The sequence below is a fragment of the Algibacter sp. Ld11 genome (assembly GCF_045066735.1).
GTDB lineage: Bacteria > Bacteroidota > Bacteroidia > Flavobacteriales > Flavobacteriaceae > Algibacter.
In genome coordinates this window covers 634388-692058 of sequence record NZ_JBISHH010000026.1, presented here as the reverse complement: position 1 = coordinate 692058, position 57671 = coordinate 634388, and the positions used below count along the sequence as shown (strand labels likewise).

46 protein-coding genes (2 of these 46 running past the window's edge) are annotated in these 57671 nt (G+C 32.9%); 14 read left to right on the top strand and 32 right to left on the bottom strand.

Annotated elements, in window-relative coordinates:
* The 8 genes from ACJJV4_RS19380 to ACJJV4_RS19345 all read left to right on the top strand — a co-directional run.
* Positions 1-185, top strand: partial view of a sulfite exporter TauE/SafE family protein gene (locus ACJJV4_RS19380; protein ID WP_405297049.1) — the final stretch only. It extends 556 nt beyond the left edge of the window; 185 of the gene's 741 nt are visible here — the last part of the coding sequence; its start codon lies beyond the left edge, outside the window; it ends in the stop codon at positions 183-185.
* A gap of 2 nt (positions 186-187) precedes the next feature.
* The gene (locus ACJJV4_RS19375) at positions 188-766 is read left to right on the top strand and encodes a molybdenum cofactor guanylyltransferase (protein ID WP_405297048.1); all 579 of its coding nucleotides are present in this window, start codon (positions 188-190) and stop codon (positions 764-766) included.
* The gene (locus ACJJV4_RS19370) at positions 757-990 is read left to right on the top strand and encodes a MoaD/ThiS family protein (RefSeq protein WP_405297047.1); all 234 of its coding nucleotides are present in this window, start codon (positions 757-759) and stop codon (positions 988-990) included. The genes ACJJV4_RS19375 and ACJJV4_RS19370 overlap by 10 nt, the downstream gene beginning before the upstream one ends.
* 39 nt (positions 991-1029) lie before the next feature.
* Entirely contained in the window at positions 1030-2130 is a 1101-nt protein-coding gene (gene moeB / locus ACJJV4_RS19365; RefSeq protein ID WP_405297046.1) for a molybdopterin-synthase adenylyltransferase MoeB, read from the top strand.
* Complete coding sequence (locus tag ACJJV4_RS19360; RefSeq protein ID WP_405297045.1) at positions 2120-2563, top strand: molybdenum cofactor biosynthesis protein MoaE; 444 nt, start codon at positions 2120-2122, stop codon at positions 2561-2563. The genes moeB and ACJJV4_RS19360 overlap by 11 nt, the downstream gene beginning before the upstream one ends.
* Positions 2564-2639: 76 nt before the next feature.
* Positions 2640-3551, top strand: coding sequence for a bifunctional molybdenum cofactor biosynthesis protein MoaC/MoaB (gene moaCB, locus ACJJV4_RS19355; RefSeq protein ID WP_405297044.1), 912 nt, complete (start codon positions 2640-2642; stop codon positions 3549-3551).
* 32 nt (positions 3552-3583) lie between these two features.
* Positions 3584-4591: a GTP 3',8-cyclase MoaA gene (gene moaA, locus ACJJV4_RS19350; RefSeq protein ID WP_405297043.1), complete on the top strand. Its 1008-nt coding sequence runs from the start codon at positions 3584-3586 to the stop codon at positions 4589-4591.
* 145 nt (positions 4592-4736) lie between these two features.
* The gene (locus ACJJV4_RS19345; RefSeq protein ID WP_405297042.1) at positions 4737-5279 is read left to right on the top strand and encodes a hypothetical protein; all 543 of its coding nucleotides are present in this window, start codon (positions 4737-4739) and stop codon (positions 5277-5279) included.
* Between the two features lie 86 nt (positions 5280-5365).
* On the opposite strand, the gene ACJJV4_RS19340 is transcribed toward ACJJV4_RS19345, so the two are convergent.
* The 3 genes from ACJJV4_RS19340 to ACJJV4_RS19330 are packed head-to-tail and all read right to left on the bottom strand — an operon-like array spanning position 5366 to position 7389.
* Positions 5366-5785 (bottom strand): glycosyltransferase, encoded by a 420-nt coding sequence (locus ACJJV4_RS19340; RefSeq protein WP_405297041.1) that lies wholly within the window; start codon positions 5783-5785, stop codon positions 5366-5368.
* Between the two features lie 9 nt (positions 5786-5794).
* On the bottom strand, positions 5795-6979 hold the full coding sequence (locus tag ACJJV4_RS19335) for a response regulator (RefSeq protein ID WP_405297040.1): 1185 nt from the start codon (positions 6977-6979) through the stop codon (positions 5795-5797).
* A gap of 38 nt (positions 6980-7017) precedes the next feature.
* Positions 7018-7389, bottom strand: a complete 372-nt coding sequence (locus tag ACJJV4_RS19330; RefSeq protein ID WP_405297039.1) for a PleD family two-component system response regulator — start codon at positions 7387-7389, stop codon at positions 7018-7020.
* A gap of 182 nt (positions 7390-7571) precedes the next feature.
* Here ACJJV4_RS19330 and ACJJV4_RS19325 point away from each other — a divergent pair, with 182 nt between their 5' ends.
* Genes ACJJV4_RS19325 through ACJJV4_RS19315 form a run of 3 tightly spaced genes read left to right on the top strand, consistent with a single transcriptional unit; the run spans position 7572 to position 13389 of the window.
* Positions 7572-10661: a hypothetical protein gene (locus tag ACJJV4_RS19325; protein WP_405297038.1), complete on the top strand. Its 3090-nt coding sequence runs from the start codon at positions 7572-7574 to the stop codon at positions 10659-10661.
* On the top strand, positions 10661-11878 hold the full coding sequence (locus tag ACJJV4_RS19320; protein WP_405297037.1) for a hypothetical protein: 1218 nt from the start codon (positions 10661-10663) through the stop codon (positions 11876-11878). Before ACJJV4_RS19325 ends, ACJJV4_RS19320 begins: the two co-directional genes overlap by 1 nt.
* Positions 11872-13389: a cellulase family glycosylhydrolase gene (locus ACJJV4_RS19315; protein WP_405297036.1), complete on the top strand. Its 1518-nt coding sequence runs from the start codon at positions 11872-11874 to the stop codon at positions 13387-13389. The genes ACJJV4_RS19320 and ACJJV4_RS19315 overlap by 7 nt, the downstream gene beginning before the upstream one ends.
* 23 nt (positions 13390-13412) lie before the next feature.
* Here the strand turns inward: ACJJV4_RS19315 and ACJJV4_RS19310 are convergent, their stop codons facing one another.
* On the bottom strand, positions 13413-14594 hold the full coding sequence (locus ACJJV4_RS19310) for a glycosyltransferase (protein ID WP_405297035.1): 1182 nt from the start codon (positions 14592-14594) through the stop codon (positions 13413-13415).
* 115 nt (positions 14595-14709) lie between these two features.
* On the bottom strand, positions 14710-15969 hold the full coding sequence (locus ACJJV4_RS19305) for an oligosaccharide flippase family protein (protein WP_405297034.1): 1260 nt from the start codon (positions 15967-15969) through the stop codon (positions 14710-14712).
* A 169-nt stretch (positions 15970-16138) separates the two neighbouring features.
* Between ACJJV4_RS19305 and ACJJV4_RS19300 the strand changes: the two genes are divergently transcribed.
* The gene (locus tag ACJJV4_RS19300; RefSeq protein ID WP_405297033.1) at positions 16139-18199 is read left to right on the top strand and encodes a tetratricopeptide repeat protein; all 2061 of its coding nucleotides are present in this window, start codon (positions 16139-16141) and stop codon (positions 18197-18199) included.
* A gap of 882 nt (positions 18200-19081) precedes the next feature.
* On the opposite strand, the gene ACJJV4_RS19295 is transcribed toward ACJJV4_RS19300, so the two are convergent.
* The 27 genes from ACJJV4_RS19295 to pabB all read right to left on the bottom strand — a co-directional run bounded on the left by ACJJV4_RS19295 (position 19082) and on the right by pabB (position 55643).
* On the bottom strand, positions 19082-21697 hold the full coding sequence (locus ACJJV4_RS19295) for a DUF6923 family protein (protein ID WP_405297032.1): 2616 nt from the start codon (positions 21695-21697) through the stop codon (positions 19082-19084).
* A 123-nt stretch (positions 21698-21820) separates the two neighbouring features.
* Complete coding sequence (locus tag ACJJV4_RS19290) at positions 21821-22315, bottom strand: CAP domain-containing protein (protein ID WP_405297031.1); 495 nt, start codon at positions 22313-22315, stop codon at positions 21821-21823.
* Between the two features lie 430 nt (positions 22316-22745).
* A complete protein-coding gene (locus ACJJV4_RS19285) occupies positions 22746-23096 on the bottom strand; it encodes a hypothetical protein (protein WP_405297030.1) in 351 nt (116 codons plus the stop codon).
* A gap of 64 nt (positions 23097-23160) precedes the next feature.
* Positions 23161-23874: a LytR/AlgR family response regulator transcription factor gene (locus tag ACJJV4_RS19280; protein ID WP_405297029.1), complete on the bottom strand. Its 714-nt coding sequence runs from the start codon at positions 23872-23874 to the stop codon at positions 23161-23163.
* 9 nt (positions 23875-23883) lie between these two features.
* The gene (locus ACJJV4_RS19275; protein ID WP_405297028.1) at positions 23884-24201 is read right to left on the bottom strand and encodes an Hpt domain-containing protein; all 318 of its coding nucleotides are present in this window, start codon (positions 24199-24201) and stop codon (positions 23884-23886) included.
* The gene (locus tag ACJJV4_RS19270) at positions 24173-25252 is read right to left on the bottom strand and encodes an ATP-binding protein (protein WP_405297027.1); all 1080 of its coding nucleotides are present in this window, start codon (positions 25250-25252) and stop codon (positions 24173-24175) included. Before ACJJV4_RS19270 ends, ACJJV4_RS19275 begins: the two co-directional genes overlap by 29 nt.
* Positions 25253-25255: 3 nt before the next feature.
* Positions 25256-26389: an FIST signal transduction protein gene (locus tag ACJJV4_RS19265; protein ID WP_405297026.1), complete on the bottom strand. Its 1134-nt coding sequence runs from the start codon at positions 26387-26389 to the stop codon at positions 25256-25258.
* 2 nt (positions 26390-26391) lie between these two features.
* Positions 26392-28353 carry a PAS domain S-box protein gene (locus ACJJV4_RS19260; protein WP_405297025.1) on the bottom strand — a complete coding sequence of 654 codons (1962 nt, stop codon included), beginning with the start codon at positions 28351-28353 and terminating at the stop codon, positions 26392-26394.
* Positions 28353-28892, bottom strand: a complete 540-nt coding sequence (locus ACJJV4_RS19255) for a heme NO-binding domain-containing protein (protein ID WP_405297024.1) — start codon at positions 28890-28892, stop codon at positions 28353-28355. Before ACJJV4_RS19255 ends, ACJJV4_RS19260 begins: the two co-directional genes overlap by 1 nt.
* Complete coding sequence (locus tag ACJJV4_RS19250) at positions 28893-29303, bottom strand: response regulator (RefSeq protein ID WP_405297023.1); 411 nt, start codon at positions 29301-29303, stop codon at positions 28893-28895.
* A gap of 465 nt (positions 29304-29768) precedes the next feature.
* Entirely contained in the window at positions 29769-31193 is a 1425-nt protein-coding gene (locus tag ACJJV4_RS19245) for a rubredoxin (RefSeq protein WP_405297022.1), read from the bottom strand.
* A gap of 2 nt (positions 31194-31195) precedes the next feature.
* Complete coding sequence (locus ACJJV4_RS19240; RefSeq protein ID WP_405297021.1) at positions 31196-34717, bottom strand: molybdopterin-dependent oxidoreductase; 3522 nt, start codon at positions 34715-34717, stop codon at positions 31196-31198.
* A gap of 134 nt (positions 34718-34851) precedes the next feature.
* Positions 34852-36270, bottom strand: a complete 1419-nt coding sequence (locus tag ACJJV4_RS19235) for an MFS transporter (protein WP_405297020.1) — start codon at positions 36268-36270, stop codon at positions 34852-34854.
* Positions 36271-36592: 322 nt separating this feature from the next.
* Positions 36593-37258, bottom strand: coding sequence for a response regulator (locus ACJJV4_RS19230; RefSeq protein ID WP_405297019.1), 666 nt, complete (start codon positions 37256-37258; stop codon positions 36593-36595).
* A 204-nt stretch (positions 37259-37462) separates the two neighbouring features.
* Complete coding sequence (locus ACJJV4_RS19225) at positions 37463-39283, bottom strand: ATP-binding protein (protein ID WP_405297018.1); 1821 nt, start codon at positions 39281-39283, stop codon at positions 37463-37465.
* A 13-nt stretch (positions 39284-39296) separates the two neighbouring features.
* On the bottom strand, positions 39297-39881 hold the full coding sequence (locus tag ACJJV4_RS19220) for a DUF4202 domain-containing protein (protein WP_405297017.1): 585 nt from the start codon (positions 39879-39881) through the stop codon (positions 39297-39299).
* A gap of 11 nt (positions 39882-39892) precedes the next feature.
* Complete coding sequence (nirD, locus tag ACJJV4_RS19215; protein WP_405297016.1) at positions 39893-40270, bottom strand: nitrite reductase small subunit NirD; 378 nt, start codon at positions 40268-40270, stop codon at positions 39893-39895.
* A 35-nt stretch (positions 40271-40305) separates the two neighbouring features.
* Positions 40306-42822 carry a nitrite reductase large subunit NirB gene (nirB, locus tag ACJJV4_RS19210; RefSeq protein WP_405297015.1) on the bottom strand — a complete coding sequence of 839 codons (2517 nt, stop codon included), beginning with the start codon at positions 42820-42822 and terminating at the stop codon, positions 40306-40308.
* A gap of 159 nt (positions 42823-42981) precedes the next feature.
* A complete protein-coding gene (locus ACJJV4_RS19205) occupies positions 42982-45282 on the bottom strand; it encodes an FdhF/YdeP family oxidoreductase (protein WP_405297014.1) in 2301 nt (766 codons plus the stop codon).
* Between the two features lie 197 nt (positions 45283-45479).
* The gene (locus ACJJV4_RS19200) at positions 45480-46097 is read right to left on the bottom strand and encodes an NTP transferase domain-containing protein (RefSeq protein WP_405297013.1); all 618 of its coding nucleotides are present in this window, start codon (positions 46095-46097) and stop codon (positions 45480-45482) included.
* Between the two features lie 12 nt (positions 46098-46109).
* Positions 46110-47138 carry an XdhC family protein gene (locus tag ACJJV4_RS19195; protein WP_405297012.1) on the bottom strand — a complete coding sequence of 343 codons (1029 nt, stop codon included), beginning with the start codon at positions 47136-47138 and terminating at the stop codon, positions 46110-46112.
* A gap of 14 nt (positions 47139-47152) precedes the next feature.
* Complete coding sequence (locus ACJJV4_RS19190; RefSeq protein WP_405297011.1) at positions 47153-49372, bottom strand: molybdopterin cofactor-binding domain-containing protein; 2220 nt, start codon at positions 49370-49372, stop codon at positions 47153-47155.
* Positions 49373-49396: 24 nt separating this feature from the next.
* Complete coding sequence (locus tag ACJJV4_RS19185) at positions 49397-49852, bottom strand: (2Fe-2S)-binding protein (RefSeq protein ID WP_405297010.1); 456 nt, start codon at positions 49850-49852, stop codon at positions 49397-49399.
* A gap of 261 nt (positions 49853-50113) precedes the next feature.
* On the bottom strand, positions 50114-51073 hold the full coding sequence (locus tag ACJJV4_RS19180) for a YheT family hydrolase (protein WP_405297009.1): 960 nt from the start codon (positions 51071-51073) through the stop codon (positions 50114-50116).
* Positions 51074-51129: 56 nt separating this feature from the next.
* Positions 51130-52749, bottom strand: a complete 1620-nt coding sequence (gene ade / locus ACJJV4_RS19175; RefSeq protein WP_405297008.1) for an adenine deaminase — start codon at positions 52747-52749, stop codon at positions 51130-51132.
* Between the two features lie 63 nt (positions 52750-52812).
* Positions 52813-54123, bottom strand: coding sequence for a tRNA lysidine(34) synthetase TilS (gene tilS / locus ACJJV4_RS19170; protein WP_405297007.1), 1311 nt, complete (start codon positions 54121-54123; stop codon positions 52813-52815).
* 227 nt (positions 54124-54350) lie between these two features.
* Complete coding sequence (gene pabB, locus ACJJV4_RS19165; RefSeq protein WP_405297006.1) at positions 54351-55643, bottom strand: aminodeoxychorismate synthase component I; 1293 nt, start codon at positions 55641-55643, stop codon at positions 54351-54353.
* Between the two features lie 134 nt (positions 55644-55777).
* Here pabB and ACJJV4_RS19160 point away from each other — a divergent pair, with 134 nt between their 5' ends.
* Positions 55778-56665, top strand: a complete 888-nt coding sequence (locus tag ACJJV4_RS19160; protein ID WP_405297005.1) for an aldose 1-epimerase family protein — start codon at positions 55778-55780, stop codon at positions 56663-56665.
* Between the two features lie 102 nt (positions 56666-56767).
* On the top strand, positions 56768-57671 hold the 5' portion of the coding sequence (locus ACJJV4_RS19155; protein ID WP_405297004.1) for a DEAD/DEAH box helicase. The gene runs 449 nt beyond the window's last position; only the first 904 of its 1353 coding nucleotides appear in the window; its start codon is at positions 56768-56770; the stop codon falls past the right edge of the window.

Sequence of the window (57671 nt, the reverse complement as noted above, 5' to 3'; positions counted from 1 at the left end):
GCTTAATTGGCCAACTATATAGTGGCATAGCCCTTCAAAAAGAATCTTTTTTATTAGTTGCCATAGCTTTAATTGGTGGTGTTTTGGGAGGATATTTTGGAAGTAAAAAAATAAACAACATGCAACTACGATATATTTTAGCCTTTGTTTTAATAATTGCTTGTGGTAAATTATTTTTCACATAACTATGACGGATAAAAGAAACATAACAGGCATTATTCTAGCGGGTGGAAAAAGCTCTAGAATGGGCACAGATAAAGGGTTTTTAATGCTGAATGATAAATCTTTTATACAACACAGCATCGATGCTTTAAAACCATTAGTTTCAGAAATTATTATAGTCTCAAATAATCCAGATTATGATACTTTTGGTTTAAACCGCATTAATGATTCTATTGAAAACGCAGGCCCTTTAGCAGGAATTTATTCTGGTTTGGAGGAATCTAAAACAGATTATAATTTAGTGCTAAGTTGCGATATTCCGTTAATAAATTCAGACATTTTAAAACAATTAATTTTAGTTATTGATAATGTTTCCGAAGTTATTCAAATAGAAAGTAACAACCGCAAAATGCCGTTAATTGCCTTATATAAAAAATCGTGTATAACCACTTTTAAAAACCTGCTAAATCAAGGCAAACGCAAGTTACAATTTGCCGTAAACCAGTGTTGTGTTAAGAGCGTTTCTATTAATGAAAATGAAGATTTATTTACAACAAATGTTAACACTAAAGATGAATTAAAACAGTTAAAAGCATGCAATTAAACATAAAGTATTTCGGGCAAATTTCTGAAATTACAGAGATTAATGAAGAGTGTATCGATTTTTCGGGAGATAATGTTTCCGATCTTTTAGAGGTTCTTCATTCTAAATATAAAAATCTAGAAAATAAAGGTTTTAAGGTCGCTCAAAACCAAGAATTAGTTTCGGAAGCCACTAAAATATCGGGGCAAGACATTGCATTATTACCACCCTTTGCTGGTGGATAATTATTTTAGTTTTTATAAAGAACCTATTAAAACAAAAAAATGAGTAACAGATATAACCGACATATTATCCTTTCTGAAATTGGAAAGATTGGACAAAACAAATTAAACCAAGCCAAAGTTTTAGTTATTGGTGCAGGTGGTTTGGGTTGCCCAGTTTTGCAATACCTTGCAGCTGCAGGCATTGGTAATATTGGCATTATTGATTTCGACGTGGTTGATATTTCAAATTTACAACGTCAAATTCTTTATGGAACTTCAACGTTAGGTAAAAACAAAGCTGAAGCTGCCAAAGCACGTTTAGAAGATTTGAATAGCGATATTTCTATTGTAGCTTATCCGGAAAAACTAACACATAAAAATGCTCTAGATTTATTTAAATTATACGATATAATTGTAGATGGTTCCGATAATTTTGAAACTCGTTATTTAGTTAACGATGCCTGCATTATCGCAAACAAACCGCTAGTTTTTGGAGCTATTTATAAATTTGAAGGTCAGATTTCGGTGTTTAATTATAAAAATGGACCAAGTTATCGTTGTTTGTTTCCCGAAGCACCAACAAAAGGGAGTGCGCCAAATTGTTCAGAAATAGGCGTTTTGGGTATCCTTCCTGGAATTATCGGCACTATGCAGGCTAATGAAGTTTTAAAAATAATATTAGAACTTGGTAATAGCCTTTCTGGGAAACTTTTTTGTTACAATGCATTAACATTAGAAAACACGACGCTAACCATTAAAAGATCGGAAAATACGATTCAATCTGTTCTCAACGACAAAGAAAATTTTCATCTAAAAACAATCGATCTTAATTGTGAAATTGAAGTTATTCTCATATCAATGGAAAGCGTTATATCTGAAAATAATATTCAGCTTATTGATGTTAGAGAAGAGCACGAAGAGCCAAAAATTGATAATTTTCCTGTTACACACATCCCGTTAAGTAAGCTAGAAAGCCATCTAGACAAAATAGATCAGGCGAAAAAGAAAGCCCTTTTTTGTCAATCAGGCATGAGAAGTAAACGTGCTGTAGAATTATTACAAGAACATAATATATTGAACTGCTATAGTATCACTGAAGGCGCTTCAGACATAAAAAATATAATAATCGAACATTCTAAAATGTTACAAAATGAAAGATAAAAAACCAAAAAGCGTGTTTAAAGAAGGCGCAATAACATCTGATTTTATAGGAAATTCCATTTATAAACATCAAACAAAAACAAGCATTGGAGCTCACAACATTTTTTTAGGCCAAGTTCGTGCTGATCTTATCGGTGATAAAACTGTAGCAGCTATAGAATATACGGCTTACGAAGATATGGCGAATCAAAAATTTCATGATATTCGTGAAGCTGCTTTTGAAAAATTCGAACTTACCTGCATGCATATTTACCATAGCCTCGGTACAGTAAAAGCGGGAGAGATATGTCTTTTTGTGTTTGTATCCTCACCAAGACGCAAAGTGGTTTTTGAAGCTTTAGAATATATAGTTGAAGCCATAAAAGCAGATGTTCCTGTTTTTGGAAAAGAAATTTTTGAGGACGAAACGCACCAATGGAAAAAAAACACTTAATTGTTGATTTGTATAAGTGTATATAAAGAAAAACACAATAAAACAGTTAAATAAATCAACGATTAAACATTAGAAAATGGTCGACATAACACATAAAAGTACAACGCTAAGAACGGCAGTAGCACAAGCGGTTATTAAGGTGAGCAAACCAGAAACAATAGAAGCAATTATAAACGATACTGTACCTAAAGGACATGTTTTCGCCATGAGTAAAGCCGCTGGGCTTCTAGGTGTAAAACGTACTCCAGATATTTTACCCGATTGTCACCCATTACCTATTGAATTTACAGGTGTGGAATATGATATTAAAGGACTTGAAATTACAGTGCTTTTTACTGTAAAAACCATTTATAAAACGGGTGTTGAAGTTGAAGCTATGCACGGTGCAAGTGTAGTTGCTTTAAACATGTACGACATGCTAAAACCTATAGACAAAGGTATTGAAATTCATGCTATTAAGTTATTGGAGAAAAAAGGAGGAAAATCAGACTTTAAAGATCGTTTTAGAAAAGACTTAAAAGCTGCTGTTGTGGTATGTTCCGATACCATTTCTGCTGGACATAAAGAAGATAGAGCAGGAAAAGCTATTATTGAAAAGTTAGAATCTTGCGGTGTGAAAATTTCAGAATATGTTATTATTCCGGACGAAATTGAAGACATTCAAAACAAAGCCAAAAATTACGAGGCTAAAGGCATCGATATGGTTATTTATACAGGAGGCACTGGACTTTCTGGGCGCGATGTTACTCCTGAAGCACTAATTCCGTTGTTAGATAGGCGCATTCCAGGCATCGAAGAAGCCATCAGGAATTACGGACAAGACCGTACACCATTTTCAATGCTATCAAGAAGCGTTGCTGGTACTATTAAAGACACCTTAATTTTAGCATTACCTGGTTCTACCAATGGTGCCAAGGAATCCATGGACGCTATTTTTCCAGCGGTTTTGCATAGTTTCAGAATTTTAAAAGGTGCTAGACACGATTAGGAGATTTTTAGTTATTAGTTGAAAAAAAATAAATGATAGATAAAAATAAAATATTGCAGGATTTACACGGCAGAGATCATGCCTATTTACGGATTTCGTTAATAGAACGCTGTAATTTACGTTGCTCCTATTGCATGCCTGCAGAAGGTGTTCCGCTTTCTCCTAAAAGCCATTTAATGACTTATGAGGAAATTTACGATATAGCAAAAATATTCGTAAAACACGGCGTGAGCAAAATTAGACTTACCGGTGGCGAACCACTAATTAGAAAGGATATTCCTGTAATTTTAGAACAACTATCATCTCTTCCAGTAGAATTATCAATTACATCTAACGCTGTAATTATTGATAGATATATTGATATTCTTAAAAAAAATGGGGTTAACAATATTAATGTAAGTTTAGATTCTTTGGATGCCAAAAAGTTTAAACACATTACAAGGCGTGATGAATTCACAAAAGTTTACAACAACATTTTACTCTTAGTAAAAGAAGGTTTTAACGTAAAGCTTAACGCGGTATTGATGAAAGATTTTAATGAAGATGAAATTATCGATTTTATCCATTTCACTAAAGATTTGCCTATTGCGGTTCGGTTTATAGAATTTATGCCTTTTGATGGCAATAAATGGGATATGAGCAAAATGGTTTCATATGCAGAAGTTATGAAACTTGTGAATGCATCTTTTACTGAAACTGATATTAAGCGTTTAAAAGATGCACCAAATGATACCTCTAAAAACTACAAAATAAAAGGTTACAAAGGCAGTTTTGCTATTATTAGTTCGGTTACTAACCCCTTTTGTGATTCCTGTAATAGATTGCGTTTAACGGCCAACGGACAATTAAAAAACTGCTTGTTTTCTGCAGGAGAATCTGATTTGCTCACCAGTTTACGAGAAGGAAAAAGTATAGAACCCATTATCCAAAAAGCGGTTCGGGCCAAATTTAAAGTTCGCGGTGGTATGGATACTTTAAAGAAATTACAAGAGCCTAAATTACATAATAATAACAGAAGTATGATCACAATTGGTGGTTAACCGTAAACTCCCCATAAACGGTTAATAATTATAAAACCACACTTATCACGCTAAAACACATATGTAATAATTCATGATTTTAATTAAGACTACATGGCCTTAACTTTAATGTATAGCTATTAATCTTTAATTAAAATTCACATTTATGATTTACTCAAAACATTACCTCTCAATTATTACAATACTAGGCTTTATATTTATGAGCTGTAGCAGTGAAAGTAAAGATTCTGATGACAACTCTACAGGAAATGGCAACATAACATTATCTGGAGAAGAAACCTCTATATTTGGCAGTACACTGCAAGTTGCCAAAACTCAAGAAGGCGCCTACAATACTGGCACATCAAAATCTATAACCTTACTCCACAAAAGCATCGATATTGATGAAGATGGTGACATAACGCCCTCAACGGCTAGTTTTACTGAAAGTTTTATAATAGTAGTTGCACAATTTACAGATGAAGATTACGCTGCTGCGGAAAAAACAATTTCAATGATAATAATAAAAAACGGTAAAGAGTACAGATACACCTGCACATCTAAATTTGGTGGTGGTTCGGACGATTTTGACTGTGGTGAAAACTTTGATGTTAACCAAACAGAGAACGAAGTGATTTTTAAAAACACAACCGTTATTAATGCAGATACAAATAAAACATTAACGCTTAACGGCACTGTTAGCTATTAAGTATTGAAATAAAAAAACGCTAAAATCTAGGGCAGATTTTAGCGTTTCACTGTAAAACAACATAAGTAGGAACAGTTTACTTTAAACTAAATTTTGAAAAACACAGGTTTCATCCTATTAGTATTTTCAACCTTTTCTCCTTTAAAATTTATCATTGTTTTTACAAAATTTTCTATCTCATTCATTAAATAAAATAAATCTTCAGATACATTTAAATCTGATGTGGTAGAATATCCAAAATATTTTAATTTATTCTGATTAAAAAAATACCTGGCCCCTGCTTTAATAGCAAAGTTTATACCTTTATCTTGTTTTATATCTATAAGTGTACAATTTAAGCCCGATGTGTCTATCAACATTTCCAACTTATCCAATGTATCATCTCTACTGCCATTATTTATAAGGCACAATTTAACTTCACTTCTAAAATTAAATAAACTATCAAATAATCCTCTTTCTATTTCTAAAGCATTATTACTAAATACTATTATTACTCCAATTTTCATGATAAATAACTAAGCCTTTACACTAGAGGCTTTAACTGTTTTATCATTAGTTTTTTTTCCTCTATATACCCAAGCAATTTGAGCAAGTTGCCCCACAATTTTCACAGAATCTTTCATGGATAGCTTAGATCCATCGGCATGAATCCATCTCTTTAATGGTTGCTCACAGATATAAGTTTTAGCTTTTTCTGTTCCAAAATGCAAGGTCATTCTTTTAAAAATTTCTACATCAAAAATCCATTGGGTAACAAATTTTTCTCTAAAAGAAAGTTCTATAACATCTTTACTAAAAATTTTAGCACCACATTGTGTGTCTTTAAAATCCATTCCCAGTATTTTTCTGATAATGAAATTAATAGTCATACTAATTATTTTTCTTGCAGACTCTTTTGTTATGTTTGCCCCCATTCTACTAATTCTAGAACCGCTAACAATTTTAAAATCTGTAGTTTCAATAGTTTTTACTAAATCGTCAAAATCTCTTAAATCGGTTGATAAATCGGCATCGAGAAAACCAATATAATCCAAATCATCATGCTTAGCCATGTGTAACATACCTAACCTAACAGCTTCGGCTTTACCTCCATTTTTTTCACAATCGTAAACGGTAATAAAATCTTCACGACCTTTTCTTAAATCGTTTAAAACACGTAATGTGTCATCTTTACTACCATCATTAACAAAACATAAATGGTAACCTGTATTTGTGCTTATAAAATCTGTAAATTCTTTACTTAATAAACGTTCTTCTTCATCGTAGCAAGGTATAACTACCCCAACGCAACGGTGCTGAATTACTCCTCCACCAGTAGTATCATTAGTGCTCACAACATCTGGCTGACCAATTAATCGCTTTACTCGGGCCGAAATTTCATTTAAGCTCAAAGGCTTTTTCATGTAATCATTAATACCTAAATCGAAACCTTCGGTAATTACTTTATCTTCGGTATTTCCCGACAAAACCATAATAGGCGTATCACCATGTTTAGAATTTCTAATATATTTTACAATATCTAAACCCGAAACGCCAGGCATATTAATATCTACAATTACTAAATCTGGATGAAAATTGTTGTAAACAGATATGGCATTGTTTGCGTCGGTTTCAATGATAACTTCGTATCCTAAATCGGTTAATCGTTTCTCTAATGGCAATAAAACTAGCTGCTGGTCGTCTATGGCTAATATTTTCATAACTTAATTGTTTATAATTCGTAGGTTAATAGAATTGGTTATTGTGTTCTAAAATAAATATTTATGCGTTTTATACGGTCGCACACTTCATTTAGGCTAATTGGTTTCTTTATATAATCATTAATTCCAAATTTAAAGCCTTCGGAAATAACTTCAGCACTTGTGTTTCCTGACAATACAATTATTGGTATTGATGAGTTTTTAATTTTCCTAATATACCTGATAAATTCCAAACCTGAAAATTTTGGCATATTAATATCTACAATTAAAAGGTTGGGTTTGAAGGTTTCAAAAATTTCAAAACCTTTTTTTGGGTCTGTTGAGGTGCAGACTTGATAACCTAACTCTTCTAGTTTTTTTCTTAAGGGAAGCAAAACCAACTGGTCGTCGTCAATAGCTAATATTTTCATTTTACTAATTTTTCAATGGATTATACCCCAAAAATACACTAGAATAACGTTACTCCTTTAATATTTAGGTTAGTACAAGTTTAACTGTAGATGAATGGTAGATTTCTGTAGATAAATAAATTATGTGCCTTTAAGAAATTATTTATCTTTACCATGTATCTCTTAGAGATTGAATTGACTTAATGAAAGAAACTTCTAATAAATATTTAATTGTAGCTTTACTCGTTGGCCTTGCATTTCATGGCTCTTCTATTTTCTTTACTTTAGAAACGACGTATGATGCTTTAATACATTTATTTTTTGCCGATCATTACGCTAATAGCTGGTTTGAACCTTGGAATTATGAGTGGTACACCGGATTTACGGTACAAAGTTATCCGCCTTTAGTACATCAATCTATTGGTTTTTTCTCTCTCATTGGGGGATTAAAATTTGGTATGTTTACCGTAGCGCTAATTGCTATTGTATTATTTATAACGGGATCGTATCGGTTTTCACTTTTAATAACATCAGATAAAACTGTTGCTGGATATGCTTGTGTTTTAGCTGTTTTCTCCTCGTCTTTTGTCGAAACCCTTCACATATTTGGTCAGTTACCGAGTATTATTGGGGTATCGGTATTAATGCACGCTTTACCCGAAATATATTTATGGCTTAAAACAGGGAAACTTTGGTATTTAGTAACCTCGTTATCTTTAATATCGGTTACTGTAACCTCTCACCATGTAACACCTATTTTTGGAATGATCTTTTTTATCTTTCCGCTCATTGGTATGGTAATTATGGATGTTTCTCGCGAGCAAGTAAACACCATGAAAGAGGTTACCTTTAAGGTGTTTTTAAACAGTTTCTTTAAACTCTTTAAGCGTATTGTAAGCTTTGGGATGCTATCACTGGTTATTATTATTTTCTGTATTCTGCCTTACTGGATTAATTCTAAAGCTAACCCTATTACGCAAGTACCCATACCACACGGTTCTCGGGATAATTTTTTAGAAATCACCTCTTCCGGGTTGGTTTTCTTTTTAATTCCTTGGGGAACATTACTCATTGTTTTACCTTATATATTTTATAGATATTACTCCAAACGTTACTTGTTTTTTGGATTATCTATAACCATTTGTACCATTTTAGGTACTGGCGGAACTACGCCTATACCTTTAAAAATACTTGGCGAAACGGCTTTTAATATTTTAACCTTAGACCGCTTTACTCTCTGGGCTTCTATTATGTCCATACCTCTTTTTGGTGAATTTGCGTACCGCTTTGTACAGGGCGATTTAAAAGAACTTATTCAAACCAAATTTGGCGCTGTTTATCATCGTATCATTGGAGGTATACTCGCGGGTTTATTTGTGTTTATGGTTATGTTCACCATGAGCTTAGGTTATTTTAGACCATCGCAACCTCAGAAAATAAAAATGCTTCCTATTGTGAATTTCTTAAACCAAGATGATCACGATAAATGGCGTTTTCTAACCTTAGGTTTTGGCGACCAAATGGCTTGGTTAAGTGCACAAACAGATGCGATGACGGTTGATGGAAATTATCATTCAGCAAGACGATTACCCGAATTAACTACACGCCCGATAGAACGCCTAGAAAACTCAAAATTTAAGGGTGTTGCCGGTATTGGATCGCTTCAGCAATTTTTAACCACACCAGAAAAATATAACCTAAAATATATATTTTCTAACGATAAATTTTACGACCCCATACTCTACTACTGTGGTTGGCAACGTTTACGCCAATTAGAAAATGGTATTATGGTTTGGGAGCGTTTAAATATTCCGCCAGTACCCGCAATTTTACCTAAGGAAGATGTAGCTAAATGGATAAAAATTCTATGGGGCGTCATGCCTTTTTTAACCGTATTAATTGCATTTGTAATTAATATACAAATGCTTTGGGTAAACGCCTTAAAAACTAAAATTAAAGAAACACCAGATTTTCTAAAGTACCCTACTCGGTACATTAAATTTTCTAGAGGTGTATTATTTATAACACACGTATGGTCTTTAATACTAGTAGTTGTAGTTGTTTACGGGATTTATTTATTTTACCTTAAAAACGATTCGCAACGCAGTCCTGAAAATGCTGTTATGGCATATTATGATGCTTTGGATTTTAAAGAATTTGAAACCGCACATGGATTAATAGATCCGGATAGCAATCTGCCCATAGCTCAATATATGCTAGAAATATCGGTTACCGATGGTTTACTGAGTAGCTATGCTAAAATGGATGCTATTGAAACAGAAATCACGATGCATAACGATAGTACAGCTTCTGCTAAGGTTATCACTCAATGGATTACGCCACTTGAAAAAATAGAAAAAATAGATTATAAAACCTTATCTAGCCATAGAGGAAAATGGTTTTTACAACCGGATGATTTAAATTCCGATTTACCTCCTGATCAGTTATACTCTAATAACGTTACCAAATATTTTAACCAAGGGCGACGACGCATAACCACGGAACAGACCCACCATGAAGATATTTTAAAACAACCGGTTTTAGAGGTTCTTTCGGCCAAGCTTGTAAAATATGATAATCATTATGCCATTATTGGGGAAGTGCAAAATATAGATAATGTACCTGCCGATGTTATTTTAAAAGGTACACTTTACAATGATGATAATAAACAATTAGCCACCTATAATGCAAAATACCATGTAAAGCATAAATTAATGCCGAAAGAATCTAGTAGTTTCAGGATTAATTTTGAAGGTATTGCATGGTCTAAAACTCAAGATTCTATTCCTGATACTTTTAATCCAGATGAATTTACTCCTGTAGAATTTGAAGAACAACCTACCAAATTCAATTTACAAGTAGCAGGAAATGTTTCTGGATCAGATTTATACAAAAACATCGTTTTAAGTGAATTAAACATTGAAGATGGGGTTATAAATGGGAACCTATTTAATAGCGGGATTCAAGAAATTACTATTCCGCAATTACTTATTACTTATTACAACGACGACAAAAACATGGTATGGGTAGACCACATGTTTGTAAAAGAAGGTATCAGGCAACAGAGAAAACTTCATTTTGAATACCCTATTCTTAAAAACGGTACAGTTAAAATTATTAATGATGATATGACTAATATTTTTATTAATGGTTTACCAAACGATGCTATTTCGGATAAAATAGTACCAAATCGAATTGAAAATCATGCAAACACTCAGTTTCAAAAAATTGAGCACCCCGATTATAGTTTTATTAAAATTGAAATGAATACTTATATAGGCAGCCCAAACTAATGCAACAAAAACGCACATATTTCTTTATTTTAGGATTGATTTTATTATCAACCTTTACCGGCATATATGCTAATAATACTAATGCAAAGATTAAATTATTAACCACCCAAACAGAGTTTGTGGTTGGTACTAAAGTTGTTTTAAAATTTTCAACTGCCGAAAGTGTGGAGCCCTTACTCTATTGTTCAAATAGTTATGGTTCTACTTTAATCTCTCCAACATTAGTAAACAACACGTTACATTACCACATTCCAGTAAATATTTATAAAAAAATTGGTGCGGTAAATTGGTCATTAGTCTATACTAACAAAACCCTTTCGGGTTCGATTAATATGGTACCAAAACCAGAAGTCGCTACAATGGAAACCTATATTGGGCCGCCAAGTATAGAAGCTGGAGGTAAAGATTATACTATGTTGGTTATTATACCAACAGACTCTTTAGATAATCCCGTTCCAAAAAACACAGCCGTTAACGCTAAACATCAGTTTTTAGCTTCAGAAGAAACGGATAAAATTACCACCAATAATTTAATTGCTTTCAAAAACATTTATTCTAAAAAAGAAAGCGGACGTATGCTAATATCTTCAGAATGTTTAGATATAAATTCAAAAGAGTTTACTATTAATGTAATGCCAGCTGTTCCTACAGATTTTAAAATTTCGGCACAAAGACCTCATAACTATGCCGATGGAAACCAAGTTACCAAATTTTCAACATCCATAATAAAAGATGAGCAAAACAATATTGTAAGTGATGGTACCTTTGTAATATTCTATATCACCAATAAAAAAGGAAACATTTTAAAAACATCTGGCACAACCCTAGACGGTATTGCTACTGCTAAAATTATTCATCCCGATTATGCAGATAGTTGGAGCATAAAAGCCTATGTAGAAGGTATGGCTGAAAGTAATACCATAACCATAGCGTACACACAAGTTATTGAGGATTTTATAGTTGATATTTCTAAAAATGGACGAGATATAGATGTAGGACCACTACAAAGTTTTATGAAACAAATGATTCCTGATGGATTACAAGTAAAAATGCTCATTTATAAAAACAACACACTCATTACTAAATATACCAAAACATCTGTCGATGGATATGTGCATTTCTATTTAAAATCTGATATCTTTAAACCAGACAACTACAACATTAAAATCCAAACTGCTGGATTAGAAAAAACTTTTAATAATATAAAACTATGGTAAGTGTAAGCAAAAACATATTACGCACCATTTTAATAGCTTCATACATTATGCTGATTGCATTAATAATTTCTGGGTTAAGTGCATTATTTAGCTATTTAAATACGGGGGCCGATAGAAGCACCATGCTACATACGGAAATACAAAAAGTAGAACAATATTTACCAAAAGTTACTTGGGCTCCTTTAAATAATGAAGGTCGACCAATAGATTCACAAAACCTGAGCGCTTTACAAAATAATTATCTAGATGCTTGGTATGTAAAGCAAATAGCATACAAAACAAATAAAACAGCGGGTATAAAAGATTATTATACCGATAATGCTCGGGAGAATTTATTCAACTTTATAGAATTAAATAAAGCGCAAAAAATAACCATAGATGCGACAACACTAGAACACCACCCTACTTTAGAATTTTATAGTGAAGATGGTCAGCTTGCCGTAATTACAGATGATGATGTTGTTGAATATAAACGTATTTTTAAAAACGACTCTTTAATTCTAGAAACCACAGAAACATCTACCTATAAAATGGTGTTTTTATTAGAAGATGGTTTTTGGCGCACCAGACATTTAGTTAAAGAAAATACTAAAATTCAAGATGTTAACAACTCCAAAATATCACTCAATAATTTTAAAATAAAAGGTGTTAATTATTACCCACAAGCTTCACCTTGGGATATGTACGGCGATAAATTTGATCTAAATACTGTATCTAAAGATTTTGAGCTGATTAAAAATGCTGGTTTAAACACCATACGAATTTTTGTACCTTATGAGAGTTTTGGAAAGGCAAAAGTTGATTATCTAAAATTAGACCAACTAAAACAAACTTTAGATGCCGCTGAGGTAAAAAAACTAAAAGTTATAGTTACTCTTTTCGATTTTTATGGAGACTACTCTATTTTAGACTGGACACTTAATCAGCGTCATGCTGAAACTATAGTGTCAGCCTTAAAAAATCATGAGGCCTTATTAGCTTGGGATATTAAAAACGAACCTAATTTAGATTTCGATTCTAGAGGAAAAGATAACGTAATTGCTTGGTTAGATAATATGATAAATTTAGTAAAAGCTGTAGATAGCGAACACGCTGTAACTATAGGTTGGAACAATATTGATAGCGCACCAATACTTAAAGATAAACTAGATTTTATATCCTTTCATTATTATGAAAGCTTAGATGTATTAGAAGAAAAATACAATCACTTAAAAACTGAAATCCCGATAAAACCTATTGTTTTAGGTGAATATGGTATATCATCATATAACGGATTCTGGAAACCCTTTGGGGATAATGATGACGATCAGGCTGAATTTCATAAAAAAGCGCAAGATATTTTTTCTAAAAATAATATCGCATTTATCTCCTGGACTCTATACGACTTTGTGGAAGTGCCAAAAGAAGTCGTTGGACGACTTCCTTGGCGAAAACGAGCTCAAGAACATTTTGGTTTTATCAACAAAAATGGAGAGACCAAGCCCGCATTCAAATATATATCCAGTAATTAATCGACACTTCGAACGCTTTGAGATTAAGCGCGTTTTTCAATTATTTTATTGAACGTATTTAAATATATTTGAGCGATTTGAGACATTGGGTGTGCCGTTGCCGCTTCGTAATTTGTTTTTCCTAGTTCGCGTCTGTAAGTTTCATTAGTGACAATATTTTCAATGGCTGTCGCCAAACTATCCACACTTGTTGGTTCAAAAAACTCACCGCGATAACCTTCATCCTGTACCAATAAAGCTAAATCACCAAGATCTGGCATAACAACAGCTTTGCCATAACTTCCTGCTTGATGTAACACTCCTGAACTACCTGTAGTTGAGGTGTATGGAAATACAACAACTGCACTATCATTAAATAATTTAGGCACTTCATTTTCTTCTACATAACCCGTAAAACGAACTTGTGGCACATGCTTATAATCTTCTTGTACCTTAGCCAAATAACCTGGCACGTTAGGATTATCTGTTCCCGCAATAACAACTTCTAGGTCTAAACCTGTAGATTTTCTAACCTTTTCTACAGCTTCTATCATTCCTTCTACCTTTTTGTATGTTCCAAATTTTCCGAATGTCATTATTTCCATCGGCTCAACTGATACATTAAAGTCTGGCATTTCAGGAATTTCAAAAGTACCATGAGGTATTAGTTTTACATTTTTAGCATTGTATTTATGCTCTAATATGTCAACATATTTCTGCATAGTTACAGCTACAACATCGGCTTGCAAAATTAATCTCGTTAAGCTAGAACCAATAAAACCGTACACTTTCTGCAATAATTTATTTTGTGTAAATCCTGCGCTTCCTAAATCAACTTCTTCTAAAATATTATGTAATAAAACAATGCTTGGTATTTTTTTCATTTTGCAAACCAGAGGCAACATTAACCCAAGAGCGGCTGCAATTTTTTTATCACCAAATTTCATAAACTGTAAATTGAATAATACAGCATCTGGCTTCACACTATTAATAGCCTTTGTAACACTCCTTATGTTACTATAACTATTAAACTCCCAACATTCTTTAATTGTAATTTTACAACCATCTTCAACAAAATCAATATCTTTTACTTCATCGGTTTTATCAGTTAACAAAACTAATTCCGTAACCTCTTCTTTTTGTCTAAAATGTTTTACCAAATGGTAAGCATACTCGTTTAGAGTTACCTTGCTTGGTGGATATGCGGTTACAATTGCTAACTTCATATATATGATCTTATTTGGGGCGGTTAATATTTGTAGTACAAATTTGAGTAATTATTATTTATTAAAACAACTACTGTAGACCGATGGTCGATTACTGTCGACAAATGGAAACTTACTAAAGGTTAAGTGTTTTTGCAGTTCTATCAGAATCGTATTTAAAATAGATTAATTGTATCACCAACAACAACATCATGGCTACTATTTGCATATAAACCACTTGTTCCAAACTATCGTGAAAATAGATTACCAATAGCATTTGTAGCATGCCAAACACACCAGAAATAACTACAGGCACATACTTATCTAACGATAAATAGTAATATGCAAAAATGTTAGAGATTGCGAACATCGAGGTTGCAATGGCGTATTTCCATAAAAGTGGTGCCATTGAAATATAACTATCTCCAAATAAAAGCGTGATAATAGTTTCAGGAAATGCTAAACAAACTAAAATAATAGTAATTGAGATCGCGGCAATATAGCCCACATACTTAAATAAAATTGGAGCTGTTTTTTTACCTTCCTTTTTTAACTCAACTACCGTTGGTAAAAGCAACATAACAAACATCCAGGCTATAAAGTATACAATGCGGCCAATTAAGGCTAGAGACGCATACAATCCGGCCTCATAAGATTCAAAAAAGTGTTTTACTAAAAGAATGTCACTATTGTTTATAATAATTTGAGTTAACTCATAAAACGCTGTAATTATAAAAAAATGACGAATTTCTTTTGAATGTGTTTCGCTTAAAACCAAAGCTTTCTTAGGGAGCATGTTTTTATACTTAAAAGGGAACAAACCAAATACAAAAGAAGCCAAAATCCCAACCGCAATTACCACCGAAGATTGTATATCGAATATTAAGATTAAGCCCAATGTGATAACTAAGCGACTTAGCATTTCTGTTTGATAAGTGATAGAGAGGTTTTTGAACGATTTTTTTCCCTGAAACACTCCTCTATTTACACTCATTAAAAAATACAAAGGCACTCCAAAGCCAAATACAACAAACATATTTGAAGATGATGTATTAAACACATTTTGTAACGCTCCGGCAAAAGCAACAATAAGAGCTCCAAACACAAGCCCAACAACTAATGCGTTTTTATAAACTTTAGAAATAAAACTTTGAAAAACATCATTTTCGAATAAAACCGAAAATTTTGCAGTAACTAATTGAAACGTCATGGCAGCAAAACTTAAAACCAATAAAAAGGTAATAAGTACAGCGGCATCGGCAAATTGCGCGGGACCTAAAATACGACCCAAAATTAAATTATATAGATAGTTACCACCGTTTACGGCTAATACACTAAGCATAAATAATTGCTCAGGTGTTATTTTTTTTGCTTTAATTTGGGAAAAGAACTGCATTGGTTTGGGGTTTAATAGTTTTAAATCTCTAGCGAAATAATATATTTCCAGTGCAAAAATCGGCCAAGAATCAACAGAAAGCGTTTAAATTTCGTTCAGTGACGGTTTGCTATAGGTGAATGATTGCGTACTATTGATTAACTTGCAACAAGATAATAAAAATATAATTATGCCTTTAAATTTTCGCCTTTTATTCGTTATACTACTAACATCCGTTTTTGCCTTTTCACAAGATATGAAAACAGGGTTTACCTACTTAGAAACAGGAAAGTACGCTAAAGCAGAATCCTTTTTCGAAACTGTTTTAAAAGATTACCCAGACAATAAAACCGCCAAATTATGCTACGGCCGTGCTGTAGGATTACTCGGCGAATCTGGAAAGGCAGTTAACATTTTTACAGAATTATTAAGTAAGTATCCCGACGATTTTGAAATAAAATTAAACTATGCGGAGTCTTTACTTTGGGATAAAAATTATCCGGATGCAAAATCTTATTACGAGGTTTTAATAAAGGAAGATTCCAAATCCTTCGCTGCCTTATTAGGGTATGCTAACACACTATCTAACCTTAAATTATATGCCGATGCTTTAACTTATGTAAATAAAGCTCTCGATGTTTTACCAGGAAACCCAAATGCTTTAACCTCTAAAAAATACATTTATTTAGGCTATGCTTATCAAAAACAGCAACAACAAGATTATGATGGTGCTGAAGAACTTTTAAAAAAGAACTTAACGCTTTTTGAAGGTGATAAAGACACCTTGCTTAATTTGGCTAACTTGTATTTAATTGCTGGAAAGTTTGACCAAGCCGAAACCACATATAAAACTATCGCTAAAAACCCAGATAATAAAACCATTGCTTTAAACGGCATCGCTTTAGCAAAGCACTTAAAAGGAAAAGAGAAAGATGCGCTTAATGCGAGTACAGAGGCTTATAATTCAATCCCACAATTAACCGATGAATCATTGATACAACAAACTCAGGTTAGATACATTCAAGCTTTAATTTGGAATAAAAAATACAAAGAGTCTAAAATTTTAATTGATGATTTAGTTGAAAAGCATCCTAACGAAAACTGGATATTAGCATTACGTGCAACTTTAAATATTTATAAAAGTAATTTTAAAGATAGTGTTGTAGATTATAACAGTATTTTAGAAAATGAAGAAAGTTCTTTTGATGGTAACCTAGGTAAAGCAAATGCTTTAAAAGCTATTGGAAAATACGATGGCGCCTATAAATCGGCTGAAAATACCCTAACATTTTACGACAAACAAAAAGATGCTTCTAATTTTATAAAAACTTTAAACACAACGTTTACACCTTTTTGGGAAACAAAAGCATCTTATTCTTTTGATAATGGAGATAACAAAGCCTTTTCGGTTAATACAAATTTAGAGTTTCCAACGTCTACAAAATTTAAGTGGTTGGCAAGTTACTCTTATAGAACAACAAGTAACAAGGTTACGGATAACGACGCCACATCTAACGATTTTTCATTAGGACTATCTTACCAGTTATTACCGAACATTACTTTTAAAGGAACCGCCGGAGTTACTTCCGCGAAAGCGAACACAAGCGACTACACACAATTAGTAAGTGATATTTCTTTCAACATAAAACCATTTAAACTTCAAGTTTTAGATATTGGTTTTAAAAGTGAAATACAAAGTTTTAATGCGGAATTATTGGATAGAGAAATTGTAATGAATAACCTTTATGCAAACTATAATTTAAGCACAAATTTTAACTTAGGTTGGTTTACGCAGTACTTCTATACTTGGCAAAATGATGACAATGCTAGAAATTTACTATTTACATCGCTTTACTATAATATTTTAAGCAAACCAGCCTTAAAAGCAGGTTTAAATTACCAATACATTACTTTTAAAAACCAAGTACCAACAATATATTTTAGTCCAGAAACATTTAATGCTGCCGAGGTATTTGTGAATATTATAAAAGATGAAAGCATCACCAAGCCAAAAGCTTGGTTTTATGAGCTTACTGCTGCAACAGGTTTACAATATATTGAAGATGGTGGAAGTCAAAGTACTTACCGTATACAAGGAAAATTAGGTTATAAATTTACTGAACGCGCTTTATTGAATTTCTATGGTACAAGAAGTAATATTGCTTCAGCAACAGCGGCTGGTTTTACCTTTAACGAAGTTGGTTTACGCTTTAAATGGTTGTTGTTTGATACACCTATATTCAGAAAGTAAAACTACTTTACGATTTTTGGTTTAAAGATTGATTTACTAAAACAACTTTAAACATATTATTTAGTAAAAAAAAAGCCCCAATTAATTGGGGCTTTTTTTTAATATTACAGGCCTTAAAATTAACCAAGAATTCTTACTTCAAGATTATTTTAGCAGCATGTGCCTCGCTTCTATTTTAATAAACAGTATAGCTTAAACCTATAACCTTTAGACATCATATTCTAATTTTTAAAACCTAAGGTTTCTAATGTATAAGCACACACTTATAAGAATTGGCTCCGTTATTTCAATTAAATGGATTCGTACTTTGATTTAAAGACACTAATATCTATATCTTTATTTACAACTCAATGAACAGCCTTTTGCTGCTGCTTTTTCACTTTCAAGGATTAAAGAACCATTTCTCCAAGCAGTAAAACGCTTTTTTCAATCGTTAGCACCTATCCATATTTACGATTATAAAACATTAGAGCTATTAGATTTTCTTTAAGATCAGGTCTGGGTATTTCAGTTTTATCTCTTTTTAGACATTCACTTATCCAAAAGCCTCTTGTTTTAATAACTTACGCCTCTATATTTGTAAATAATTTTCGGTTAAATACTTTCTCTGTATTCTCATTCAGAATTTTAATATTCTTTAAGTCAAATTAAACTTTAAGAAACTTATTAATTCCTTTAGGGTAATTAATTTTTAATTCGTTTTTTTTTCCATTGATGTCTAACTTCTAGATGTTCAAGTAACCAATTATTCGTTTGTTTAAAAATTCCTTTCCTATAACTCTCCTAAGCATTTACATAAATTTATACCACCAAATAAATAAACAAAAAAAATGGCAAAAAACTTTCGTCTTTTGCCATACTACAAGAGTAATTTGCTATTAATTATTCTAGGAGTAGTTTTGTTGTTTTGTATGTAGTTAAACTACTTTTTATTTTACAGAAATAGATACCGGTGCTTAAACTTCCGCGTTTAAGTTCAATCTCATTTACACCTGGTACAGTGCTATAAGCTATTTTATTTACTAAGCTACCTAATTGATTATATACTAAAAGCTCAACATTTTCTGCTTGTTCTGCTGTAAATTGTATACTTGTTTTAGATGTCATTGGATTAGGCATAGCGGTAGTTGTTAAGCCTTCTTCTTCTGAAATTGTAGATAGAGATAATGTTGTTGCTTTTGCAAAACGTAATTGCTCTAAAGTCATTTCCTTTGTTACTTCTTCTCCATTTTCGGCTAACATAGTAAATACAATAGATGTTACATCTGTTGCGTCTAATGGTGATCCATTGGTAGATATGAACTCAGAAAATGGTAGCGTATAACTCGCTATACTGGTTGTTAAATTTACAGTTGCTTTATACTGTGTTTCCCAGTTTTCAACGCTTTCTTTAACCAATCTTACAATTAAAGTTCCGGTACCTTTAGCTTCAAAATTAAAACTTTCGTAATCTGATAAATCTATTGGGTTAAACTTAGGTGTTATGGCACGGTAGGCAGCGATATACTCACTGGTAGTAGCCTTTAACGTAATGTTACGCTCTACATTATAATCATCATTATTTAATTCTTCTGTATTGGTTTCAATAGTGTATTCTGTAACCTCTGTGCTTGTTGCAGCATCATCATATCCCCAAGGACCATCAGACATAAATAAATCATCTGGAGTTTGCACACCATCACCAATTCTAAATCCAATGTCAAATAGACTTCCAGCATCAACTTCAATATTAGTTATATAATCTCCTGTTAAATCTATATTAGTTGAAACATATTCAACTTCATGAGTTTCTGTAGATCTTACACCACCATCAAAAACAACCGCTTCACTCCTATTTGTGTTTACAATTTGAAGATTTAATTTACCGTTGTTATAGTGACCCGTTCTAACAAATACCGTTGGTGGAGTTGAGTTATTATAGCTGTCGATAGGTTTTTGAACCTCTAAAAGACTTACAACTTCTTCTCCTAATTTTAATAAATCATCTAAAGAATTAGACCAAATTTGAAAGTTATAAAACCCTACATTATCTTCATATTTATCTAAATTCCAGTGACTTTCAATTCCAAAGTTTTGATCGTTATTGATTGATTTAGCCGAAAGACTTAAAACAAACTCTACCGTACCTTCTATTGTTCTAATTAAAGATTTAATAAACTGCTGTTCGTTAATTTCGATAGTTGAAACAGAAATTAATTGTGCGCCTAATAAACGATCGCAAATATATTTTGTATGCTCGTAAACACCATCTTCCGTTTTTAATAATAAAATTGAAGCTACCGATTCGTTATTTCTAATATAATCTACCGAATAAACATCGGTTGCATTTGTTATTCCAATTAAATCGGTTGGAGACGATTCAATCACGCTATCTTCATTAATCGCTTCTAAAGGCATTAAATCTGATAGTTGAAAAGATCCGTTTTTAGTAGATGTAGATCTTCCGTAGTTTTTAGACTTCGTTAGACGCTTTGCAGCTGTTTGATTAAATTTATAACTATTTTTCGCTCTATTAAAATTACGCTTACTTATTTGTTGAGATAATCTATTGTTACTTTCTAAACCGCCGTCGTTACCACTAGACGTTGAAGATACTTGTAAAACTGGACAACCTGTATAACCTGAACAAGAAGGATCTTCACAATCAATTAACCCATCACCATCATCATCAATACCATTATCACAAATTTCTTGAGCGACAGGAGCTGTTGGACAACGGGCACCATCGTTACTTGCGCTTGAAGGACCAAATGCAAATAAGTTAGAATCCATAGTAGATTCTGGAGTTAAATCTTGTACGCTTTGAATAACATAAATAGTACCTGTTTGGTTGGCTGAAACGTAAAAACGACCATCTGCATCAAAATAAACAGCACCATAAGTATAATTTAATCCTGACAAAATTGGAACCTCTCCCAAACTTTGCACAGCGCTAGTTACAGGGTTAATTCTATATAAAATATTCGATGTTTTCTCTAGAGCATATAAATTACCATCTACAGCATTAAAAGCCCAATCGTGAATACTAATATTCTGAGATAATGTTTCTGTAGATAAATATTTTGAGTAATTAGCAGATTCCGGATTTAAATCTACTTTGTAATAAGTGCTTCCACCTCCTTTTAAAAAATAAATACCATCTGGATTAACATCTCCAATATACTTGTTTTTAGAATCAAACTCAGGAATGTTAAAAGATGTTGTTGTAAAATCTTTTCCAATTCTAATAATGGTATTGGAAGGCGTACTTACATATCCCCAAATATATCCATCTGCAGGATTGTAGGCAGCAGCATTAATGTTTCCAGGAGTAACATCCTCAGCTGCAAGAAATGAATTTCCTGAAGCTAAATCAATAGCATAAACATCATTATACTGAAATAGATATGCGCTATAATCACAATTAAAAGGTGTGTTTTGTGATGTACTTATTAAACTAAATAACAGCACAGTAAGTACTACTATTTTGTTTTTTAAGGTAGGTAATTTTGTTGTCATGATTTGGGTTTTTATGATACTGTAAATTTACTATAGAAATACGTTGAAAATTTTATTTTTCGTTTAGTTCAATTTTAGTGTAGACGAATGGTAGATTAATGCCGTTGAACCGTTTTTTTGCTATTATCTTTTTACAAAAATATTAGTAAAATAACTTCTTCCATTTTCATCTTGTTTTGATGAAATTCCCATATCGGTAAAATTTGGATTTTCTAGGTTTTTTCTATGCTCGTCACTTTTTAACCAAGCCTTAACTAAAGTTTTTGCCGTGCTAAAACCATAGCCCACATTTTCGGAAACGGCTATAGCTTTTGCTTCCTTTTTAAGATTCTCAGAACGTACATAAAAAAAATCGTGACTTGGTGTTCCTTTCTTTACCATGTACACATTATGAGAACTTGCTTGTTGAGAAGCTTTATTTAAAATATTAAGTTCTGTTAACCCTTTAGAAATTCTGTGCTCATTAATTAACTCAACTACATCATAATCCAATTGAGTATACTCTACATTAGTGGTTTCTGAATTATATTCTTCTGGTGTGTTAATATCTTCTTCTACAGAACAAGACGTTAAAAAAGTTGATAATAAAACTGCGGTTATAAGTAATAATTTCTTCATCGTGATTGGATTAATTTGATGACAAAATTATAAGGAAAGACAGTTGAGTTTTACAATTTTCGCTTAACTGAATTTGAAGTATAGACGAATGGTAAAATTTATAGGATGAATGCTTTTAACTACATTTCAACGATAATAAGCGAATAAAACCGCTGTAATACACTTTTTTATTTCGTTTTATTGAAGAAAACAACAAATCAAGAAACACTTAACACTCTAAAAACAAGAAAGTTAAAATAAATTCAATTATTGAACGAAGTAGGGATTGGTTGAGGAATTTAAAGAAATAACGATGTTTTAATGATCAGTATCTGATATTTATAAAAACAATTAAGAAGAATAAAAAACTCACTAGATATCACTTTTGCGATATAAACAATTATATATCCGCGGTAATATTTATTTTAAAATGGTTATGGAACTAGTTTTACTATATTACAATTCCTTCTTCAACATCTTCCTCTGGTAAAAATTTACCAATTACAAGTGCCGTCAAAATACAGGTAATTCCAATTCGTGAATTCCAACCAAAGTCTGGTATAAAATTCATCACTATTAAATACAGTCCGCAAATAACAAATATTAGTTTTAGAATAGCTTTATCTAACGCCCACGAAAAAGTGAGGTAAGCTATCCCTATTAAACAGAACATTAATGTATTAAGTAACTTATTAGTTTCGTCGCTGTAATTTAGAAACCAATTAGATATTTTTCCAATCAACACAATTCCTATTAATATTCTATAAATTTGGATTGAATTATTTTTAAAATACTGCTTCATTTTATAAGTTTTTCAATGATAAAGACACAAAAATAAATACTTCTAAAATTACCAAAAAACCAAATTAAAGTAAATTCAAACGTTTCATAAGTTCGGGTCTATTAGAGCGACTTACAGGGATAACATCTTTTTTAATAAGCACACTATTGTCTTCTATATCAATAATTTTTTTAACATTTATGATGTAAGATCTATGCACTTTTAAAAACAAATCGTCAGGTAATTTGTCTTCAATTTTCTTTAAGGTAGAATGTACTGTGTAATTTTTATCTTCGGTTTTTACTTGAATATAATCTCCTTTAGCTTCAACTAAATAAATACTTGGAATATCTATTTTTATTAAACGCCTATCAATATTTATGTACAAATGGTTACCCGAGGTAGTTTCTGCTTTATCTGTGTTAGCAGCAGTTTTAGAAGGTATAGATTGTTTTGTTTCAGCTTTAACAATCGCCTTATCAAAACGTTCTTGAGATATAGGCTTTACTAAATAATCTACAATACACTCATACTCAAAAGCTTGAATTGCAAATTTAGGATCGGAGGTTGTTAAAATTATTTTTGGAGGATTTTTTAGAGTATCAATAAAATCGAACCCAGTAAAATCTGGCATGTGTATGTCCAAGAAAATTAAATCTACTTCGTTTTGGTTTAAGTATTTTATGGCTTGCATGGCATTAGGAAAATCTTCTAATACATCGAGACTCGGCACATTTGAGCATAGTTGAGAAATAATCAGTCTAGCTGTGGCTTCGTCATCAATAACAATACAATTCATAAATAATATTTAAATGTCTTCAAGATATTTAGTTATGGCGCTTAAGATTTCTTCAAATTCATCTTTTAGGTCGGTTGACCCTTCTAATAAATTAGTCTCATAATCTACGGCAACATCATAACTCTTTTCAAGGCCTAAAATACTAATTTTATGTTTAAGTTTATGTACATTATCTGCTGCTAATTTAAAATTTTTAGCTTTATAGTTGTCAAAGTACACTTGTTTCTCTTCTGGAAACTCTTTTTTAATAATATCTATGAGTTTTTGCTTGAAGGCTTCGTCTCCTCCAGACAAACTATTAATGTAGGTTTGATTGGGTTTTTCCATGTGGTTCTTTTTTTAATGTGAAGTAAAACGTGGTTCCAATATCAACTTGAGATTCTAACCATATTTTACCACCATATAGTTCTACTATTTTTTTAACAATAGATAATCCGATTCCTGTAGATTCCGGATTATTTTCTAATTTAATGAAGGTTTTAAAAATTTTATTAAAATATGTTTCTTCAATACCTTTTCCATTATCCTTTATATGAAACTTCCAATGCGTGCCTAGGTCTTCCGACCCCACTTCTATAATCCCTTGGTCCTTGTCATTGTATTTAATAGCGTTGCCTATTATATTTTGAAACAATTGCTGTAACCTATATTTATCTCCTTTAACAACGGGTAAGTTAAATTTGGTAATATTGATGTTTTCCGGGATTTGAATTGTTTTTATGATATCGTCTATAAGCTTATCTACATCAACATCATAAATCTCCATTTGGTTTTTACCGATGGTGGAGTATTCTAAAATACCTGTAATTAAAGTATCCATTTTTTCTACATTGGATCTGATGAGATCCAATGTTTTTTTACCATTATCATCAACCGATTCATTATAATCTTCCTTTAACCAACTCGTTAAGGTATCTATGCTACGTAAAGGTGATTTTAAATCGTGAGATACCATATGGGCATAATCACTAAGTTCTTGATTTTGATGGGCTAACTCATTCAAGAGTGATTGCTTTTGCTTATTCATTTCGATAATCTCCTTAGTTTGATTATCGATAAAATCTACCAACTTAGAACCTGTTAACTCAACATTTTCCGGTTTTTCATCTTCATTTAAGTTGTAGAATTTTAAGGTATCGATAACATTTTTCAGTTTTTCAATAACTTCTTTCTGCTCGTTTGCTTCTTTTTGCAATTTTCGGTTAGCCGAATACAATTCATCAGAACTAATAGACATGGCTCTTTGAATCATGCTAGATTGTTCGTCAAAATTATTATAGGAAAGATCTACTGCATTAAGAAATTCAGCTAAATCATTATTGTTTTTTAATTCTTCACTTAAAAATTTACGTATTTGTCTTTTTAGTAATGAATTCATTATCTATTCGCTTATAAGCGTTATGGTCATGGTTTGGTTGTGTAATTGACATGCAACTTCACCGTGAAAAGGCGCTATTTCGCCATAAGAATAAAAACCACTGATAACAGCATCTTTCCCTATAACTTCAATAACTTCTTCTATCTCCTCCTCTACACGTTGGTCGAGAACTAATTTTCTACCAATGCAACTAACTAGTATAGCTAGTTCTGGCTTATTTGCCCTATGTTCTAAAGCCTGTCTAGCAGCACGTTCTGATGCATTTGCAATATGATCGACATTAGTCATCATAAGTTGTACTTTAGCTTTTTCTTTTATATCTCCTGCTAAAATTACGGCATTCTTTTCTTCATCAATATTTAAAATAGACCGAACAATAGATTGGGTTTCATCTTCTGTTTTCACATTAAATGGGTACAACAGCGCAGCACCTGGTAAATCCTTAGCTTTTTCTCCTAGATAATTTTTATATAAATCTAGAGCTGGTAAACCATCGAGCTCATAAAGAATATTCCCCTCTGATTTGGTTACTATACGCTCTGGCCCAAAAGGTGTCCATCCTCCATGAATTGAAAAAGATATCTCTAATGTTTCTCCATAAAAGCCTACAGCCACCAATTCGCCTTCTTTTGGGTTTTCGTTATAAGATGCTAGCGTTTTTTCAAAACGAGCATCATCTCCACATAAACCTCCTGTAATAACTAAATTATCTTCTGTAGAAGCACTCATACCTTGAGTAAGTTGGCTACCGTTAATAAAACTACCTTCCGAGACTACAAAAACATATTTTAAGCCTTCCTGTGGTAATTGTTTAATTAATTCGTTTCCTGTTTTATAACTATCTAAATCTGTATTTAAAACGTTGCTTGTTTTAATAACAAATTTACTTTTTTCAAATTCTATAGCCGTAACCGTAATACTATCATCGTTTACAGTATTTGATGAAATTTCTGCACAAGATGACGCAAATATAATATGACCATCGGGAAATTTATCTCTAAGCTCTTCGTAAATAGAACCGTTTTCTAATAGATATCTATTTCCAAAAACAAGAACTAGAGGTTCTTTAAGATCTTGATTTTCGATTACGTATTCCCAATCTTTATTTTTATGCTTTACTAATTGTACTGCTTTCATGGCTATTTTTTTAATGTAAAATAAAAAGTGGTTCCTATATTAGGTTCACTATCTAACCAGATTTCACCTTCATGTAAATCGACAATTTTTTTAACAATCGATAGTCCTATGCCAGACGAATCTTTACTTTTCTTTAATGAATGAAATATTTTAAAAATTTTATCATGATATTTTTTATCAATACCAATACCATTATCTTTTATTGAAAATTTATAATGGCTTTTTAAATCATCAAAATCTACGGTTATACTACCTTCTTCTTTATCTATAAATTTAACTGAGTTACTTATTAAATTTTGAAAAAGTTGTTGTAGCTTGGTTTTATCTCCTTTAACGGTAGGTAAAGGTTTAAGCATTTTTATTTTAATATGCTCAGGAACGTATAATATAGTAACGAGACCGTTTAACAAATCGTCCAAATCGACATCTGTTTTTTCCGCAATATCCGAGCCTACACTAGAGTAGTTTAAAACATCGGTTATTAATTGTTCCATTTTCTCTAAGGTAGTTTCAATAAGCGCAAAATTTTGCATACTCATGTCATCCAACTTATCTTTATTATCTTCTTTTAACCAACTTACTAAAGCATCGATACTACGCAAAGGTGATTTTAAATCGTGAGAGACTATGTGTGCGTATTCTTGTAACTCATCATTACTTTTTTCTAGTTTTTCAAGAAGTTTTTCTTTTTGGAGTTCTAAGTTCTTAAGTTCCGTAATATCTAAATGTATACCAATAGAACCAACTATTTCACCATCCAAATTATAATTAGGAGCACCACTAATTAACCAATGCCTAGTTTTACCACCCTTACAAAGGGCTTTAAACTCGTAAGAAGTAGACTCCCCTCTTCGGCGCTTTATATTTTCTTCTATAATAGCTTTACCTTCTTCTTTACTAGAAGACAACAATTCTCTTGCATTTTGTCCTAAAACTTCTTCTTGAGTATAACCAGACATTTTTTCAAAACTCTGATTTACCATTAAAATTTTCTCATTAATATCAACCTCAACCATGCCCAGATTCATATTCGCAATAATATTATAATATTTTTGCTTTTGAGCTTCTAAGCTTTTTCGATACGTACGTTTTAAGGTTACATCGGTAAAGGTCCATAAATATCCTTTATAGATATTATCTGTAATTATTGGCATATAATTACGTTCCAGTATTTTTCCATCGAGCATTTCTAACTCATCTCCAATTACTGTTTTTTTATTCGCATCAATTTCACGCATGCGTTTTATAAATCCTTCCGGATTTTTAAAGAGCACCTTGTTTTGTTCCGATGCGGCAGTACAATCCATACCTAACAAATCTTTAGGATTTGCATCTATACCAAAAAGCTCACAAAATTTATTATTTGTGAGTACTATTTTTCTATTCTCATCTTCGAGAATAATACCGCTATCTAAATTTAAAACTAGAGTCGCTAATCGATTTTCTGATTCTATTAATTTTTCTGCAGATCTTTTTTGATCGCTAATATCTCTAACAATACCTTGAGCTGCAACTGGCTTTTTATCTTTATCAAAGATAATACTAGCATTAATATGCACCCACTTAACTTCTTTAGATTTGGTATATACTCGCGCCTCGTAATCCTTAAAAAAACCTTTAGATGTTAATTCCATAAAGGAATTTATGGCATACTCATAATCTTCTTTATAGACTAGGTTGGTAACATTTACTTTTTCTTTTTCTATATCGTAACCAAATAATTTGGTTGCAGCTTCGTTAAATTTTATAACATTACCACCTATATCCATAACAACATAGGCATCAATAATGTTTTCAAAAACACCTTGAAGTTGGGAGGATTTTTCGTCTAATAAAATTTCTAATCTTTGGGTGGTAAAAAACAGCTCTCTCGATTTTTCTTCAAGTATGGATTCAGCAGCTTTTCTTGCTGCTTTTTCTCTTTTGAGAGCGCGTTGTAGTATTTCTGTTTGATCTTGACTCATTAATTTTTATGAATAACAAATCTAACTTCAGTTCCGTCTTCTTTAATTTTTTCTAAATCAATTTTAGCCGTAGAATTAAAATGTGCAAATGTTTTATTCATTAATCCTAAACCAAAATGATGCATGGCACGACTTGATTTATAAATAAGCACCAAAGAATTTTCGGTTTTATCCTGCACCTCAAAGGTTGGAAGTTCGGCGTCTGGATAAATTTTTCTAACCTCAACATGTATGTGATTTTCTATAGAAGAAATCATTTCAATAGGGTCTTTATAAGTTGCTAAAAGCCCTGGGTAACTTTTTTCTATAACACTAAAAAAGTGTTCGGCATAGACTAAAAGCAAGTTATCTATTGATATGCCTGTGTTTTCACTTAAATGTTGTAATAATTGCAACATTTCTGAAAAACTATAAGTTCCTACGGCTGTATATATACCTTCGGACTTTAATGTTGAAGCCATTATTATTCTATCGACCATTTCTAGTCCGAATTTATCTTCAACTAAATCTAAAAATTCAGTAAAAACAATACCTTTCATCTATACTTGTTTTAATTCATTAATACTCCAATACGCCAAAAGCTTCTCCATTTTAGACACGTAGTCTTCATACTTCAAAGGTTTTAAAACATAACCTGCAATACCAATTTTATAACATTCTAATAAATCTTTTTGATTTTGAGAAGTTGTTAAAATAATAGTAGGTATATATTTTAATACATCATCTGACTTTAGTATGTTTAAAAACTCGATGCCATTAATTTTGGGCATATTCAAATCTAACAAAATAATGTCAGGTAATTCGTCTTTTTTCTCTAATTTTTTTAAAGCTTCTTCTCCATTGTTAGCTTCAATAATTTTATGATCGAGTTTAAGAGAAGCGATTGTTCTTTGAAACTTCATCACTTCAATCATGTCGTCTTCTATAAGTAATATGTTGAGAGTTTTCATTGGCATTGTTTATTTTTACTTGAATTTTATGTAAAAGTAATTCTAAACATAAGATTTAAAATTCTAATTCGTCTAACTGGATTTTATTGGCGCCGAATAACGATTTAGTGTCGATGAACGGTTTTAGGGAAATTATCGATATTAGGTGAACCGCAACCAAATGTTGGATAAGCCCTGAAAACACTGTAGGTTTTTTAAACTAAAAGATTGATTGCTGTAAGGCTTATCTATTAGTTAATCTTTTTTAAAAAATAGAGATTTTGAACTTATTTAGATGTTTTCTAAGAGTTTCGTTTGAAAAATGGCCATAACGGATAATTTAGCCCTGATAGCAGCGGCATCCTTTTTTAAGTTTATAGAATAAACCTAAGTTTGGTTAGAAAAACATTTTAAAAATGATATTGAATTACCGTGTTATGCACAAAAAAGATACAGCGGATAGCAGGAAATAGCTTCTAAAAATTACTATTTCACTAAAACTTTTTTCTCAAAATTACTTTTTGGTGCTTCACAAAGGGAACATTCGTAAGTTTCGTCGAGATCTTCAAAGGCTGTATTAGGCTCTATATCTTGAGTGATATCACCAAAAACCTCGTTATAAATGGTTAAACAATCTTGACATTGATAAACATTTTCTTCCTTGATTTCTTTTTTGGTTTCTACCGCTTTAACCTCATCCCGTTGGGTACCTAATTGCTCGAAATAAAGTTTACTTAACTCCATTAATAGCCCTGGTAATTCTACCTTATCTACATCTTGTACATGCATAATGTACTCTCCTGTGTTAGGGTCGAAGTTTTTAGCATATAGTAAATTGTAGGTGTCTCGAATAATAAAATCGCCTAAGAGTTCTGGCTTTTTGTTTTTTTCTATTACTACAGAGGTAAAGTGATAGGCTTTGCTTTCGAAATTAGAAATACCGAATGTTAATCCATAAGTACTTATATCGTTTTGATCGAAGTTTGTTACTAAATATTTTTTTAAGCTTAATGCATCAATATCATTTACTGGTAAATGCCAATTAAGCTCTAACATAGAATGGCGGACATTAATACCGTAACTACCAAGAAATTTTTCCCATTTTAATTTAGACTCTACCGGAACTCCTTTTACTATAAAAGATTTCCATGGTGTTATACATATTTTACCTATTTTACATTCGGCACATAAATCGCATAGTTTTTTTAAAAAATTTAAATCGTAACGGTTATTTCTCCAATAGAGACCTAACCAGTATTTATCGCCAAAACGATTCATCCCTTCGTAATATGGAAATGGATAAAAAGGAACTTCCAAAGGTTTATCTACAGTGCGGTTATTTGTTTCTACGGCATCGTTTACCAAATCGAATAAAGTTTCGATGGTTTCTGGCTCTTCTTGCAACACTTGCTCAATGGCAAGCTCTACCTTATCCATATCCCAACTGTAAATTAAAGCTGGGTACATTTCAGTTTTTTTCCACTCAGGCAAGCGCACGTACAGATACCAATAATCTTCACTTTCCGAAGCAATAAAGTTAACATGACCTGTAAATAAAGGCACTAAACGTTGCTTTGGATCTATAATGTTTATTCGTAATTTTAAATCGTGTTTAAATTGCTCTAGTATATATAAGTAACGATCGCTGGTAAGCCATGATGTGCTTGGTAAAATATCGGCAGACACATAAGATGATACAATATTTTCTATACCATCAAGTTTAGGCTGGATGAACTGGATTTTATCGAATTGCGAAAACTTATCTTTATCTATCTCTTCTGGAAAAATAATATCTTGTCTAGACCCAAAAGAAATAGCATCTAAACCTAAACCTTCTGCGGCTTCGCAAATATATTTTAATTCACCTGGTGACAAAACACCTCCGTTTATTCTCAGTCTATATGGTTCCATAATTACGCTAATACTTTGGTGTTATTCAATATTTCTTTAACCTCTGTTTTACAACTTCCACAACCTAAACCTGCTCCTGTTTTATTGCAAAGCTCCGTAAAATCGTTACAGCCTTTTTCTATGGCTTCTACAATGTTACCCTCGCCTACTTGGCTGCATGAACAAACTAGCTTACCTATAACCGGCACATCGTTTGAAGCGCCACGGAGTAGAGAGTTTCGCTTATCAGCCATTTCAATTTTACTTTCGATCATGGTTTTAAATTCGGCGAATTCATTTTTATCCCCCATTAAAACGGCACCAACTAGTAAATCATCTTTTACAATACATTTTTTATAATAGCGCTTAGAGATATCGGTAAATATAATTTCCTCGTAGCTTAAATCGTTTTCGGGAATATTTATTTCACCTATACTACAAAGATTTAAATCGTTAAATTTTAAAATATTCATTAAAACAGAGCCGCTGTAAGACACACTAATATCTCCCGCTATAAAGTTAGCCAAAATATTTGCTTGCTCTTCTGCAGCAGAGGTGATACCAAACAATTGGTTATTGAATTCTGCAATTTCGCCTATGGCAAAAATATTTGGAACAGATGATTGTAAATGTTGATTAACCTTTACACCACGGCCACATAGTATACCGTTCTCTTTGGCTATTTCTATATTTGGTCTTGTACCAATGGCATATACAATAGCATTTGCTGTTAAAAACTTTCCACTTTTAAGTGTAATGTTTATATCACCGGTATCCTCATCATCAAAAACGGTGCTTACCTCATTATCAAAATAAATTTGAATACCACGTTCTTGAACATCTAATGCTAAAAGTTTACTCGACACCTTATCTAATTGACGCTCCATTAAACGCGATGCTCTTTGTATAATAGTAATTTTTACGTTTTTATGCTTCATGGCTGCTGCCAACTCTAAACCTAATAAACCACCACCAACAATAACAACATGCTGTTCTTCTGGAGGTAAACCTGTTGCTTCTAAATAAGCCTTAAAGCTATCTGCGTCGCTCTTGTTTCTCATGGTAAACCTACCTGGTAAATCTATTTGAACACCGCTTGGTATAAATGCCCGGCTTCCTGTTGCCAAAATAAGTTTGGTATAACTATGCTCAATACCATTACTATCGGTAACAACATTATGCTTTGAATCTATATTTGAAATTGAGGTTTCTGGATGAACCGTAATTTTAAGCTTTTTTAACTCTAGTTGCTTTATTTTAAGCAAAGCATCCCAACTTAACTCCTCTGTAATATATTCTGGTAATAGTACGCGATTATAAAATAAATTTGGTTCTTTAGAAAATACATGAATTTCGTCGACCTCATTAGATTCTCTATAATTTTGAACAAACCTAAAAGCTGCTGCACCAGCACCCACAATAATTATTTTATCAACCTGCTTTTTATACTTTGAAACCGCTACACAAGTAAATTTAAAATCTGGCTCTTTAGAAACAGGATCTACGTGTGTATTTGTTAAGTTGTTGGCACGGTTTAAATTACTTTGAAGCTGCTTACCCCAATGCATCGGTAAGAACACTACTCCTTTTTTAATAGTATCGGTTACTTTCGCTCTCACACGAACAACACCATTTGCACTCTTAATTTCCGAAATATCTCCATTTTTAATTTTGTTCAAAAATGCATCTACAGGATTAATTTCTAAAACAGGTGTTGGGTAATGCGTTTTTAAACGAGAAACCTTTCCTGTTTTTGTCATGGTATGCCATTGATCTCGAACTCGGCCCGTTGTTAAAATTAATGGATACTCTCCATTAGGCTGAACCGAAGTGTTCTCGATAGTTGATGGTAAATTGAATATCGCTTTTTGGGAAGGAGTGTAAAACTTTTTATCCTCAAATAAACGTGGTGTTCCTTTATGTCTATATTCTGGTACAGGCCATTGAAAGGTGCCTTCGTTCTTTAACCTGTCGTAGTTTAAGTAAGAAACATCAATGTTTGTTCCTTTGGTCATTGACGCATATTCATCGTAAATTTCCGAAGTATTATTAAAATTAAAACCACGGAAGCCCATACGTTGTGCAAAATCGCAAAATATTTCCACATCTGGTCGTGCTTCTCCAGGAGCATCAATTTCTTTTGGTAAGTACGAAATACGACGTTCCGAATTCGTCATCGTTCCTTCTTTTTCTAACCAACCTGCGGCTGGTAATACTAAATCGGCATATTCTACAGTATCAGATTTATGAGAAATTTCTTGAACCACTACAAACTTCGCCTTTTTCATGGCACTTTCAATTTTGTGGGTGTTCGGCATACTCACTAAAGGGTTGGTACAAGCAATCCAAACAGCTTTTAATTTTCCGCTATCTAAAGCATCAAATAGCTCTGTAGCTGTTAAGCCAGGTTTAGGTGAGATTTGATCGACTCCCCAAAACTGAGCCACTTCTCGTCTATGCTCTTCATTACTTAAATCTTTATGCACAGCAAGTAAATTTGCCATGCCTCCAACTTCTCGCCCACCCATAGCGTTGGGCTGACCGGTTAAAGAGAAAGGTCCAGAACCTGGTTTTCCAACCTGTCCTGTAATTAAAGATAAATTAAGCAGTGATACATTTTTATCGGTCCCCACAACACTTTGGTTAAGTCCCATGGCCCACATACTTATAAACCCTTTTGAAACACCAATAATATCGGCTGCTTTTCGAATATCCTTTTCTTCAACACCACAAAGTCTTGAAGCTTGCTTTAATGAAGTTTTAAATATTAATTCTTTATACTCTTGAAAACCTTGAGTATGTTCTTTTATAAATTTTTCGTCTATTAAACCGCGTTTATACAAGCATCTTCCAATGGCATTGTAAAGAATAACATCGGTTCCTGGAAGTAATTGTAAATGTAAATCGGCAAAATTAGCAGAATCTGTTTTTCGAGGATCAATAACTATAATTTTAACCTCTGGATTCGCTTCTTTACGCATTTCAATACGTCTAAATAAAATAGGGTGACACCAAGCTGGGTTAGCCCCTGTAATAAGAAAACAATCGGCCAATTCAATATCTTCATAAGATACTGGTACACTATCTTCTCCAAATGTCTTTTTGTACCCAACTACTGCCGAACTCATACATAACCTCGAGTTGGTATCAATATTATTTGTACCTATAAACCCTTTAGCTAGTTTGTTCGCTATATAATATTCTTCAGTTAAACTTTGTCCCGAAACGTAAAATGCAACACTATCAGGGCCATGTTTTTTTATAATAGATTTAAAAACACTAGCTGCACGATCTAAACCTTCGTCCCAAGTAACGCGTTCTCTTGGATGCGAACGACTCCAACGCATTTCTGGATAAAGAATTCTATCGGAAACATCATTAGCAACATAGTGCAAGTTCATGCCTTTTGAACATAACATCCCTTTGTTAACCGGATGATCTTTATCACCCTCTACTAGCACTTTACCATTGCTATCTTTTTTAACAATAATTCCGCAGCCTACACCACAATATGAACACGTTGTTTTTACTTCGTTTTTAATCATTTAGATTCGCATTTTACACTAAGTAACACTAATAAACTCCAGAAAACAAATGTGCTATTCATTATTCTGAATACTTTAAAAAAGACACTTTTAATTTTATATTTTATTAAAAATACCACAATAAAACTAGCTTTTTACTTCACTAGAATTAAGTTTTCTGGTTCTACTATAGATTCTTCCTTCGCTACCTTTTCATCTTCCGTTGAAAAACGTATCGTTAAAGAAACTACCGCAGTTAAAACCACAGTGACACCAATTATGAAATAGCCACTAGATACTGCGGTAGCTGATGCTGCTGATTGAGCGGCCTTTATAGCCTCTTCGCCTAAGCCTTGATTAGCGACTATGGCTGCTTTTTCGGCTACTGCCGATTGCGACTTTAAAAGCATTGCTGCTAAAAAAGCGCCTACATTACCTCCTGCTCCAACAATACCGGAAACAGAACCAATGGCCTTTTTATTTATAAATGGTACTACAGAAAAAGTTGCTCCTTCCGCCATTTGAACAGATAAACTAAACGAAATTAAAAATATAACACCTACTATAATACTAGTTGTTGTAGAGAATGTTATTAACATTAACCCTTGAATACTTAATATAAAAGCTAAGAATAGAACACGGCCACGTAAGCCTTTTAATTTACCGAACTTATCTCCAAAGAAGCCTCCTAATGTTCTTGCAAAAATGTTCATTAAAGCAAATGACAAAACTATATTTCCGGCCGTAACACGTTCTAACTGAAATGTATTTTGAAGATAATCGTCCATAGTTCCATAAACCGTTAGCTCAATTCCAAAACTAGCCGCATAAACAACAAATAAAATCCAAACACGATAATCTTTCAATACTTCTAAAAAGCCAATTTGATCTTTTTTAGTAGAAACCATTTCTCCTGAAGCTCTTAAATCTTTAAAGTTTCCGTTAAGAGTATCTTTAGTAAAGAAAAAGTATATAATACCCATACAAAAGCAAACTATACCAGCAATTATCATAGAATATCTCCAAGCATCAGCATCGGCTACACCAAAACTAACCACTGCAGCTGCTATTAAAGGCATACCTAAACGATTAGCTCCACCACCAAGGTTACCCCATCCGGCAGAAGTAGCATTAGCCGTTCCTACAATGTTAGGCGCATACATTAAAGATGTATGTACTTGTGTAATTACAAATGACGCTCCAATAAAACCAATAAACAGTCTACATACTAAAAACTGAGTTGGTGTTTGCACCAACCCACATAGTATTACAGGTATAGCACCTACCATTAACAACCATGTATAACAAAGTCTTGGTCCATACTTATCACATAATTTCCCTATTAATAAACGGGCAAAAACGGTTCCTGAAACTGCTAGAATAATTGAATTCCATTTTTGATCTGGCGTTAAACCTAAATCTTTTACCACATCGGGCATAAATGGAACAATACCAAACCATGCGAAGAAACACATAAAAAAGGATATTGATGTAATCCAAAAAGTACGTGTGGAAACGCTTTTAAAATCTAATAATCGAAGTGTTGTTGACTTTGCTTGTGCTAAATTTGCCATAATTTAAATTTTATACTTACAAAACTAAGTATAATTACTTAATTTATACGTAAAAAATATACGTATTTACAAATTTATGCTAGATTGTCAATTATAGAATAATCTTTTTAAGGATCTGATAAAATGATATTAAAATTTAACAAGAAACTTATATTATGATAATGAACAAAACTAAAAAACCTCCTAATTACATATAAATTAAATCTTTACACATAAAAAAAAGAGTCAATTAATATAAATTAAAAACAAAAAAAAGAGCTAAACTATTCGCGAAAAATAGTGTAACTCTAATATTTACAAGAAGAAAAATAAGTTATTATTTTTATTCCAATCCGAACTCCTTTGCTTTATTCGATAACTCCATTAAATTTTTAACTTCTAGTTTTTTCATTAGGTTAAAGCGATGTACCTCAGCCGTACGCTTACTAATATTTAGCTCGTCTGCAATGTCTTTATTATTTTTAAGTTGAAGTACCAAATTAAGTATTTGCTTTTCTCTTTTTGTAAGCTTAAACGGGTCTTCTATTGATTTTACTTTTGGTGCTACGGCAGTACTTGTATTACCATTAACAAAGTTGTTCATGATAATAGCCGATACATCTCCTGTAAAATATTTTCCACCAGAAGCTACTTTATTTAGAGCCTTTAAAAATTCTTCTTTACTAGCCCCTTTTAGTAAATAACCATCTGCTCCGGCCTGAATAGCTTGCAACACATATTCTTCGGAATCATGCATAGATAGAACAAGTGTACGGACATCGGCATATAACCTATTAACCTCTCTAACAGCATCAATACCATTCATTTCTGGCATACGAATATCTATAATTAACACATGCGGTTTATTAATTTTAATGACCTCTAAGGCTTCTTTTCCATTTGAAGCTTCATCTATTACAACAACACCAGACTGATCTTCTAAAAGCGCCTTTATTCCATCACGAACCAAAACATGATCGTCTGCCAATACAACATTAATAATATCCATATACAATATTTATAAGCACAAAAATAAGAATTTTTAAGTAAGACTACGTAATTTGAAATTGATTATTGATTTGCCTTTATGGGAAGAAATGCGATTTTGATTAAACGCTTATCCAAGTCATTCAACGAAACAGTAAATCAAATAATAAATACCCAAAATTAATTCCTGTTCAATACCTCAACACCCCGATATGACAAAAAAAAATCAATTAACCTTTAAGGGAATATTTAAAGTTACCCGAGTTCCTTTTCCTTCTTCGGAACTTAAAAACAACCGGCCATCGATATATTTTATACGTTCTTTCATAAATGTCATCCCCATACCTCCATCGGCATTTTTAAAGTTTTTTACATTTTGCGGATCAAAACCCTTTCCATTATCATCAATAACAATACTTAGTATATTTTTACTATGAGATAAAGACACTAGAATATGAGTAGAACTAGCGTATTTAATAGCGTTATTAATAGCTTCTTGAGTTATTCTATAAATATTTATTTCAACGAGAGAATCTAATCGCTCAGAAAAATCGGTTTTATTGAAAAACACAATATCCTTTCCGGTAAGCCTTGCTAACTCTTTTGTAAGCTTTGTAATAGCAGGTACAATACCGTGATCAGCAAGTTCTGGAGGCGTTAAATTAAACGTTGCCGTGCGCACTCCTTTTATAATATTGGTTGTTAACTCCTTTAGATGCTCAATTTTGGAAGCCGTTTTTTCAATATCATTAATATTTATACTTTCTAAATTATATTTTAAACCTGTAAGCATTTGCCCAATACCATCATGAACATCTTTAGCTATTCGGTTTTGTTCTTTTTCCTGATTTTCAATAATTTTACTAGAAATAATCTTTTGCTGACTAATCTCTTCTTGAAAATTCTTTTTATTTAGGCGTTCTATTTCTAGCTGTCCTGCTTTTCTTTCTGTTATTTCCGAGGCAATAATCAAAAGCTCTGTTTTTTCGTCGTTCGGACTAAATGGAATTATTGCCATCTCTAACCAAATCCCTTCACCTTCCTTAGTGGTTGCTTTAACCTCACCTTGCCAACCAGTTTTCTTGAATTTTGTAACTAAACTCTCAAAAGCCAATTTTTCACTCTCTACGGTAGACATAACGTTCCAAAACAACGCCGTGTCATTAAATCTAGAAAATTTAAAACGCCTAGAAAACTTATTACCAATATGAATAATTTGTCCGCTTGATAAAATACGTGCAAACAACAACGTTTCATCCATTGCTTGACTTAAAGCCCTAAGTTCTTTAATAGATTTTTCTTTAGCAAGGCTTAACTCATCAGCATCGAAGGCCATTTTTTTGGCATGCTTTTCAGCCTTTAGCAACTCTGCAAGCGTGGCACGAACCGATTTTGCTGTTGGCCAAAATATAAAGAGTAACTCTCCTAATAAAATAACTAAAGTTAAAACCATTAAGAGCGTCTCTAGTTTGCCAAGCCAACGTACTTTCTGGTCTGCTTCCAAGCTGTACTGATTCACTATTTGATCCATTATTAACAAGAAATCGCCCTCATTATCTCTAACCAAATTAACGTCCTCAGCTATATTCGCAGGCAACAAACTATCACGAGTTTCAACACTAGCAATAATACGTCCTGCAGCGTTTTCTATAATTTTAAAAACACCATTTAAATTCTCGAATTTTCTAGAAATCTCTTTACTGTTTTCTGCTGGCAAACCAAGCGCTGCATCTCCCTTTTGCAAGGCATTATGAGATAATTGCCAAAGCGATAATGTTTGTTTTAAACGATTTTTTATAACAAGACTTGCCTCTGGAGATTTTGAAGTAGCAAGCAATAAAATTTCTTTAGTAAGTTTTTGGCTTAGCATACGTTGCCTACCTGCAACATTAATAACTGTAGAATCACTTTGTTGCGCCTTTAAATGTTGGCGAACAGATAAATTACTAACAATAACAGATAAAGCAATAGTACTTAAAGCAATAATATATAAACGACTCAATTTACCAAACGTGCGTTGATCTAAAGAGTTGCCGTTTTTTGTCATATTACATAAATTTTTAAGAAATAGCTTGTTTTACTAAAGCCAAACTCTTTTCGGAAAATTTAATTTTCAATGCCTCGGCATGACCTTCATCCGACATTTTTTTCCAAGTTTTTTGTAGAATATCAATTATTTTTTCATCGCTATGTTTAGCAGCAAACTCATCAAAATAAAAATCTAGAAAGACTAGGCAAATGACATCTTCAATAGTCTGTGATTCTTTATTTTTTTTAATTAGTTTTTTAAGAACAATAGCTTTAACTCGGTCTATAAATTCATCATTATAACCAACTTCAGCTAAAATATCAGCTGTTAACTCAGCATGCATTTGTTTTAAATCTTGACGCCATTTTAAATAGCCTACGCGATCCATTGGGTATTCATTTCTTGCTATTTTCCAACGGCAAATATGTTGTGCTCTCGCCGCTATTTGCAAGGCTTTCGACGCATTTGGGTCGAACTGCAACAAGGTTCTGCTCATACGTTGAGAATACAATAACTCCTTAGGGTATTCCATACCCGAAACCGAATACGTATTTATATCTTCAGCATTTTTTTTATCAATTAAGGCAATTGCAGTTTCGAATCTTGTGGGCTTCATGGCTTCATTTTTTAATCTGAAAAGCCAATATACACATTTTCTCCATCAATTTTAACAGGATAAGTAGCAATAGCATCCAAATCTCCATTTAAGTTTTCTCCATTTTCTAAAGAGAATGTTTTTTTGTGAAGTGGACAAGCAACTTTCGGAGCTCCCTTGTCATCACCTATCATACCTCTACTCAATACCATTTCCATTTTGTGAGGACACAAGTTCTGACATGCATACCAGGTGTTTGTTCGTGCAAAATTAAAAACCGCAATTTGCTTGTCTTTATATTTTACACAAGCTCCTCCATCTTTTGGAAAATCATTTATTGATGCTGCTTTAAACCAAACCGTTACATCTTTTAACTTAGTTGCCTTATATTTATCTAGAATTTCTTCCATCTTTTATTTTGCTTTAAAATTTTAGTACTATTAAATTAGTTCCATTGTTCTGGCATTTTTTGATCTCTTAAAGGAACAAAAACTAAGTTATCATCCTCTTCTTCACTATTTACAAAGTGATTAAAACGTTTCATCATTTCTGGATCGTTAACAGCTTGTGTCCACTCGCATTCAAACTTGTTAACTAAAGTTTGCATTTCTTCATCTAAATCGGCAGCAATACCTAATTTATCTTCAATAATAACTTCTCTTAAATACTCAATACCGCCTTCTAAACGATCTTGCCATGCAGCCGTACGTTGTAAAGGTTTTGCTGTGCGCATGTAGAACATTAAGTATCTATCTATATATTTTATTACGGTTTCATTATCAATTTGCTCTGCAAACAACTCAGCGTGACGCGGTGTAGCACCTCCATTTCCTCCAAGGTAAAGGTTCCAACCACCTTCTACAGCAATTAAACCAAAATCTTTTCCTCGTGCTTCAGCGCATTCACGAATACATCCTGAAACACCACCCTTAATTTTGTGCGGCGCACGAATACCTCTATATCTATTCTCTAGTTCGATACCAAAACTCACACTTTCATCCATTCCGTAACGACACCATGTAGAACCTACACATGTTTTTACAGTACGTAAAGATTTACCGTATGCATGACCACTCTCAAAACCATGAGCAATTAATTCTTTCCATATTAAAGGAAGCTGATTTAAAGTTGCACCAAATAAATCGATACGAACACCACCAGTAACCTTTGTATATAAATCATATTTTTTAGCAATTTGCCCAAGAGCAATTAATTTATCTGGTGTAATTTCTCCACCAGGAACACGAGGCACAACAGAATAGGTACCGTTTCGTTGAATATTTGCTAAGAATCTATCGTTAGAATCTTGGATTGCATATTCTTTATTAGCAGTATCTGCGTTTATACTTGCCATTAATGAAGCCACTAAAGGTTTGCATAATTCGCAACCGTGACCACCAGTACCGTGATTATCTAAAACCTCGTTAAAAGTTGTATAACCTTTTACTTGTATAATTTTGTATAAATCTTGCCTATCTAATTCAAAATGCTCACAAACTCCAGCTTTTACTGTTATTCCTAAAGACTTAAGTGTGGCGTTAGTTAAATCTGCAACCATTGGTTTACAACCACCACAGCCGGTTCCTGCTTTCGTACAGCTAACTACACCAGAGACGTCTGTTGCTTCTCCACTTTCGATAGCACCACATATTTGTCCTTTTGTAACACTCTCACAAGAACAAATTTGAGCTTCATCTGGCAAATCCATAACATCTCCAAAAGAAGTACCACCATCACTAGCAGGTAAAATTAATTGCGCAGGATCCTCAGGAATTTTCATCCCGTTTAAATAAATCTGATGTAACATACTGTAATCGGCTGCATCACCAACTAGAATTCCTCCTAGAAGCGATTTCCCATCAAGACTTACATTAATTCTTTTATATAAATGTTGTGTTTTATTTTCAAAAATTATAGAGTGGCCTTTAGCAGCTGGCATAAACGGCTCTCCAAAACTTGCTACATCTACACCAATTAATTTTAATTTGGTAGACATATCTATTTCAGCTGGCATTAAACTATCTGCCTTACCTAAAATTTGATCTGCAGCAACACCAGCCATATCATAACCAGGAGCGACTAAACCATAAATCATTTGATTGTATAATGCAATTTCACCGATAGCATAAATATTCTTGTCTGATGTTTGCATTTTATTATCAACTACAATACCACCTCGAACACCAACTTCTAAACCAGAATTTTTTCCTAATTCATCTCTAGGTCTAATACCAGCTGAAACCACAAGCATATCAACTTCTAACATATCATCTTCACCAAACTCCATTCCTGTAATATGGTCATCACCTAGAATTTGATTGGTTGCTTTACTTAGATGAATGTTTAAACCAATAGACTCTAATTTTAATTGTAATACTTGACTACTTCTAGAATCTAGTTGTCTTGGCATTAACTTAGGAGCGAACTCTACAATATGAGGTTCTAAACCCATATCCATAACCGCTTTACCAGCTTCTAAACCTAATAAACCACCTCCAAGAACCGCAGCTCTAGCATTTGGTTTTTCAGCTTTAAGCTTAGCAGCATATGCTAACATACCTTCTAAATCTTCAATAGTTCTATAAACAAAAACACCTTCCTTTTCAACACCTTTAATTGGTGGCACAAAAGGCGAAGACCCCGTTGCAAGAACCAAGTAATCATAAGAAAACTCACGATCTTTAGCAGTAGTTATCGTTTTTGATGTTCTATTAATATCTGCAACACGCTCTCCAGTGATTAATTCTATACCATTTTCTGAATACCATTCGGCTGGTGCCATTTCTAAAGCTTTAGCATCTTGGTTTTCAAAAAACTCGCTTAAATGTACACGATCGTACGCTGGACGAGGTTCTTCACCAAAAACGATTACTTTAAATGATTCATTTCCAGACTGTGCCACAAATTTTTCACAAAATTTATAACCAACCATTCCATTCCCAACAACTATGATATTTTTCATAAACTACGTATTTAATACAAAACTAAGTAATTTTACTTAATTTTAATACTTAATATCATAGTTTTTTACGTAAACCCTAAATAATTACATATTTCCTAAATTGACAATAGTTTAATTAAGTATTAGTCAAAAAAAGGATTGTGAATTATGAAAATATTATCATTTAACAGATGCTTCTACAGTAATAACAACGCTTTTAGATGCAGGAGTCTTAGCTGTGTGCGCAAAACTGTCTAAGGGAACAAGAACATTTGTTTCTGGAAAATACGTTGCACAGCAGTTTTTAGGAATATCGTAAGCAACCACTTTAAAATTATCTGCATGGCGCTCAACATCATTAAATTTAGATTTTAAATTTACAACCTGATATTCTTTTAGCCCTCTAGAAATCATATCTTCACGATTCATAAAAATAATACGACGCTCATTAAAAACACCACGATATCGATCATCTAATCCATAAATAGTGGTATTAAATTGATCGTGACTACGTATTGTCATCATAATAAGCTCATCATTTTTCAACTTCCAAACAGGTAACTTATTAACCGAAAAATTAGCTTTTCCCGTTTTTGTATTAAATTTTCTAATACGAGCACCATTTGGTAAATAAAAGCCCGATGGATTTTTTAAGCGTACGTTAAAATCTTCGAAACCAGAAACAACTTCGGCAATATCATCACGAACAAGTTTATAATCATCTTTATACGATAGCCATTTCACTTTAGTTTTACTTTTTAAAGTGGCATGCGCCACACCACAAACTACAGCGACTTCACTCAATAAATCATCAGAGCATGGTTCTAAAACACCTTTGGTAGATGAGACTACACCCATTGAGTTCTCAACACTTTGCACCTGCTCTCCTGTTTTTTGATAATCCTTTTCAGTACGTCCCAAACATGGTAAAATCAAAGCCTCTTTACCTGTAACCAAATGCGAACGATTTAACTTTGTACTTACATGTACCGTTAAATTACAATTAGCCAAACCTTGTGCAGAATATGCCGTATCTGGTACAGCCGAAATAAAATTACCTCCTAAACCAAAAAACACCTTTACTTTTTTCTCATACATGGCTTTAATGGTTTCAATTACAGAAAAACCATGCTTTGCACTTGGCTTAAAACCATATTTACCCTCAATTTTATCTAGAAAAGCTTGAGGTGCCGCTTCCCATATACCAACTGTTCTATCGCCTTGCACGTTAGAATGCCCACGAACAGGACAAGTTCCAGCACCTTCCTTTCCAATGCTGCCTTTTAATAAGAGTAAATTAACAAGTTCCCGAATATTATCGACCGCATTTTCGTGCTGCGTTAATCCCATAGCCCAACACACAATAATTTTTTCATTATTTAAAATTAAATCAAAAGTTTGATTAAATATCTCTAATGAAACACCCGAGGCTTTAAGACACTCGTTAAAACTGTAGGTTTTTAAATCCTGTATAAACGTATTGTAATCACTAGTATATTCTTCTATAAATTTTTTATCAAAAACATGACCTAGTTCCTCTTCTTTCTCTAATAATTTTAGAAGAATAGCCTTTATAAAAGCTACATCACCATTTATAGTTATTGGGACAAATACATCGGCCAATTTTGTTCCTCCAGTTAATAATTTTATAGGGTTTTGTGGATCTGTGAACTTAATTAAACCGGCTTCTGGCAAAGGATTAATCGCTATTATTTTCCCTCCATTCTTTTTAGTTTTTTCTAATGCAGATAACATCCTTGGATGATTGGTAGCCGGGTTTTGCCCAATGACCATAACCACTTCTGCCTTGTATAAATCGTCTAATTTAACAGAACCTTTACCAATTCCTAAAGTTTCGGTAAGTGCACTCCCACTAGCTTCATGACACATATTTGAGCAATCGGGCAAATTGGATGTTCCAAATTCTCTGACAAATAATTGATATAAAAATGCAGCCTCATTGGTCGTTCTACCAGAGGTATAAAATGCAGCCTCATCTGGATTATTAAGGGCATTTAAATGGCTACCTACTTTTTGAAAAGCAGCTTCCCAAGAAATACGCTGATAATGCGTAGCGCCTTCAGGTAAAAACATTGGTTCTGCTAAACGGCCCGATTTTCCAATTTCGAAATCAGTAAAACTTGCCAATTCATCTACAGAATATTTGGAAAAAAAATCTCTATTTATAGTTTTATTTTGAGCCTCTTCTGCTATAGCTTTCATTCCATTTTCACAATACTCACCAAGCGCAGAACGCTCATCATCTGGATCTGGCCAAGCACACCCCGGGCAATCAAACCCTCCTTTTTGGTTCATTTTTAAAGACAGACGCAAGGCATCTGTAGCTTTCATATATTTATTAGCATGTCCTAAAGCCACTTTTAAAGCTCCAAAACCTACCGTGTTTTTTGGTGGAGCTTCGGTTTTTAAATTTGTAAAACCTTCTGGTGTTTTCGCTTTATTAATAGCTGATTTACTCATAAACAATAATGATTTTTATTTGAACCTATAAAATTACAATTTCATGTAAAATTTAATCAATTTGAAATAGAAATATTTCATAGATGGAATATGATTAAATAAAACATAAGACGCAAAAATATCTCTATTTATAATGTAATTTATATTCTATTTTGTCCAAATAGTAATCTAAACGGCTCTTTTAGTAAGTGTATAGATTACTTTTTAAAATATTCTTTAATTAAATAATTATAATCTGATTTCGAATCTATATCTAAATTTTCGGATAATGGTTTTAAAACTTCAATAGATTCACTGTACCGCTTCAAAAGATGTTTAGCGCCATCATCAGTCTCTAAAATCATTAATTCTTTAAAATAATTTTTATCAAAAATGACAGGAACTCCGTTTTTACCTTCCTTGTAAGATGTTGCTATAATTTGCTTATTATTCAAAATAAATTTTCTTGATAATTGTTTTAAATGCGAAGAATCGATAAATGGCTGATCGGCTAAAACAATCATAACAGCATCGACCTCAGGGCTGTTTTTATTGACATATTCAACAGCACAAGCAATGGATTTCCCTAAGCCAACTTCCCAAAACAGATTATTTAAAATAGTAATTGGATAGTTTGAAATTTTAGTCTTAACAAGTTCAAAATTAGCACCAAGCACAACTATAACCTCGTCCGAATCTAGTTGTAAAACTGTATTAATTGTGTGCTCAAGTAAAGTTGATTTCCCCCAATTGAGCAATTGCTTTGGCTCTCCCATTCTTTTGGAGGCACCAGCTGCTAATACAACGGTAACCATACTATGGCTTTTATTTTTCATAAAAAAATCGAACTATTCTTCCGCATGAATTCTTCCTGATTTTCTACTTAAAGACTTAGGATTCTTATTACGAACAATGGCTAAAATTTCTGAAATAATAGAAACGGCAATTTCTTGAGGTGTTTCTGCTCCTATATCTAATCCAGCAGGTCCATGAATACAATCCAAAAAAACCTCTGAAACATCTGAACAATATTCTACAAACTGATTTAACAAATCTTCTCTTCGGCGAGATGGCCCCAATAAACCGATATATGCAGGGTTTGTAGCTTGCAAAGCAACCAAATACCTCAAATCACTAGCGAAATTATGAGTCATTAAAACTACTGCTGTTTGCTGATCTATTCTAGCTACATCCATATCTTCTAGAGAAACAGCTTTAAACATTTTAGCTCCAGGAAAATTACTTAATGATCTTGAATCTGATATACCTGAAATTATTTCAACATCCCAACCCGTAAAAGCAGCGTATTTACATAGCTGCACGGCATCGTGCTCACCTCCAATAATTAAAAGTTTAAATCTTGGCGTCATAGATTGACTAAATATAGTAAGGGATTCCGAATTTGTTACATATTCAAAATCCTTATGTATAGCAAAAACTTCTCTGCTTTCAAACTTTACCAATGAACCCACCCCCGTAAAAATGCCTTCTGATTTATTATAAAAAGATTGTATTTCAAAAGAATCTCTTTGCTCAACACATTCAAAAAAACGTTCTACGAACGTACTGGAAAACAGAATAGGCTCTATTAAAATATACAAAACACCTTCACAGCCCAACCGATATCTACCATCGTAAGTCATCATCTTAGATTGTCCTGTTTGAAAAACTAAAGCAGATTGTCTAAGTATTTCTTTCTCAACACAACCACCACTAACCGCACCAGTCATATTACCATGTTCATCAATAAGCATTCTTACACCTGGCCTACGATATGACGATCCATCTAGAGCAACCACCGATGCCAAAACAGATTTTAAATGCTGCTTTTCCAATTCGATGGCCTGATGTACAATATCTATAAACTCATGCGTCATAAAACAAGTTGATTTTAACCTAGTATTTTATCGTTAGGCTCTAAATTATTTATAAAAGGTTGTTTTCTTACTCTTTTTCCTGTTGCTGCGTAAATAGCATTTGCAACAGCAGCTCCCACAGGTGGTAATGTAGGTTCGCCTAGCCCTGTTGGAGCAATATCGCTTTCTACAAAATAAGCCTCAACCTTTGGAGTTTCTAACATTCTTATCATTTGGTAAGTATTAAAATTATTAGACTGTGGCACTCCATCTACAAACTTAAAATCGGCATACATGGCATGCCCAATTCCATCTAAAACACCTCCTTTGATTTGATTTAACGCACCTAGCGGATTAACAACAATACCACAATCTATGGCGCAGGTAACTTTTAGTACTTTTGGAACGCCATTTTCCATAGTAATATCGGCAACTTCTGCTACATGTGTATTGTGACAGTAATATACCGAAAGCCCTTGGTAGACCCCTGTTTCACTTTTACCCCAATTAGATTTTTCTACAACCAATTGCAAAACACCTTGCAAGCGTTCTGGACTATATTCAATATTAGCATCTGGATTCTTTTTAACATTATCGAGTAAATCCATATGCAATTTAACACGATCTACACCTAATTCTTCTGCCAACTCATCAAAGAAACTTTGTTCTGCACTTGCTAAGAAGTTAGTATATGGCGCGCGCCAAGCACCTGTGGTGATATTACTTTTATAATTTGCTGTATCGACCTGATAATTTTTTATAGCGCCAGCAGGAAAAAAATTAGGTATCAATCCATACATATTACTATTTACACAAGCTTCTTTTAAATGATAACCTGTTATTTTTCCATCTTTAAGCGATGCTGAAATTTTATACTTTACCGAAGGCCGATACACACCGGTTGTCATGTCATCTTCTCGAGAAGACACCATTTTAATCGGTTTTTTTAAGGCATTCGAAATCTCTGCAGCTTCATAAACAAAATCGCCGTATAAGCGTCTACCAAATCCGCCACCCATTCGAGTCATTTCTACATGAACGTCCGCAAGATCACGCCCCAATAAATCGGCTACAACTTTAGCTGCAGATTCTGGTGTTTGCACTGGCCCAACCAAGTGCACTTTATCAGAAGTAACATTGGCGAAAAAATTCATGGGTTCCATGCAATTATGTGGTAAAAAAGGTGCTTCATAAATACGCTCTACAACTTTATCCGCTTTAGCAAAAGCTTGTTTTACGTTGCCATCTTTTCGTCTTGTTTTAAAATCGTTGCTATCCAACAAAGCTAATAATGCCTTATCATGTGTTTCAGTACTTTCTAGAATTGTTTCTGTTTTCCAGGTTGCTTTAATGGCTTTTTTACCCTTCATCGCATCCCATGTTGTTTTTGCAATAACCACTACTTTATCAGTTGTGCTCATCTGCACAGACCAATCATTTTTACCACTATCTTTATAAGCTCTTAGCTTATCTCCAATTGTAATAACATCAATGACGCCCGGTAAGGCTTTCGCTTCAGAAGCATCGAAAGATTCTAAAAACTGGCCGAAAGCGGGCGGTCTTAAAACGCTAGCATATAGCATACCCTCCTCTTTATAATCAATTCCGAAGAGAGGTTTTCCTGTGATTATATTATCGATATCTACATTGCTTTTACCCTGCCCTATGATTGTAAAATCTTTAGGGTCTTTTAAAACCACATCTGTTGGGATATCTAACTTCGCCGCATCTAAAACCACATCACCATACCCTAAAGTTTCTCCTTTAGTATTTGTAATAATTCCATTCTTAGCGGTACATACCGATGGTTCCACTTGCCAACGTGCAGCAGCAGCATTAATAAGCATTTGCTTTGCGGTTGCTCCTGTTTGTCTTAAAGGCTCCCAACTAAAACGTATAGATTGGCTACCGCCAGCTACTTGCCTTGTATAATTTACGGTATCTAAAGGTGCCTGAACAACTAACACATCGTCCCAAAGTACATCCAACTCTTCTGCAATAAGCATAGGCATAGAAGTTTTTACACCTTGACCAATCTCGGGGTTTGGAGCAAATATGGTCACTTTACCTTCTTCTGAAATTTTAATGAAGGCATTAAAATCCTTATAATTTAGCGCCGTTAAATCTACAGGAAGTTTTGCATCGGGTTTACATGCATTAAATAAATTAAAACCTATTATCATACCACCACTCGCTAGAGCCGATGATTTTAAGAAGGATCTTCTACTAAATGTTGTTTTTTTTGAAGTTGCCATTTTTTATATAAAGGTTTTTTGAACTTATTTTTTTGAGGCTAATTTTACAGCTTCCTGAATACTATTATACGCGCTACATCTGCATATATTTCCATGCATAGCATCTCTTATTTCTGAATCTGATGGACTTGAATTACTACTCAAAAAAGCAGAAGCTGTCATAATTTGTCCAGCTTGGCAATATCCACATTGCGGTACATCTACTTCTTTCCACGCTTGTTGAACAGGGTGATTTCCATTTTCAGAAAGACCTTCAATAGTTGTTATATCCATATCTACAGCCTGAGAAACTTGTAATAAACAACTTCGTGTTGCATTGCCATCTACATGAACCGTACACGCACCACATTGTCCTATACCACAGCCAAATTTAGTACCTACAAGATTAATTTTATCTCTTAGCACCCACAATAAAGGTGTGTCTGCATCTGCTTCTACAGTATGTTTTTTATTGTTTATTTTTAAGTTGAATGTTGGCATGTTTTATATTTTGGTATTAAGATATTAAAAATACAATGATAAAAGTTGCTAACTTATTATTTTAACAATGGATTAACCAACTCTAAATTACCTAACCATCTGTCTATATTACCTTTTAAATAAAAATGAATTACTGAAAATCAATGAAATGATTACGCGAATTAGAAAGTCTTAAAAGAATATTAGCTTATGGTGTACCTAACTATTAATTCGGAATAGGAAAAAAAAGCAATAACACTTAATTTATTTCAATCATTAAAATTAACTTAAACTTTGTACAAATTCTAAAGCTCTTTTTTCATTATAATACACATTATTTTTATCTACAAAACCTACATGCCCGCCATAAACAGGCATTTCTAAAAATAAATTTTTATTGTGTTTCGCTTCTTTTACAGGATAACATGCTGGTGATAAAAAGGAATCGTTAAGAGCGTTTATAATTAAAGTAGGCGTTTTTATATTATGAAGAAATTGTAAACTACTACTCTGCTTATAATAATCGGCCGCATCGATAAAACCATGTGCTTTAGATGTGTAACTATTATCGAAATCTCGTAGCGTTTTTATGCCATTAAAAGTTTCCATTGTCATTTTATTAGGAAACTTTTCAATCTTTTTCCTAAGGGATGCTTTTAAATGAGATAAAAAACGATTTGCATAAGCAGCATTTTTAAGTTTATGAAGTTCTAAACAAGCACCATTTAAATCACAAGGTGCCGATATAGCTATAGCTGCTTTAACTTCTGATGGAATAATATCTCGTTCGCCTAAATATTTCAAAATAATATTAGCACCTAAACTGATGCCCTTTAAATATATGTTTGTATATTTTTTTTCTAAAATTAAATGTTGAATAATATCAACTAAATCTTCCGTAGCTCCCGAATGATAACTTCTAAATTTTGAATTAATCTCGCCCGAACAACCACGAAAATTCACAGAAACAGCATCAATATTATTCGTATTAAATAATTGTGCTGCACCGGTTAAATATGGACGTTGCGCGTGCCCTTCTAGACCATGCAACAAAACAATACAAGCATTGCTCTTCTCTTTAGAAAAACTCCAATCTAAATCAATAAAATCGCCATCACTTAACGTTAATCGTTCACGCTCTTGTTCCAAAGAAACTTTACGAACAAGTCCGGAATATACCGTTGAAACGAAACCGTTTTTAAAATAGATTTTTGGCTTATAAGTCGATGTTAGTATGGGCATTTATTTTGTGCTAAGTTTAATTATAATTTGTTTTCTTTAGACTTCACGATAATAATCTAGACTTCTAAAGCTGTAAATTTAAAATCTGTTCCATCAAACAAACCTTTATCGCTAAGTTTTAAAGAGGGAATTACCAATAGCGCCATAAATGAGAGCGTCATATAGGGTGCATTGAGGCCAGAACCTAATTGCTTCGCCATAACATCTAATGCCGCATATTGCTTTCCTATGGTTTCACCATCCTTATCACTCATTATTCCAGCAACAGGCAAGGATACTATTTTTTCTTCGGAAGTAGTAACGGCACAAATACCACCTTTATTTTCTATTAATAAATTAACAGCTTTGCAAATCATTTTGTCCGATACGCCTACAGCAATAATATTATGAGAGTCGTGACCAACTGATGATGCAATAGCTCCTTCTTTTAATCCGAAGTTTTTAATAAATGCCATGGCTGGTTTTTGATCGTTATAACGATTAACAACTGTCATTTTTAAAATATCTTTTTCTGTATTTGAAATTAAGTTTCCATCTTCAGTTAATGAATCTTCAATTAATTCGTTGGTTACTAACTGCCCTTCTAAAGCTTCGATAACTCTAATTTTGCTAGACGACGACACCACTTTAAAATCTGAGACTTCTTTTTTAGTACAGTTAAAATTATTCAAATTATCAAATAAAACTGGTTTTATTAAAGACTTCCCTTTATCATAAACTAGTTCACCGTTAATATAAGTTTGAAGCGTTTTAAAATCTACTAAATCTTCCACAACAATGCAATCTGCAATATCATTGACTTGTAATAAACCAACATCTAAATTATAATGTTTAACAGGGTTTATACAAGCCGCCTGTAATACTTTAAAAACATCCACACCTTTTGCAACCGCTCTCGAACATAGCTTATTAATATGACTTAAAATTAAATCATCTGGATGCTTATCATCACTACAAAACATCATGCTTTCAAAATGCTCTGATAATAAATCGATTAAAGCTTCAAAGTTTTTAGCGGCACTTCCCTCTCGAATTAAAATTTTCATGCCTTTTTGAAGTTTTTCTAAAGCTTCATCATAAGTAAAACATTCGTGATCTGTAGAAATTCCCGCTCTAATATATTTTGAAACATCATCACCTCTTAAACCCGGTGCATGTCCATCGACAGGTTTGTTAAAATATTTCGCCCAAGCTAGTTTTTTCATGACTTCATCGTCATTAAATAAAACGCCAGGATAATTCATCATTTCTGCCAAATATTTAATATCTGGATTTTCTAAAAGGATTTTGATATCATCGGAATCGATAACAGCTCCAGCCGATTCAAAAGTTGTTGCTGGCACACAAGATGGTGCTCCAAAGTTAAATTTGAACGGTACTTTTTTTCCGTTTTCAATCATAAACTCTACACCTTTTACACCTAAAACATTGGCGATTTCGTGCGGATCGGAAACTGTAGCAACCGTACCATGAGTTACAGCTAAACGCGCAAACTCACTAGGCACTAACATAGAACTTTCTATATGTATATGTGCATCTACAAAGCCAGGAAGGATGTAATGATTAATATGATGCTCTGCTTCTTTTATGGATGAAATTTTACCGTTCTCAATGGTAATTTCTCCTTTATAAATACGCTTATTTTGTATATCGACTATTTGGCCTTGTAATATCATGACTTATATGTTTTGATAGTTTTGCTAATACTCCAAAAGCTATTTTGGAATAAATTGAACAAACTATTGTAATGTAATTTTTAAAATATTTTTAGTGTTTTCGGTTACCTTAAAACGATTGTCTGCACGCCTATTTACAACCCAAACAATAGCATTATTAGAGCATAAAACCCAAACCTGCTCCTTATCTAAAAGTGATAGTTTCTCATCTTTTAAATATTTGCTAATTTTCTTTTTACCCGACATGCCTAGCGGATGAAAAAAGTCGCCGTCTTCCCATTTTCGTAAAGTTAAAGGATACTCTAAAGTATCTGCATCGACATAAATAACCTCAGTGCGTTTTCCAAAAATAGCATCGGCTTCATCAAAAAACAATATTCCCAAAGGGGATTCTACTTGTTTTTCTTCTTTTGAAATTAAAATATTTTCTTCTGTTTCATTATTAATTTTACTTAATAATAAATGCTCTCTATTTTTAATTAAACGGTGTGTTGCAGAAAACAATTGCTTTCCAGATTCCGCATCGAGTAAGTTTAAAACATCATTCCATTCGGTAAATCCATAATCTTTAAAAACTTCGAATAAATACGCTCTTGGATTTCTTAAGCTTTTAAATTCTGAAATTTTAAATACCGTTTTATCATTATCTTGAGAAACAATGGCCTTACTTAAAAGATTATCCACACTATCTTTTACAAGATCCGTCGTGTCGTTTAAATTACTAAGCGTTGTTTGGAAGCTTTGTAATAAACTCGGATTTATTTCTTTTAAAATCGGTATTAAATTATGGCGCAATTTATTACGCACATATTTTGTAGAAGCATTACTACTATCGTCTCGCCAAGTGATATTATATGCTTTGGCATAATGCTCAATTGCTTCACTAGAAAATGGTAATAACGGACGAACAAAAATAGTATTGACTTCAGGAATTCCCGTTAAACCTTCTAAACCAGTACCTCTTGTAAAGTTTATTAAAAATGTTTCGAGGTTATCATCGGCATGATGCGCCGTTAAAATATAATCGAATTCTAATTGATTTGCTAAATCTTCAAACCAATTGTAACGTAATTCTCGAGCTGCAATTTGAATGGATTGCTTATTTATTTTAGCATAATTTTCGGTGTCAAAATTTTGAACAAAAACTTCTAAATCTAAATCTTCTGCTAACTGTTTTACAGATTCTTCATCACCATTACTTTCTTCTCCTCTTAAATGAAAATTACAGTGCGCTAAGGCAATATCAAGTTTTAATTGATGGCATAAATGTGTTAAAACAACGCTGTCGATTCCTCCAGAAATAGCAATTAGGATTTTGCTTTCGTTTAAAAATGCAAGATTTTTATTGATATGGTTTTGAAGGTTTTTAAGCATGTTCCAAATTTAGTGTTTATTTTGATTATTCGTAAAGATTTACAGAGCTTATAAGAAGTAAAAAGAAATCAATTGCGCTAATAAACCATTGTTCAAAGCTATTCAAAACCCAACGGATATACGCGCAAGGGATTGAACGGTTTGTTTGAAATCCTGCTTGTTTTCCTAAAAAACAAGCAGATTGAGTAGTGAAAGCCCGACCCTTTTCGGGTTGCGCCCAAAATAATTTAATTTTCTAAAACCGTACGCATAGCTTTGGCTTTTACCAAACATTCTTCGTATTCCTTAAGCGGATCACTTTTTGCTGTAATAGCGCCACCAACGGAGTAAGACACGTATTTTTGTGTAGCATTGTATAAAATGGTACGGATAACCACATTGAAATCGAAGTCGTTTTCGGGTGTAAAATAACCGATGGCTCCAGAATATAATCCGCGTTTGGTAGCTTCGAGTTTCTCGATAATTTTCATAGCAGAAATTTTGGGAGCGCCCGTCATGCTGCCCATCGGGAATGTGCTTTTTAGAATGTCTACGGGATGCGTTTCTGGTTTAACTTCGGAAGTAACCGTAGAAATCATTTGATGTACTTGATCGAAAGTATAAATTTTGCAAAGCTCCTCTACCGCAACACTGCCTTTTGTGGCAGTTTTAGAAAGATCGTTACGTACTAAATCGACAATCATAATATTTTCGCTTCGCTCTTTTTCGTCTGCAATTAATTTGTTTTTCAGCTCCTTATCTTCGATTTTATCTAAAGATCGTTTTGCAGTACCTTTTATGGGTTGCGAAATTATACGCAGATCTTCTTTTTTGATATAACGCTCTGGCGAAGCACTTAAAGCAAATTTATCGTAAAGTTTTACGAAAGCTGCAAAAGGCGGTTTTGAAATCGTATTAAGCTTATTATAGGTTTCTAAAGGAGAAATTTGTGTGTTTTCAGCATAAAATTCTTGACAAAAATTGGCTTCGTAAATATCGCCACTATGGATGTGATTAAGAAGCGTATTTACTTTTTCGAAATACTCATCCTTATGTATTTTAAGCTTTATTTTTATGTAGTTTTCTTCAGGATTTGTAACGACTTCTTGAGCTTTTAGAATCTCTTCTAAATCGGGTTGAATCTCATCATCTACAAATTTTAAATACTGAATTTCAACTTGATTATCTTTAAATAAAAATATTTTTTTAGGTTGAAAAAAAGATAAATCAGGAAACTCTAAACCGTCGGTATTCTGAGATTTTAGAGCCTCTACATCGTTTTTTAAATCGTAGGTTAAATACCCAAAAACCCAATCGTTCGCTAAGGTTTGATATTCTTTTAGTTTTTCGAAACCATCGTGGTAATCGGTTTGAATACTTGTAAAAGCTTCTACCGCCAAAATAGCATCGTAACTAGAGTATTGTTGCTCGTATTGATTGGAATCTAACCAAATAACTTCGTCGAATTGCTGACTCCAAATCAATAATTGATTTTTAAAATCGTCGGCGTTTTCTGGATTATAAATTTGTTTTGTTCTCAAAAGGGAATTTAATAAGCTATTTTCTTGTTATAGTATTCTAGATCTATTCGATTAAAAAATATTATTCGGTAAAGTTAATGAGTTTCCATAAAAAAATGTAAATTTTGTCCATAATACCAATTTTAAAAATAATTATGTACACTTTACAGAATAAATTACTTAAAATAGCCATTAATAAAACGGGAGCCGAACTAAGTAAAATAACATCGGTTAAGAACAATACTGATTTTATGTGGGATGGTAATCCTGATGTTTGGAGTGGTATTGCTCCAAATTTATTTCCAATTATTGGTGCTTTAAAAAATAATACTTACACTTTTGATAATAACGAATACAGCTTGCCTAAACATGGTTTTATTAGGCATAGTAACGACCTAGAAGTTACAGAGCAAACAGAAAACAGTATTACGTTTAAACTGACTTATAACGATGAGTTATTGAAAATATATCCGTTTAAATTTGAATTTTTTATCTCTTATATATTAACAGAAAATACGCTTGAAATTAAACATACGGTTAATAATATAGACGATAAACCGCTATATTTTTCTCTAGGTGGGCATCCTGCTTTTAAATGTCCGGTTTTTGAAAATGAAATTTATGATGATTATTTTTTAGAATTTGAACATGCCGAAAATTCTAAAACGCATTGTATTAATATGGAAAACGGTTTAATTTCATCTAAGACCGAACCTGTTTTTAATAATACTAATCTATTACCCTTAAAGCATGATTTGTTTAATGATGATGCCCTTGTTTTTAAAGACTTAAAATCGAGACGTGTTAGCTTAAAAAGCAAAATGAATGGGGAAATACTTTCTGTTAGTTACCCCAATTTCCCATACTTAGGTATTTGGGCTAAACCAACTGGAGATTATGTTTGTATTGAACCTTGGATTGGTATTGCAGATAACGAAAATACAAATCAAGATTTCGTGACAAAAGAAGGTGTTTTAAAGCTCGATTCTAAACAAAGTTTCACAGCAAGTTACCATATCGCTATTGCAAAAACACATTTATAATAAACAGTTAAATGAAGAATTAACTAAGCTCATAAAACAAGAAAATTTCAATTGGCTAAGGTTCTAAAAAATAGCGTAACTTTGCCACTTAAACTTACCGTTGTGACTTTTCAAGATTTAAATTTAAATACACCATTATATAACGCTCTAGACGACTTGGGCTTTACTACGCCAACACCAATTCAAGCAGAAGCTTTTAATGTTGTGAGTTCTGGTAAAGATGTGGTTGGTATTGCACAAACAGGTACCGGTAAAACCTTTGCCTACATGCTACCTATTTTAAAAAATTTAAAATATTCAATACAGGAAAACCCGCGTGTTTTGGTTTTAGTGCCAACACGCGAACTTGTTGTACAGGTTGTTGATGAAATTGAAAAATTATCTAAGTACATTAATACGCGTGTGTTAGGTGTTTACGGTGGTACTAATATTAACACGCAGAAAAGAGCTATTGCCGAAGGTATCGATATTTTAGTAGCTACCCCAGGCCGTATGTATGATTTGGCTTTAAGCCGTGTTTTACAACTAAAATCTATTCAGAAATTAGTCATTGATGAAGTTGATGTCATGCTAGATTTAGGATTTAGACATCAATTAATTAACATTTTTGATATTTTACCTCCTAAGCGACAAAATATTATGTTTTCGGCCACCATGACGCAGGATGTTGATGTTTTACTTAACGATTTCTTTAAAAATCCGGAACGTGTTTCTATTGCCGTTTCTGGTACACCTTTAGAAAATATTAAGCAAGAGCGCTACAACGTCCCTAACTTTTATACTAAAGTAAATTTACTTTCTCATTTATTAAGAGATACAGAAAAATATAGTAGAGTTTTAATATTTGTGGCTTATAAACGTATGGCAGATCGATTATTCGATCAATTAGATGAAATTTTTCATGATGAGCTTTGCGTTATACACTCTAATAAAACACAAAATTACAGACTTAGAAGTATTGAGCAATTTAGAGAAGGGCAAAACCGCATTTTAATTGCTACCGACG

Excerpts from the sequence above, each read along its gene's own strand:
- ACJJV4_RS19205 (WP_405297014.1), bottom strand. The coding sequence starts at position 45,282 with ATGAGTAAATCAGCTATTAATAAAGCGAAAACACCAGAAGGTTTTACA.
- ACJJV4_RS19325 (WP_405297038.1), top strand. The coding sequence starts at position 7,572 with ATGAAAGAAACTTCTAATAAATATTTAATTGTAGCTTTACTCGTTGGC.
- ACJJV4_RS19335 (WP_405297040.1), bottom strand. The coding sequence starts at position 6,979 with ATGAAAATATTAGCCATAGACGACCAGCAGCTAGTTTTATTGCCATTA.
- ACJJV4_RS19255 (WP_405297024.1), bottom strand. The coding sequence starts at position 28,892 with ATGAAAGGTATTGTTTTTACTGAATTTTTAGATTTAGTTGAAGATAAA.
- tilS (WP_405297007.1), bottom strand. The coding sequence starts at position 54,123 with ATGCTTAAAAACCTTCAAAACCATATCAATAAAAATCTTGCATTTTTA.
- ACJJV4_RS19270 (WP_405297027.1), bottom strand. The coding sequence starts at position 25,252 with ATGAATTCATTACTAAAAAGACAAATACGTAAATTTTTAAGTGAAGAA.
- ade (WP_405297008.1), bottom strand. The coding sequence starts at position 52,749 with ATGATATTACAAGGCCAAATAGTCGATATACAAAATAAGCGTATTTAT.
- ACJJV4_RS19185 (WP_405297010.1), bottom strand. The coding sequence starts at position 49,852 with ATGCCAACATTCAACTTAAAAATAAACAATAAAAAACATACTGTAGAA.
- ACJJV4_RS19230 (WP_405297019.1), bottom strand. The coding sequence starts at position 37,258 with ATGGATATTATTAATGTTGTATTGGCAGACGATCATGTTTTGGTTCGT.
- ACJJV4_RS19280 (WP_405297029.1), bottom strand. The coding sequence starts at position 23,874 with ATGAATTGTATTGTTATTGATGACGAAGCCACAGCTAGACTGATTATT.
- ACJJV4_RS19320 (WP_405297037.1), top strand. The coding sequence starts at position 10,661 with ATGCAACAAAAACGCACATATTTCTTTATTTTAGGATTGATTTTATTA.
- ACJJV4_RS19275 (WP_405297028.1), bottom strand. The coding sequence starts at position 24,201 with ATGGAAAAACCCAATCAAACCTACATTAATAGTTTGTCTGGAGGAGAC.
- ACJJV4_RS19245 (WP_405297022.1), bottom strand. The coding sequence starts at position 31,193 with ATGGAACCATATAGACTGAGAATAAACGGAGGTGTTTTGTCACCAGGT.
- ACJJV4_RS19235 (WP_405297020.1), bottom strand. The coding sequence starts at position 36,270 with ATGGCAAATTTAGCACAAGCAAAGTCAACAACACTTCGATTATTAGAT.
- ACJJV4_RS19285 (WP_405297030.1), bottom strand. The coding sequence starts at position 23,096 with ATGAAGCAGTATTTTAAAAATAATTCAATCCAAATTTATAGAATATTA.
- ACJJV4_RS19200 (WP_405297013.1), bottom strand. The coding sequence starts at position 46,097 with ATGAAAAATAAAAGCCATAGTATGGTTACCGTTGTATTAGCAGCTGGT.
- moeB (WP_405297046.1), top strand. The coding sequence starts at position 1,030 with ATGAGTAACAGATATAACCGACATATTATCCTTTCTGAAATTGGAAAG.
- ACJJV4_RS19360 (WP_405297045.1), top strand. The coding sequence starts at position 2,120 with ATGAAAGATAAAAAACCAAAAAGCGTGTTTAAAGAAGGCGCAATAACA.
- ACJJV4_RS19160 (WP_405297005.1), top strand. The coding sequence starts at position 55,778 with ATGTACACTTTACAGAATAAATTACTTAAAATAGCCATTAATAAAACG.
- ACJJV4_RS19315 (WP_405297036.1), top strand. The coding sequence starts at position 11,872 with ATGGTAAGTGTAAGCAAAAACATATTACGCACCATTTTAATAGCTTCA.
- ACJJV4_RS19190 (WP_405297011.1), bottom strand. The coding sequence starts at position 49,372 with ATGGCAACTTCAAAAAAAACAACATTTAGTAGAAGATCCTTCTTAAAA.
- moaCB (WP_405297044.1), top strand. The coding sequence starts at position 2,640 with ATGGTCGACATAACACATAAAAGTACAACGCTAAGAACGGCAGTAGCA.
- ACJJV4_RS19345 (WP_405297042.1), top strand. The coding sequence starts at position 4,737 with ATGATTTACTCAAAACATTACCTCTCAATTATTACAATACTAGGCTTT.
- ACJJV4_RS19260 (WP_405297025.1), bottom strand. The coding sequence starts at position 28,353 with ATGAGTCAAGATCAAACAGAAATACTACAACGCGCTCTCAAAAGAGAA.
- ACJJV4_RS19370 (WP_405297047.1), top strand. The coding sequence starts at position 757 with ATGCAATTAAACATAAAGTATTTCGGGCAAATTTCTGAAATTACAGAG.
- ACJJV4_RS19305 (WP_405297034.1), bottom strand. The coding sequence starts at position 15,969 with ATGCAGTTCTTTTCCCAAATTAAAGCAAAAAAAATAACACCTGAGCAA.
- ACJJV4_RS19250 (WP_405297023.1), bottom strand. The coding sequence starts at position 29,303 with ATGAAAACTCTCAACATATTACTTATAGAAGACGACATGATTGAAGTG.
- ACJJV4_RS19225 (WP_405297018.1), bottom strand. The coding sequence starts at position 39,283 with ATGACAAAAAACGGCAACTCTTTAGATCAACGCACGTTTGGTAAATTG.
- ACJJV4_RS19340 (WP_405297041.1), bottom strand. The coding sequence starts at position 5,785 with ATGAAAATTGGAGTAATAATAGTATTTAGTAATAATGCTTTAGAAATA.
- ACJJV4_RS19220 (WP_405297017.1), bottom strand. The coding sequence starts at position 39,881 with ATGAAGCCCACAAGATTCGAAACTGCAATTGCCTTAATTGATAAAAAA.
- ACJJV4_RS19375 (WP_405297048.1), top strand. The coding sequence starts at position 188 with ATGACGGATAAAAGAAACATAACAGGCATTATTCTAGCGGGTGGAAAA.
- ACJJV4_RS19290 (WP_405297031.1), bottom strand. The coding sequence starts at position 22,315 with ATGAAGAAATTATTACTTATAACCGCAGTTTTATTATCAACTTTTTTA.
- ACJJV4_RS19310 (WP_405297035.1), bottom strand. The coding sequence starts at position 14,594 with ATGAAGTTAGCAATTGTAACCGCATATCCACCAAGCAAGGTAACTCTA.
- ACJJV4_RS19265 (WP_405297026.1), bottom strand. The coding sequence starts at position 26,389 with ATGAAAGCAGTACAATTAGTAAAGCATAAAAATAAAGATTGGGAATAC.
- ACJJV4_RS19180 (WP_405297009.1), bottom strand. The coding sequence starts at position 51,073 with ATGCCCATACTAACATCGACTTATAAGCCAAAAATCTATTTTAAAAAC.
- nirB (WP_405297015.1), bottom strand. The coding sequence starts at position 42,822 with ATGAAAAATATCATAGTTGTTGGGAATGGAATGGTTGGTTATAAATTT.
- ACJJV4_RS19195 (WP_405297012.1), bottom strand. The coding sequence starts at position 47,138 with ATGACGCATGAGTTTATAGATATTGTACATCAGGCCATCGAATTGGAA.
- ACJJV4_RS19240 (WP_405297021.1), bottom strand. The coding sequence starts at position 34,717 with ATGATTAAAAACGAAGTAAAAACAACGTGTTCATATTGTGGTGTAGGC.
- nirD (WP_405297016.1), bottom strand. The coding sequence starts at position 40,270 with ATGGAAGAAATTCTAGATAAATATAAGGCAACTAAGTTAAAAGATGTA.
- ACJJV4_RS19330 (WP_405297039.1), bottom strand. The coding sequence starts at position 7,389 with ATGAAAATATTAGCTATTGACGACGACCAGTTGGTTTTGCTTCCCTTA.
- ACJJV4_RS19295 (WP_405297032.1), bottom strand. The coding sequence starts at position 21,697 with ATGACAACAAAATTACCTACCTTAAAAAACAAAATAGTAGTACTTACT.
- ACJJV4_RS19300 (WP_405297033.1), top strand. The coding sequence starts at position 16,139 with ATGCCTTTAAATTTTCGCCTTTTATTCGTTATACTACTAACATCCGTT.
- moaA (WP_405297043.1), top strand. The coding sequence starts at position 3,584 with ATGATAGATAAAAATAAAATATTGCAGGATTTACACGGCAGAGATCAT.